51 protein-coding genes and 1 pseudogene (1 of these 52 cut by a window edge) are annotated in these 57,379 nt (G+C 58.5%); 28 read left to right on the forward strand and 24 right to left on the reverse strand.

The annotated features are described in order from the left end of the window. Positions 1-158: 158 nt before the first annotated feature. The 4 genes from LAO20_20645 (at position 159) to LAO20_20660 (ending at position 5,115) form a co-directional block, all read left to right on the forward strand. A complete protein-coding gene (locus tag LAO20_20645; protein MBZ5533845.1) occupies positions 159-1,784 on the forward strand; it encodes a UbiD family decarboxylase in 1,626 nt (541 codons plus the stop codon). Positions 1,785-2,174: 390 nt separating this feature from the next. Then, on the forward strand, positions 2,175-2,663 hold the full coding sequence (locus tag LAO20_20650) for a DinB family protein (GenBank protein ID MBZ5533846.1): 489 nt from the start codon (positions 2,175-2,177) through the stop codon (positions 2,661-2,663). Positions 2,664-2,795: 132 nt separating this feature from the next. Further along, positions 2,796-3,731 (forward strand): M20/M25/M40 family metallo-hydrolase, encoded by a 936-nt coding sequence (locus LAO20_20655; GenBank protein MBZ5533847.1) that lies wholly within the window; start codon positions 2,796-2,798, stop codon positions 3,729-3,731. 283 nt (positions 3,732-4,014) lie between these two features. After that, positions 4,015-5,115 (forward strand): FAD-dependent monooxygenase, encoded by a 1,101-nt coding sequence (locus LAO20_20660; protein MBZ5533848.1) that lies wholly within the window; start codon positions 4,015-4,017, stop codon positions 5,113-5,115. Positions 5,116-5,172: 57 nt separating this feature from the next. Here the strand turns inward: LAO20_20660 and LAO20_20665 are convergent, their stop codons facing one another. Together LAO20_20665 and LAO20_20670 are read right to left on the reverse strand one after the other, a co-directional pair. Beyond that, entirely contained in the window at positions 5,173-5,451 is a 279-nt protein-coding gene (locus LAO20_20665) for a hypothetical protein (protein MBZ5533849.1), read from the reverse strand. Next, entirely contained in the window at positions 5,448-6,314 is an 867-nt protein-coding gene (locus tag LAO20_20670) for an FAD-dependent monooxygenase (protein ID MBZ5533850.1), read from the reverse strand. The genes LAO20_20665 and LAO20_20670 overlap by 4 nt, the downstream gene beginning before the upstream one ends. Positions 6,315-6,436: 122 nt before the next feature. Here LAO20_20670 and LAO20_20675 point away from each other — a divergent pair, with 122 nt between their 5' ends. The 4 genes from LAO20_20675 (at position 6,437) to nuoI (ending at position 10,128) form a co-directional block, all read left to right on the forward strand. Then, positions 6,437-6,874, forward strand: a complete 438-nt coding sequence (locus LAO20_20675; GenBank protein ID MBZ5533851.1) for an SRPBCC family protein — start codon at positions 6,437-6,439, stop codon at positions 6,872-6,874. Between the two features lie 10 nt (positions 6,875-6,884). Next, on the forward strand, positions 6,885-8,138 hold the full coding sequence (locus LAO20_20680; GenBank protein MBZ5533852.1) for a pyridoxal phosphate-dependent aminotransferase: 1,254 nt from the start codon (positions 6,885-6,887) through the stop codon (positions 8,136-8,138). Between the two features lie 194 nt (positions 8,139-8,332). After that, positions 8,333-9,574 carry a hypothetical protein gene (locus LAO20_20685; protein ID MBZ5533853.1) on the forward strand — a complete coding sequence of 414 codons (1,242 nt, stop codon included), beginning with the start codon at positions 8,333-8,335 and terminating at the stop codon, positions 9,572-9,574. A gap of 92 nt (positions 9,575-9,666) precedes the next feature. Continuing rightward, a complete protein-coding gene (gene nuoI / locus LAO20_20690; protein ID MBZ5533854.1) occupies positions 9,667-10,128 on the forward strand; it encodes an NADH-quinone oxidoreductase subunit NuoI in 462 nt (153 codons plus the stop codon). Positions 10,129-10,226: 98 nt separating this feature from the next. Here nuoI and LAO20_20695 read toward each other — a convergent pair whose 3' ends face one another. Next, the gene (locus LAO20_20695; GenBank protein ID MBZ5533855.1) at positions 10,227-10,583 is read right to left on the reverse strand and encodes a four helix bundle protein; all 357 of its coding nucleotides are present in this window, start codon (positions 10,581-10,583) and stop codon (positions 10,227-10,229) included. Positions 10,584-10,741: 158 nt separating this feature from the next. Beyond that, complete coding sequence (locus LAO20_20700) at positions 10,742-11,455, reverse strand: SDR family oxidoreductase (protein MBZ5533856.1); 714 nt, start codon at positions 11,453-11,455, stop codon at positions 10,742-10,744. Between the two features lie 332 nt (positions 11,456-11,787). Between LAO20_20700 and LAO20_20705 the strand changes: the two genes are divergently transcribed. Further along, positions 11,788-13,125, forward strand: coding sequence for a hypothetical protein (locus LAO20_20705; GenBank protein MBZ5533857.1), 1,338 nt, complete (start codon positions 11,788-11,790; stop codon positions 13,123-13,125). Between the two features lie 68 nt (positions 13,126-13,193). Here the strand turns inward: LAO20_20705 and LAO20_20710 are convergent, their stop codons facing one another. The 8 genes from LAO20_20710 to mutS all read right to left on the reverse strand — a co-directional run bounded on the left by LAO20_20710 (position 13,194) and on the right by mutS (position 25,445). Beyond that, on the reverse strand, positions 13,194-13,991 hold the full coding sequence (locus LAO20_20710; protein ID MBZ5533858.1) for a TIGR00282 family metallophosphoesterase: 798 nt from the start codon (positions 13,989-13,991) through the stop codon (positions 13,194-13,196). Positions 13,992-14,074: 83 nt separating this feature from the next. Then, positions 14,075-15,514, reverse strand: a complete 1,440-nt coding sequence (locus LAO20_20715) for an ABC transporter substrate-binding protein (GenBank protein MBZ5533859.1) — start codon at positions 15,512-15,514, stop codon at positions 14,075-14,077. A 277-nt stretch (positions 15,515-15,791) separates the two neighbouring features. After that, positions 15,792-16,937, reverse strand: coding sequence for an anhydro-N-acetylmuramic acid kinase (locus tag LAO20_20720; GenBank protein MBZ5533860.1), 1,146 nt, complete (start codon positions 16,935-16,937; stop codon positions 15,792-15,794). Continuing rightward, positions 16,934-18,070, reverse strand: a complete 1,137-nt coding sequence (gene nagZ / locus LAO20_20725; protein ID MBZ5533861.1) for a beta-N-acetylhexosaminidase — start codon at positions 18,068-18,070, stop codon at positions 16,934-16,936. The genes LAO20_20720 and nagZ overlap by 4 nt, the downstream gene beginning before the upstream one ends. A gap of 283 nt (positions 18,071-18,353) precedes the next feature. Further along, positions 18,354-18,863 (reverse strand): DinB family protein, encoded by a 510-nt coding sequence (locus LAO20_20730; GenBank protein MBZ5533862.1) that lies wholly within the window; start codon positions 18,861-18,863, stop codon positions 18,354-18,356. 263 nt (positions 18,864-19,126) lie between these two features. After that, on the reverse strand, positions 19,127-20,644 hold the full coding sequence (locus LAO20_20735; protein MBZ5533863.1) for a WD40 repeat domain-containing protein: 1,518 nt from the start codon (positions 20,642-20,644) through the stop codon (positions 19,127-19,129). A 134-nt stretch (positions 20,645-20,778) separates the two neighbouring features. Further along, positions 20,779-22,350 (reverse strand): radical SAM protein, encoded by a 1,572-nt coding sequence (locus LAO20_20740; protein MBZ5533864.1) that lies wholly within the window; start codon positions 22,348-22,350, stop codon positions 20,779-20,781. Positions 22,351-22,562: 212 nt separating this feature from the next. Beyond that, positions 22,563-25,445: a DNA mismatch repair protein MutS gene (gene mutS / locus LAO20_20745; GenBank protein ID MBZ5533865.1), complete on the reverse strand. Its 2,883-nt coding sequence runs from the start codon at positions 25,443-25,445 to the stop codon at positions 22,563-22,565. Positions 25,446-25,641: 196 nt separating this feature from the next. On the opposite strand from mutS, the gene LAO20_20750 reads away from it, so the two are divergent. Both LAO20_20750 and LAO20_20755 read left to right on the forward strand, forming a co-directional pair. Further along, positions 25,642-25,872 (forward strand): type II toxin-antitoxin system prevent-host-death family antitoxin, encoded by a 231-nt coding sequence (locus tag LAO20_20750; protein MBZ5533866.1) that lies wholly within the window; start codon positions 25,642-25,644, stop codon positions 25,870-25,872. Between the two features lie 6 nt (positions 25,873-25,878). Further along, positions 25,879-26,266 (forward strand): annotated as a pseudogene (locus tag LAO20_20755) (type II toxin-antitoxin system VapC family toxin). Positions 26,267-26,298: 32 nt separating this feature from the next. Here LAO20_20755 and LAO20_20760 read toward each other — a convergent pair. Continuing rightward, the gene (locus LAO20_20760) at positions 26,299-27,147 is read right to left on the reverse strand and encodes an agmatinase family protein (protein MBZ5533867.1); all 849 of its coding nucleotides are present in this window, start codon (positions 27,145-27,147) and stop codon (positions 26,299-26,301) included. A gap of 31 nt (positions 27,148-27,178) precedes the next feature. Then, the gene (locus LAO20_20765; GenBank protein MBZ5533868.1) at positions 27,179-28,315 is read right to left on the reverse strand and encodes a hypothetical protein; all 1,137 of its coding nucleotides are present in this window, start codon (positions 28,313-28,315) and stop codon (positions 27,179-27,181) included. A gap of 267 nt (positions 28,316-28,582) precedes the next feature. Between LAO20_20765 and LAO20_20770 the strand changes: the two genes are divergently transcribed. From LAO20_20770 to LAO20_20805, 8 genes are all read left to right on the forward strand, one after another. Then, positions 28,583-29,323 (forward strand): DUF2071 domain-containing protein, encoded by a 741-nt coding sequence (locus LAO20_20770; protein MBZ5533869.1) that lies wholly within the window; start codon positions 28,583-28,585, stop codon positions 29,321-29,323. Between the two features lie 294 nt (positions 29,324-29,617). Continuing rightward, a complete protein-coding gene (locus LAO20_20775; GenBank protein MBZ5533870.1) occupies positions 29,618-30,400 on the forward strand; it encodes a slipin family protein in 783 nt (260 codons plus the stop codon). Positions 30,401-30,699: 299 nt separating this feature from the next. Then, positions 30,700-32,025 carry a DUF5666 domain-containing protein gene (locus LAO20_20780; protein ID MBZ5533871.1) on the forward strand — a complete coding sequence of 442 codons (1,326 nt, stop codon included), beginning with the start codon at positions 30,700-30,702 and terminating at the stop codon, positions 32,023-32,025. Between the two features lie 137 nt (positions 32,026-32,162). Continuing rightward, complete coding sequence (locus LAO20_20785) at positions 32,163-33,149, forward strand: hypothetical protein (GenBank protein MBZ5533872.1); 987 nt, start codon at positions 32,163-32,165, stop codon at positions 33,147-33,149. Between the two features lie 253 nt (positions 33,150-33,402). Further along, positions 33,403-34,233 (forward strand): cytochrome c biogenesis protein, encoded by an 831-nt coding sequence (locus tag LAO20_20790; GenBank protein ID MBZ5533873.1) that lies wholly within the window; start codon positions 33,403-33,405, stop codon positions 34,231-34,233. Further along, positions 34,230-35,510 carry a glutamyl-tRNA reductase gene (hemA, locus tag LAO20_20795; protein ID MBZ5533874.1) on the forward strand — a complete coding sequence of 427 codons (1,281 nt, stop codon included), beginning with the start codon at positions 34,230-34,232 and terminating at the stop codon, positions 35,508-35,510. Before LAO20_20790 ends, hemA begins: the two co-directional genes overlap by 4 nt. Next, positions 35,510-36,445, forward strand: coding sequence for a hydroxymethylbilane synthase (hemC, locus tag LAO20_20800; GenBank protein MBZ5533875.1), 936 nt, complete (start codon positions 35,510-35,512; stop codon positions 36,443-36,445). Before hemA ends, hemC begins: the two co-directional genes overlap by 1 nt. After that, positions 36,442-37,293, forward strand: a complete 852-nt coding sequence (locus tag LAO20_20805; protein ID MBZ5533876.1) for a uroporphyrinogen-III synthase — start codon at positions 36,442-36,444, stop codon at positions 37,291-37,293. The genes hemC and LAO20_20805 overlap by 4 nt, the downstream gene beginning before the upstream one ends. Positions 37,294-37,368: 75 nt before the next feature. Here LAO20_20805 and LAO20_20810 read toward each other — a convergent pair whose 3' ends face one another. Both LAO20_20810 and nth read right to left on the reverse strand, forming a co-directional pair. Then, on the reverse strand, positions 37,369-39,339 hold the full coding sequence (locus tag LAO20_20810; GenBank protein ID MBZ5533877.1) for a S9 family peptidase: 1,971 nt from the start codon (positions 39,337-39,339) through the stop codon (positions 37,369-37,371). Between the two features lie 83 nt (positions 39,340-39,422). Beyond that, positions 39,423-40,124, reverse strand: a complete 702-nt coding sequence (nth, locus tag LAO20_20815; protein MBZ5533878.1) for an endonuclease III — start codon at positions 40,122-40,124, stop codon at positions 39,423-39,425. Between the two features lie 180 nt (positions 40,125-40,304). On the opposite strand from nth, the gene LAO20_20820 reads away from it, so the two are divergent. The 4 genes from LAO20_20820 to LAO20_20835 all read left to right on the forward strand — a co-directional run bounded on the left by LAO20_20820 (position 40,305) and on the right by LAO20_20835 (position 43,261). Then, complete coding sequence (locus tag LAO20_20820) at positions 40,305-41,147, forward strand: heme-dependent peroxidase (GenBank protein MBZ5533879.1); 843 nt, start codon at positions 40,305-40,307, stop codon at positions 41,145-41,147. 35 nt (positions 41,148-41,182) lie between these two features. Next, entirely contained in the window at positions 41,183-41,407 is a 225-nt protein-coding gene (locus LAO20_20825) for a hypothetical protein (protein ID MBZ5533880.1), read from the forward strand. Positions 41,408-41,480: 73 nt separating this feature from the next. Continuing rightward, on the forward strand, positions 41,481-42,140 hold the full coding sequence (locus LAO20_20830; GenBank protein ID MBZ5533881.1) for a DedA family protein: 660 nt from the start codon (positions 41,481-41,483) through the stop codon (positions 42,138-42,140). A 158-nt stretch (positions 42,141-42,298) separates the two neighbouring features. Beyond that, positions 42,299-43,261 (forward strand): IS1595 family transposase, encoded by a 963-nt coding sequence (locus LAO20_20835; protein ID MBZ5533882.1) that lies wholly within the window; start codon positions 42,299-42,301, stop codon positions 43,259-43,261. 163 nt (positions 43,262-43,424) lie between these two features. Here the strand turns inward: LAO20_20835 and LAO20_20840 are convergent, their stop codons facing one another. Both LAO20_20840 and LAO20_20845 read right to left on the reverse strand, forming a co-directional pair. Further along, positions 43,425-44,063, reverse strand: coding sequence for a DUF4145 domain-containing protein (locus tag LAO20_20840; protein MBZ5533883.1), 639 nt, complete (start codon positions 44,061-44,063; stop codon positions 43,425-43,427). 584 nt (positions 44,064-44,647) lie between these two features. After that, entirely contained in the window at positions 44,648-45,346 is a 699-nt protein-coding gene (locus LAO20_20845; protein MBZ5533884.1) for a DUF1353 domain-containing protein, read from the reverse strand. Positions 45,347-45,835: 489 nt separating this feature from the next. Between LAO20_20845 and LAO20_20850 the strand changes: the two genes are divergently transcribed. Continuing rightward, positions 45,836-47,110 (forward strand): inositol-3-phosphate synthase, encoded by a 1,275-nt coding sequence (locus LAO20_20850; GenBank protein ID MBZ5533885.1) that lies wholly within the window; start codon positions 45,836-45,838, stop codon positions 47,108-47,110. Between the two features lie 308 nt (positions 47,111-47,418). Continuing rightward, positions 47,419-48,564 (forward strand): M48 family metalloprotease, encoded by a 1,146-nt coding sequence (locus LAO20_20855; GenBank protein ID MBZ5533886.1) that lies wholly within the window; start codon positions 47,419-47,421, stop codon positions 48,562-48,564. 634 nt (positions 48,565-49,198) lie between these two features. Here LAO20_20855 and LAO20_20860 read toward each other — a convergent pair. From LAO20_20860 to LAO20_20870, 3 genes are all read right to left on the reverse strand, one after another. After that, a complete protein-coding gene (locus LAO20_20860) occupies positions 49,199-49,432 on the reverse strand; it encodes a hypothetical protein (GenBank protein MBZ5533887.1) in 234 nt (77 codons plus the stop codon). Positions 49,433-49,690: 258 nt separating this feature from the next. Further along, entirely contained in the window at positions 49,691-49,954 is a 264-nt protein-coding gene (locus tag LAO20_20865; protein ID MBZ5533888.1) for a zf-HC2 domain-containing protein, read from the reverse strand. Continuing rightward, positions 49,951-50,583 carry a sigma-70 family RNA polymerase sigma factor gene (locus LAO20_20870; GenBank protein MBZ5533889.1) on the reverse strand — a complete coding sequence of 211 codons (633 nt, stop codon included), beginning with the start codon at positions 50,581-50,583 and terminating at the stop codon, positions 49,951-49,953. The genes LAO20_20865 and LAO20_20870 overlap by 4 nt, the downstream gene beginning before the upstream one ends. Before the next feature lie 127 nt (positions 50,584-50,710). Here LAO20_20870 and LAO20_20875 point away from each other — a divergent pair, with 127 nt between their 5' ends. The 3 genes from LAO20_20875 to LAO20_20885 all read left to right on the forward strand — a co-directional run bounded on the left by LAO20_20875 (position 50,711) and on the right by LAO20_20885 (position 54,416). Continuing rightward, positions 50,711-51,058, forward strand: a complete 348-nt coding sequence (locus LAO20_20875) for a cupredoxin domain-containing protein (GenBank protein ID MBZ5533890.1) — start codon at positions 50,711-50,713, stop codon at positions 51,056-51,058. A gap of 113 nt (positions 51,059-51,171) precedes the next feature. Beyond that, positions 51,172-52,143 (forward strand): hypothetical protein, encoded by a 972-nt coding sequence (locus LAO20_20880; protein MBZ5533891.1) that lies wholly within the window; start codon positions 51,172-51,174, stop codon positions 52,141-52,143. An 8-nt stretch (positions 52,144-52,151) separates the two neighbouring features. Next, positions 52,152-54,416 carry a transglycosylase SLT domain-containing protein gene (locus LAO20_20885; GenBank protein MBZ5533892.1) on the forward strand — a complete coding sequence of 755 codons (2,265 nt, stop codon included), beginning with the start codon at positions 52,152-52,154 and terminating at the stop codon, positions 54,414-54,416. Between the two features lie 11 nt (positions 54,417-54,427). Here LAO20_20885 and lspA (LAO20_20890) read toward each other — a convergent pair whose 3' ends face one another. The 3 genes from lspA (LAO20_20890) to ileS all read right to left on the reverse strand — a co-directional run. Continuing rightward, on the reverse strand, positions 54,428-54,907 hold the full coding sequence (gene lspA, locus LAO20_20890; protein ID MBZ5533893.1) for a signal peptidase II: 480 nt from the start codon (positions 54,905-54,907) through the stop codon (positions 54,428-54,430). A 111-nt stretch (positions 54,908-55,018) separates the two neighbouring features. Beyond that, the gene (gene lspA, locus LAO20_20895; protein MBZ5533894.1) at positions 55,019-55,507 is read right to left on the reverse strand and encodes a signal peptidase II; all 489 of its coding nucleotides are present in this window, start codon (positions 55,505-55,507) and stop codon (positions 55,019-55,021) included. Between the two features lie 104 nt (positions 55,508-55,611). Further along, positions 55,612-57,379, reverse strand: partial view of an isoleucine--tRNA ligase gene (gene ileS, locus LAO20_20900; protein MBZ5533895.1) — the 3' portion only. It continues 1,076 nt past the right edge of the window; only the last 1,768 of its 2,844 coding nucleotides appear in the window; the start codon falls outside the window, past its right edge; it ends in the stop codon at positions 55,612-55,614.

Below are 57,379 nucleotides of genomic sequence, written 5' to 3' on the forward strand. Positions count from 1 at the left end.
TTCATGACGCATTCTCTTGCACCTGATGCAAGCGGCTCGGCGCGCAAGCCGGCCTCGCCGCCAGGGTGCTAATGCATAGAGCGGCGCACTTCCTGCTCAGCAGCGTCTGCTCCTTATATAATCGGCGGGTTCTTTCACCCTGACTGCGGGAGCGCCGATTGGCCTATTACAACGACCTGAGAGAGTGGATTGCCGCGCTGGACCGCGCCGGCGAACTCAAACGGATTCGCGCCGAAGTTGATCCCATCCTGGAGATCACCGAAATTGCCGACCGCGTTTCCAAGGGCGCCGCGAAAAAGTACGGCCGTCCCGGCGGACCTGCGCTGCTGTTTGAGAACGTGAAAGGCGCGAATGGCATTCCCGTGTTCATCAACCAGTTCGGTTCGGAGCGCCGCATGCAGATGGCGCTGGGCGTTGACCGGCTAGACGAAATCGCCGATCGCATCCGCCAGTTGATGAACATGAAGTCACCGGAAGGCTTTCTGGAAAAACTCAAAATGCTTCCCATGCTGGCCGACATGGGCAAGTTCTTTCCCAGGACCGTGGAAACCGGCCCGTGCAAGGAAGTCATCAAGAAGAGGGATTTCTCTCTGCTTGATTTTCCCGTGCTGCAGTGCTGGCCCCAGGACGGCGGGCGCTTCATCACCTTGCCGTGCGTGATCACTCGCGACCCGAAGACCGGAAAGCGCAACGTGGGCATGTATCGCATCCAGGTGTACGACGCCACCACCGCCGGCATGCACTGGCAGCGCCAGAAAGTTGCGGCCGAACACTATCGTGAACTGCTGCGCCAAGGCTCCAATAAGAGCGACGAAAACGCGACCCCAAGTGACAGTGGAGCGCAGGCGCCCTCGCCTGCGACTGAACTCACAAAAAAGCGCGCTGCCGTTGACATCATGGCCCGCTCCGGCGGCGGCTCTGTTCTCGCCCCGGGAGATCGTCCCAGCGGGACCATGGAAGTTGCCGTGGCCATCGGTACTGAGCCTGCGCTGACTTTTTCCGCCATCGTGCCTGCGCCGCCGGAAGTGGAAGAGTTCATCGTCGCCGGCTTTCTCCGCCAGAAGCCGGTGGAACTGGTCAAATGCGAAACCGTGGACCTCGAAGTCCCGGCGTCCGCCGAGATCGTCATCGAAGGCTACGTCAAGCTCGACGAGCTTCGCACCGAAGGTCCTTTCGGCGACCACACCGGTTTTTACTCGCTGGAAGACGAGTACCCGGTCTTGCATGTCACCTGCATCACGCATCGCAAAGATCCCATTTACGCTACCACCATCGTGGGCAAGCCGCCCATGGAAGATGCCTGGATGGGCAAAGCCGTGGAGCGCATCTTCCTGCCGCTGATGAAGCTCACGCTGCCGGAAATCGTGGACGTGAACCTGCCGGTGGAAGGCGTGTTTCACAACCTGATGATCGTTTCCATTCGCAAGTCGTATCCCGGACACGCGCGCAAAGTCATGAACGGCATTTGGTCGCTGGGCCAGGCCATGTTTACCAAATGCGTGGTGGTCGTGGACGAAGACGTGAACGTGCAGGACATCGGCGAAGTGGTGCTCAAGGTCTTCAACAACATTGATCCTGAGCGCGACATCCAGTTCACTCTTGGCCCAGTGGATTCGCTGGACCACGCATCGCGTCTGGCGAATTTTGGTTCCAAGATGGGCATTGACGCCACCCGCAAGTGGCCCGCCGAAGGGTTCACTCGTCCCTGGCCCAACGAAATCCTGATGGACGAGAAGACCAAAGCGCTGGTGGACAAGAAGTGGAAAGATCTGGGGATTGAGTGAGCAAACAATTTGCCGCAGATTTTCGCAGATGATGGCTGATCAGAGAGTTGGCCGCGAATGAGCGCGAACGGCACGAATCATTGGACGGCATTGAATTGAGTAATCCATTCCGTCCGATCGTCTTGCGGCTCCAGAGTTGCCATCCGGTTCTGCCGCTCGGTATACGAAGGTGACTCAGGTGACTGCGAGACTTGATTCCGGTGTTTGCGAAAGTTGACTCAGGCCTCTGGGTGAAAGTTGATTCCGGTGTCTGCGACAGTCAAGCGCCGCAAGGCGCGAAAGAGTCTAGCCCACCCTGAGGCGAGCGCATGCGAAGCCGGAGGGGTGGGTTAGGTGGAAAAAGAAATGTGAGCCCCGTAGGGGCGGCACAATACTGACAAGGAGTTGGAATTGACCAATCCATTCGCCGCCATCGCCGCCGACCTCGGACGCACCGTGGCGCGGGCCAAGCCGCTACTGATGAAGCTAAACAACGTGGACACCAGCACGCGTCCGTCGGCGACGAAGTGGGCGAAAAAGGAAATCCTCGGCCATCTCATGGATTCCGCATCCAACAACCAGCAGCGTTTTGTGCGCGCCGCTTTGCAAGGCAGCCTGACGTTCCCGGGATACGACCAGGAGCCGCTGGTCGAGTTGCAAAATTTTCGCGAAGTGGACTGGAGTTTCTTGGTGGACCTGTGGGCCAGCTACAACCGTTTTCTCGCGCACGTGCTCGCCGGGCTTCCGGCCGCTGCCGCCGGGATTACGTGCCACATCGGCAACAATTCGCCGGCCACGCTCGGCTGGATCGCTGAAGATTACGTGGCCCACATGAAACACCATCTCAACCAGGTCCTGGGCAAGATATTTGAAACCAACTACGGACGAAAACCGAGCTAGCTGATGCGAGACCTGCTGTCTGAATTGCTGGAAGAGCCGGACCCGGAACCGTCGCGGCGCCGACGCCGGTGGCCGGTTCCTCTTGCTGTCCTGGCAGCCGTTGTACTGCTGATCGTCTTGCCGATCATCTTCATGACTTCCATGCCGGGCAAGTCTTTTTCCGGCGCGCTGCCGCCGCTCTCCAGTGATCAGAAAGAAATCGCTGCCATCCTCAAAAGCCGTGTCTGGTATCTGGCGGAAACCATTGGCGAGAGAAACGCGTTCGCTTATCCCGCTTTGCAAAACACCGCGGAGTATGTGGAGAACTCTTTCAAGCGGCTGGGCTATCAGGTGACGTCGCAAGAGTTCACCGTGCAGACCAAGACCGTGCATGCCAAGCAGGTGCGCAACATCATCGCCGTGATTCCCGGCAGCGCCAGGGCTTCAGAGATCGTCGTGGTAGGCGCGCACTATGACACGGCGGACGAGTGTCCCGGCGCCGACGACAACTCCAGCGGCGTGGCCGCCCTCCTGGAATTGGCGCGCCTGCTCAAGGACTCGCACCCTGCGCGCACCATCAAATTTGTGGCGTTCGTGAATGAAGAGCTGCCCTGGTTCCAAACGGAAAACATGGGCAGCCTGGTTTACGCTCGGCAAGCCCGCACCGGCAAAGAGAATATTGTCGCGGCAATTTCTTTGGAAACGATTGGTTCTTATTCTGACCAAAAGGGCAGTCAGCAGTATCCCGCGGGATTTGGGTTGCTTTATCCGGCGAAAGGCAACTTCATCAGTTTCATCGGCAACGTGTCTTCGCGAGCGACCGTGAGGCAAGCCGTGAGGGCGTTTCGCAAGAATGCGAAATTTCCGTCGGAAGGTGCCGCGGTCCCTGCTTCCGTCACCGGCGTTGGCTGGTCGGACCATTGGTCATTCTGGCAGGCGGGGTATCCCGCCATCATGGTCACGGACACCGCGCCGTTTCGAAACAACAACTATCACCTCCCTGGCGACCAGGCCGACACTCTCGATTATGACCGCATGGCCCGCGTCGTGGATGGACTCCGATACGTGGTCCAGGACCTGGCAAGATAAGAAGACCGCGAACAAGCCCGGTTTCCGGTTGCGGGCCCCAGCCCAGGACTTTTAGTCCGGGGTGAGTGCAAGCGAATAAGACGTTCATCGCGGTAGCAATGAACCTACTTGCACATTTTCTCCAATAACCTCACAATTCCATAAGGCGTGTAAATGACTGATAACAAAACCAGAAAAAATCAGTCACGTTGAACCATTAGAATTCACTAACCTTTGAAACAGTCAGCTGAAGAAATGCGCCGAGGGGAACGATCTGGACCGATGCGCTGAGGAGCACATCCTTATGGACGTTGCAATTTTTGGCGCTGGAATTGCCGGGTTAATGACCGCCATCACGTTGCGCGGACGCGGGCACAACTGCCGCGTTTTCGAAAGAAGCCGCCAGGCCCACGAAGCCGGCATGGGGTTCATCCTGGTTCCCGAAGGCATTGCCTGCATGGAGGGACTCGGCGTGCGCCTGGGCGGCGTGCCGCTTGAGCGTTTTTATTACCGCAATTCCGCCGGAGATGTTCTGCATGAACAGGCCATGCCGTTGGGGGCGCGCAGCATCCGTCGCCGCGATCTGAGTGCGTCACTGCTGGACGCGCTACCGCCAGATACCACCATCACTTTTGACGCCGAGCTGGAGCACCTGGAGTTTGACCAGCAAGGTCGTGTGACGCGCGCCGTCCTCAGTTCCGGCGAGGCGATTCGCGCCGACCTTTACGTGGCTGCCGACGGCAGTCATTCCCGTGCCCGGCAGGCGCTTTTTCCCGGCTGGCCGGCGCCCATGGCGCGCGTGCCGGAGATCGTAGGATTGGTCCAGTGCCCCGAAACCGTACGTTGGGCGGGGCATAACTTCAACAAGTTCCATTCCAGCGGCGGCGGCATCGCCTTGGGAATCCTGCCGGTGGATGCCGATCACGTAGTCTGGTACCTGCAGTTTGACGCCGAGCGCTTCGCCTTGCCTCACGAGGCCTTGAACGGACATCCTCATGCCCCGGAAGCCAAACGCAGCTTCGCCCGCAAGCTGGCCGGCGATTGGGCCTCGCCCATCCCGCATCTGCTGCAGGTGACCAACTTTTCCCGCGTGCATCTTTGGCAACCCGTGGATACCGATCTGGTTCCCCAGTTCCACCACGGCAATCTGGCGCTGGTGGGCGACGCGGCGCACCCGCTTTCACCGTTTACCAGCCAGGGCGTGTCGTCGGCGATATCCGATGCCGTCGTGCTGGCCCGTGAAGTGGAGTCATCGCTCACCGCGGACGGGCTTTCGCCCGCGCTGGAGCGCTATTCCGCCGAACGGCGCCAGCAGTGCCAGCCCTTCGTTGCCAAAGGGCGCGCACTGATGCAGCGTTTCCTGGAACCACTGGCGCAAGAGCAGGTATTGCTGCCCATCGCGTAATCGCGAGCCTGCATCATTACGCGCAGAGCCTTGGAAACCGCCTGGCGGTTTTGAATGCTATGACGCTGCGCTGTTCGCCGGCATGCTGGCCATAATCTTCTGCATGTTCTCCGGCGAGAAGAACTCCGGTATCGGAACTCCGTGGGCCAGCATGCTGAAGAAGCGGCCGCGCTGTTCCGGATTAAACTGCAGAGCAAAAAGCGCCTGCGCCAGTTCCGGCGGAGGCGGCGCCAGCGCAGCCAGTTGCGTGGTCATCTCGAAATACGGCAGCTCCGATTCGTTGCGTTTCTTTTCATAAGCGGCCAGGGCCTGCTCCATCGGCTGGCGTCCGCTCAACCCGGCGTCAATGCCTTCCGCCAGCCATTCCGCGCTGCGCAGGGCATCCGTAATTCCGGAAGCCGTGCAGGGATCTTTCTGGTAGCCGGCATCGCCCACCAGCGCCCATCCCGGACCGTAAGGGCGGCGCAGATGGTAGGGGATGTGGCCGCGTGGTGTTTTTCCACGTTGGTGCGCACCTCCGCAAGCTCGCGCGCCGGGAATGCCACGCCGATCAACGAGAGGTTGTCATTGGTGTTGTAAGCAAAAACCACGCGGTTAGGACGCAGCCACAGGTGCCAGACCTTCATGGGCACGCCGCTCCAGTAGGAGTACCACGAGCCTTCCAGTCCGGGACTGGTGTGGGTTTCCGGGGCCTTCACCGCCTGGGCCACCACGGAAAACATTCCATCGGCGCCCACCACGATGCGCGCTTTCTCGGTGACCACTCCACTTTCGTGCCGGCCGCGAATCCCGACCACCCGATCGTTGTCCCAGAGCAGTTCCTGCACGGAGAAGCCTTCGCGCAACTCGGCCCCGGCTTCCACGGCTCCCGCCGCCAGAATGGGGTCCAGCACAATGCGCCGCGGCGCAAACGCCGTGTTGACGCCGTCCACTGGGGGCACAGGCCCGGTGAGGGAGAATTCGCCATAATTGAAATAATCATGCGTAATGGGCGGGCAGCCGGTGGCGGCCAGACGGTCGAGAAGTCCCATGCGCTTCATGGCAGCCGAGCCGGACTGGTGCATAAAGTGGTTGGAGAACGCCATATCGCTGGGAAACGTGGTGCGGTCCACCAGCAGGACTTTGTATCCTTTGCGGGCCAGCAACAGGGCCACAGGCGACCCGGCGCAACGGGCGCCGACTACGATGGCATCGTACATGGTGCCTCCTCAACTCGAATTTTCTCGCTCCCAGGCACTATATAAGAGTTTTTTAAAACTTTCAGTTAGAATTTCTCCGCTGTTTGAGGATTTGGAAAACCAAAGACCAATGAGGATGATCCATGGCGAAAGTCTATGCATCCAGCGTGATTGACGCGCCCCCAGAGCAAGTTTGGCAATACATTCGCGATTTCAATTCACTACACACATGGTTTCCCGGCGTCACCGACACCAAAATTGAAGGCAGCATTCCTGGCGACAAGGCCGGCTGCGTCCGTAACTTCGGCCTGCCCGGCGGCGGGCGCATGCGGGAACAGTTGCTGGAGTTCTCTGACCAGAATCACAGCTGCGTATATAAGATGCTCGAGGGCGCTGTCCCCATGTCCCGCTATCAGGCCGGAGTCCGATTGCTGCCCGTCACCGACGCGGGTTCCACGTTCGCCGAACTCAGCGCGGAGTTTGAATGCGCGCCGGGAATGGAAAATGACGTAGCCGGGTTCCTGGGGAGCACCTACAAGGCGGCTTTCGATGGGCTGAAACAACATTTCAAAAGGGCATGACGCAGCCTAAATGAAGACGCAGCCCAAAAAAAAAGGCATGCAGCCCAAAAAATATGAAGCAGCGATGAAAGAATCCTACTTCTCAGACGATTCCGTCCCCCTGGACCTGCTGCGCGAGCGCGCGTTCAACATGCGCTGGGCCCAGCAGCCTGCCGGCGTGATCCCGCTCACCGCCGCCGACCCGGACTTTGCCGTGTGTCCGCCGATACAGGAAGCCCTGGTCCGCTACGTCGGCGACGGCGTGCTGAGCTACGTCCCCCCGGAAGGTCTCCCCAGTTTTCGCGAAGCCGTGGCCGAATGGATGCGCTCGACGCGAGGCTTCGAATGCGCGCCAGAGCATGTTTTTGCCACTGACAGCGCCGCTTCCGGTATGGCCGTGGTCGCCCGCGCGTGCCTCAAGCCCGGCGATGAAGCTCTGATCCCCGGGCCAGTGGATTTTCTGTTGCACCATACCATCGAACTCGCCGGGGCCAAGGCGGTGCGCGTTGCCGTCACGCGCGCCACAACGCCAGAAGAATTTATTGCCGGTCTGGAAGCGAAAATCACGCCGCGCACCCGCATGTTGTGGCTGTGCAACCCGCATAATCCCCTGGGCGTGGTGTATTCGCGCCAGTGGCTGCAAGCCGTGGCCGGGTGGGCCGTACGCCGCGGGCTGAGAATTCTTTCCGACGAAATCTGGTCAGACATCGTTTATGAACCGCACCGCCACGTGGCGACGGCATCGCTAGCGCCGGAAATTGCGCGCAACACCGTCACCGTCTATGGCTTTTCCAAGAATTTTGCTTTGGCCGGCCTGCGCGTCGGCTGCTTGATCTGCAGCGATCCCGCGTGGAAAAAAGAAATCGTCGCCGCCTCTGACGCCGAGAGCACCGTCTACGGCGTCTCCGTACTGTCGCAGGTGGCGGTGATCGCCGCGCTGCGCGAAGGGCGCGGCTGGCTGGCGGACTTTGTCTCTCATCTCAAAGCCCAGCGCGACTACACCGTCGAACGGCTGCGCCAGTGGCCGGGCGTAACCGTAGAGCCTCCGCAAGGGACGTACGTGATCTTCCCCAATACCAAGAGCCTGGACGAAGACTCTGAGCGCCTATGCACCCGTCTTCGCGACGAAGCCAAAGTTGCGCTGGTCCCCGGGCTGCCACGCTGGTTCGGCGAAGGATCGGCGGGCCATGTGCGAATTTGTTTTGCTACTTCCCGCGGAATTCTCAAAGAGGCGTTTGACCGACTGGAGCCAGTGGTGGAGAAGATTGCCGCAGATTCGCGCTGATGACGGATCACGAAGAACTCGGCCGCGAGTGAACGCGATAGCCGCGAATCAAAGTTGACTCAGGCCAGGCGAAGAAGTCCGCTGTGTTCTGTGTGCAGCGCCGGGTTTTTCACTCCCGGTGAAAGCAGCTATACTAATTTCAAATCTCGACCCATCCCCCACAAATTCTCACTTAGCAATCCCTTGGAGGCGACATGAAAGCCTGCGTGGCGCGTGCACGTGCAATCCGGTTCGTCCTGTTTCTTTTGACCGCTAGCTCGCTGTTGGCCGCACAGACCCAGACGTTTGATCTTGTCTCCTTCACGCCGCCCGCGGGTTGGGCTGCCTCCCAGGACAGCGACCATGTCGTATTCACCTTCATTGACAACGCGGCCAAAACCTTCGTGATGCTGGCGGTGTACAACAGCGCGCCGGGATCGGGCGATGCCGAAAAAGATTTTGTGAGCGAATGGAAAGACGTGGTCGCCAAGAGCTTTTCCGCGGGCAGCGCCCCGGCATCGGCTGCCGGCCAGTCGCAGGGCGGGTTCAAGTTTCGCCAGGGCAGCGCGCAGGTCAAGCAGCAGAACGGCCAGCCAGCGTATGTCCGCCTCATGGTGTTTCCGGCAGGAAAGCGACGCTTCTCCGTGATGATGGTCGCCACCAACGAGAAAGCTCTGGAAGCGCGTCAAGCGGCGGCGCAATCTTTTCTGGACAGCATGAGACTGGTCGCGCCGACCGCGGCTTCCGCTCCCGCCCCTGCGTCTAGCAGCAGCGGAGCACGCAGCGGGCCCAGCGCCGCGCCGCGTCCCGGCAAAGGCCTCTCCGGAGTCTGGATGGGATTCAAGACCTATGTCGGCAACTACGAGCCGCAACCGCGCTGGTACACCTTTTACGATGACGGCCAGATCTTTGAAGACATTCCGCGTGCGGGCTTTTTGGGATTTGATCGCAGCGCCAGCCAGTCCGATTCCGGCCAGCGCAGCTACTGGGGTACGTACAGCTTCTCGAACAGCTCCGGCTCCATCACCAAACCCGGCGTGAAATATCCTGAGGCGCTGCAGAGCGAAGGCGCCGGAAAACTCAAGATTGACAGCGCCCACTTTTACCTTTGCCAGTCCGTGGACGGCCTTCGCTTGCAAGGCGCGTGGACCAGCCTGGCCAATCCCAACGATCCTGATCTTGACCGCTGGCCGGTGGGGAAGAGGCCGATCTTCCGGTTTTCGAGCGACGGAAAATTCGCGGATGAGGGCGTGTTCGCCACTTTCTTGAAGTCGGGCGACCCGCGCCAGGACGCCGCCGGCACGGGAACCTATGAGATTCGCGACTTCACGTTGATCCTTCGATTCTCGGATGGCCGCGTGAAGCAGTTGGCGATTACCGCCATGCTGGGCGCGAATGCGGCGGCGTCGAATGACACGCTGTACATCGCCCGCAGCCGGTTCCAGAAGAGGAAGTAGGCGTCGGCCGAGGAATGATCGCAGGAAAGAGCCGAGTCTGCCCGACGGGTGGCCCCTTTGTCTCCCCGGCAACTAGCCTTTATACTGTCCGCATGTCCATATTCCGCGATATTTACGGGATTGCCAAGGGGATGTCCGTAACCTTCTTTGAGATGTTTCAGCCCACCATCGTGGAGGACTATCCCAACAAAAAGCTGCCCAACGAGGGCGCGGTGTTCCAGGAGCGCTTCCGCGGACTGCACGTCCTGCAGCGCGACGAAAACGGCCTGGAAAAGTGTGTAGCCTGTTTCCTGTGCGCGGCGGCGTGTCCTTCGAACTGCATCTACATTGAAGCCGCGGAGAATACGGAAGAGCATCGCATCAGCGGCGCCGAGCGTTACGCCAAGGTCTACAACATTGACTACAACCGCTGCATCTTCTGCGGTTACTGCGTGGAAGCCTGCCCCACTGACGCCATCACCCACGGCCACGGCTTCAAACTGGCCACCTTCAACGCCAGCAACCTGGTGTATCGCAAAGAACAACTGCTGACGAAAATCGAACCGGCGTCCTGAAGGACGCATCGCCGCCATCGCGCGCCATCGCCGTCATCGCGCGTCATCGGGAAAGCAAGGCCCCAAGGGCCTAGCCAATGAAAGCCTGTGTCCAGGCATCATTCTCTCGCCGTGCGACGAGACGCAGCAAAGATGGCAAGCAATTGGTTGGCTTCAGAGAGCAAGTTCATGAGCTTGGAGGCTTTCATAAGGCCGCTTTCCGACAAGAGTTCCAGCCAGAACACTGTTTCGTCTGCTTCTTCCACAACGACTCCCAATTTGGCGATAAACTCAGCCTTCGATCGCGACCTGCCCGCAGCCCGGTAGTTCGCGCCCACACTCGTCCCTGAACGCAAGATCTGTTGGGCAATGACGTTGGCTTCACGGGAATGCGGGAGCGACTGTGACATCCTGATGAGCCGCAACGCAAAAAGCTTGGTTCTCGCTTTCAATTCTTCGTGCTTGTCTGTGTCCATCTTTCAATTTTCCTCTGGATTCACTCGGCCTTTGGACTCACTCGACCTTGGATTCACTCGACTCTTGGATTCAACGACCTTGAGGGTGGTCCTTAACCGCAGTCTCCCGATGACGGCGATGTCGGCGATCACGCGCGATCACGGCGATCTCTCGAAGCTCACGGTTTCATCGTCGGCCTGATAACCACCTCGCTGGCAAACGAATTGGGCGACTGCGTCACCAGCATGCCCACCACGTGGCCAATGTCGTCGGGCTGTAGCATCTTTGCGGGGTCTTTGCCTTCGTGCGGAGAGAGTTCCGTGTTGGTGGAGCCGGGGCAGACCACGGACACGCGGATGTTGTGCCCGCGCAGCTCTTCCGCCGCCGAGTAAGATAGTCCATTCAATCCCCACTTGGACGCCGCATACACTGCCGCGTTGGGCAGCGGGTTTTTGCTGGCGATGGACGAGATGTTCACGATATGCCCGCCGCCGCTGGCGATCAAAAGCGGCGCAAAAGCGCGAATGGTGTAGAACACTCCGCGCAAATTGGTGTTCATAGTATTGTCCCAGGCTTCCAGGGAGGTCCGGTGCAGAGCCTGGCCATAGCAGGCGATTCCGGCGTTGTTGACCAGAATGTCCAGGCGGCCAAAGGTCCTGTGCACCCGCTCCGCCAGCGCGGCCACGGAAGCCCAATCGGCTACGTTGCAGGGCAGGGCTTCGCATTGTCCTCCGGCGGAGCGGACTTGCCGAGCGGTGTCTTCCAGGTGGGCCACGGTCCGGCCGCACACCACCACGGTTGCGCCCAGGGCGGCCAGCCGCCGGGCGATGCCCGCGCCAATCCCGCGGCCGCCCCCGGTGATGACAGCGATTTTCTGCGCAAGTTCCAGCATGGCTTGAATCTCCTTTGGCTTCGTGCCCCAACTCCCTGGAATTTTACCGGGAACATTCAAGGTACGTTAAGTGTCTTTAGTCGGGGCGCAGTGCGTTTATTATGTAGGAACGCCTCTCACTTGGCGGGCGGGATAACGTTTCGCCGGGAATTTGCATCTGAGAAGTAAACCAGCATTTTCTGACGCTGCTTGCCCAAAAGTGGGGATAGTCTTTTATAATCCGTGGCTCAGATTGTTCTTATTCAGGCAAGCCAGTTTTCGGCTGGGCGGCGCTCAGGTGCGTCCGGTCCGAACAAAATCCGGCAGAGATGGATTGAAGGAGCGATAGCCAAATGAAAAAAGTGCTTGTCACATTCGTGCTGGCGCTAATTGCGGGTACCCTGGCGCAAGCCACGGCGCAAACCCCTGCGGGTTCTGATCAGCAGAATATCCCTACCAACCAGAAAGTCATCAAAGACCCGGCGGAGTACAACGCCTACATCGCGGCGTTGAACACCCAGGACCAGGCGGCCAAAGGCGCCTTGATGGAAGCCTTTGTGAAGCAGTATCCGCAGAGCATCGTGAAGCTGGAAGCGCTGCAGGAAGCCATGGCGGCGTACCAGGCGGCCGGCAACCAAGCCAAGGTCAGGGAACTGGCGAAGCGGATTCTGGTGGAGGACGCCAAGAATGTTCGCGCCCTGGCCATCGTCACCTTCTTTGACCGCTCTGAAGCCAAGACCCCGGACGATTTCGCAAAAGTCAAAACGGAAGCTGAGCAGGGGCTGGATTCGCTGGGCTCCTGGACCAAGCCGGAGGGCGTATCGGACGCCGACTTTGACAAGCAGAAGACCCAGATGAAGATCATCTTCGCTGGGGCCGCCGGATTCGCCTCTCTGCAGACCAAGGACTTCGCTGGCGCTGCCAAACATCTGCAAGTCGCCCTGCAGGTGGACCCCAGCAACCTGGAGGCGTGCTACCAGCTTGGCATCGCATACCTGAAGTCAACTCCGTTGGATAAGAGAGGCTTTTGGTACGTGGCCAAGGCGTACGGCATCGCCAAAGCCGCCAACAACGCCGCCGGCGCCAACGTTGTGAACCAAAACGGCCTCGCCGAATACAAGAGATACCACGGCGGCGCCGATGGCTGGGAAGCATTCCGCGACGCTGCCGGCGCTCAGAGCGCGCCACCGGCGGAAATCGCGGTGACGCCGGCCCCCACGCCGCAGGAAATCGCCTGCAAGGCGGTCCAGGACAACGACCCGGCCACCCTGTCGTTTGGCGACTGGGAGTTTATCCTGCAATACCGCGACTCCGGCGCGCAGTGCAACAAAGATGCTGCGGAAAAAGTTTGGACAGCCATCCAGAACAAGCAAAAGGATTCCAAAGGCGAGCAGGCCAAGCTGAAAATACCAATCAAGGTGATTTCTGCGACGGAAGGGACCATTGAAGCTGCGATCACTGAAGATAACCAGCAGGCCAACAAAGCGGACCTCCACGTGGTGATGGAAAAACCCATGACCACGGCCCAAATCCCCGCGGCCGGCGCAACCATTGAACTGATCGGCGTGATCTCCGAGTACACGCCCAGCCCGTTCATGTTCACCATGAGCCACGGCGAATTGCCGGCAGCCGCCAAGCCCAAACCCAAGCCTCCGGTCAGGAAACCGGTGCCGCATACGAAGAAGAAATAGACAGATCTATTCTTGAAGAAGGGCAGCCCGTGTGGGCTGCCCTTTTCTCTTGAAACTGGGAAGCTTTATTATTCGCCCAGCATCAGCCGCTGAATCGTCCGGGCGCGGCCGGTGCTTTCGTCGCAATCAATCAGCACCGCGCAGAATCGCGGGTCGCCTTTGGCTGCTTCGAATCGTCCGGGCAGTCCGAAAAGAAACCGCTGCAGGATCTGCTCTTTCTCCACGCCGATCACGCTGTCATACGGCCCGGTCATCCCCACGTCCGTCTGGTAGGCCGTGCCTTTGGGCAGCACGCGGTTGTCCGCCGTGGGGACATGAGTGTGCGTGCCCAGAACGGCGGTGACGCGCCCGTCGAGATACCAGCCCATGGCGATCTTTTCTGACGTGGCTTCCGCGTGAAAATCCACGATCACGATCTTCGCCGTGATTTGTTTGAGCAACGCATCCGCTTTGCGGAAAGGATCGTCATTGTCCGCCATGAAGACGCGGCCTTGCAGGTTGATCACCGCGTAGGCTTGCCCGTTGCGGGCGACGCCCTGATACCATCCCACTCCGGGAACACCTTCCGCATAGTTCGCCGGACGCAGCACGCGCCGCGCCTGGCTGTTGGGATTGCCGTTGGCGGAATTGAAATACTCAATGATCTCGCGCTTGTCCCAAACGTGGTTTCCCGTGGTCAGCACTTCACAGCCCAGGCCAAACAACTCTTCCGCGATCGACGGAGTCACGCCGAAGCCGCCCGCGGAGTTCTCCGCGTTGGCGATGATCAGCTCCACTTTGTTGGTTTCCACCACGTGCGCCAGGTGGTCATGGACGATTCTGCGGCCGGCATTCCCAAAAATGTCGCCGATAAAGAGGATCTGCATGAGTCTTTGATACTACCATCTCCGCCCTGCGCACCCGCCAGTTGCGAACGCAGGCAACGCCACGCTTCGCGGCCAGCCGGCTTTCAGCGCGACCACTCAACCTCGGTCAGAAAATCGTAATTGCCGGAAGGCTGCGGATGCACGTTGCGCACCCGCGTGGAATGCACCATCACGTTGTCCATGTACCAGAAATCAATGTAGGGAAGCTCCCGCGCCAGGATCTGCTGCACGTCGTGGTAAATCTGCTTGCGCCTGGCTTGGTCCACGGTCTTGCGGCCTTCGTCAATCAACTGGTCCACCTGCGGATTGGAATAGTAACCGCGGTTGGCGCGCTTGGGCGGGAAGCTGCCGGAATAGAAAACGTACTCGAAGATGTCCGGGTCCTGGTTGCTGCCACCCACCCAGCGCAGTGAATAAAGTTGGAACGAACCCTTGGTGATGTCGGAATAAAAGGTGCCAAACTCAAAGCTGCGAATGTCCAGGGCGATTCCCACTTCGCGCAACTGCTGCTGCAATACCGCAGCCAGAATCCGCGTGGTCTCTTCCGTGGACGTCTTCATCGTGAGATGAAAACGGACGCCGTCCGGGCCGTGGGGAAATCCGGCGGCGTCGAGCAGGGCATTGGCCTTTTCCGGAGAACGCGGATAATGGGCCACGTCACTGGAATACGCCCAGTGCTGCGGAGGAAGCACGCTGTCCGCCAGCCGCCCGTAACCGCCAAAGAGCGCCTGCAATATGATGTCGCGATCAATGGCGTAGGCCAGCGCCTGGCGTACGCGAACGTCTTTGAGAATGGGATCCCGCAAATTGAAGGCCAGATACACCAGTCCGGTCCCCGGTTCCCGCACCACCGCAAGGTTGCGTTCACGGCGCAGGGTGTTCACCAGGTCAGCAGTGAGCGAGTTAGGAGGCGTGAGATCAGCGCTCCCCTTTCGCAGTTCAAGCGCGCGCGTGGTGGTATCCAGCACCACGGCAAAGCGTACGCGGGCGACCTTGGCGGGCGTGGCCCAGTACGTGTCATTGCGCTCAAGAATTACCTCGCGGTCGGGCTCCTGGCTGACAAAGCGAAACGGCCCAGAACCAACCGGCTTGCTGGTGACCTCTTTGCCGCTGCCGTAAGGCACAATGCCGAACGCGCCGTCACTCAAGCTCCACAGCAGGGTCGCGTCGGGTTCGCTCAGGCGGATGATGAGCGTGGCATCGTCCGGCGCTTCCACCGCGGACACATGCCGGTACGCGGCAGCGCGCAGGCTGACCACCGTCTTGTTCAGCAGGGAGTCCAGCGTCCATTTCACGTCGCGTGAAGTCAGCGCCCGCCCATCGTGAAAATGGATCCCTTTGCGCAGATGAAAGACGTAGGTCTGCGGATCGGGCGTCTCCCACTTTTCCGCCACCCAAGGCCGCAGGACAAAGTGATCGTCTTTGCGGACGAGAGAATCAAAGATCAATCCGGCGATGCGTTCCGAGTAGGCGTCTGTCCCCACGCGTGGATCAAGGTTCGTCGGACTGTTCTCAATGATCATGACCAGCGTGTTGGGATCAGGATGGCCGGAGCAGGAGACGCACGGCGCGCTCACAGCGAAAAGCAAAAGTAATAACCACAAAGGACACGAGAGCGCATTCTTCCAAAGTCCCGAACCCGCGGGTTCGGCGGGTGAGGGATCCCTATCGCCTCCATGATCGCGGCTCCTGACTGTTTGACCGCAAGATTGCCGGGCCACATATGGATCTCTCCCCTTCGGCAAGCTCAGGGGCGAGATCTCAGAAAAAGACTTCCGTGCTCCTCTGTGTCCTCTGTGGTTAAACATAGGAGATCTTCCCCAGCACCCCTGCCCGCTTCGCTCCTGTTGCCGAAGGAATATTTCCCGGCTGGCGATGCCACGTCTGATATGCCAACACGGCGAAAGCCGCGGCCTCTTTGGCCTGGCTGGGGATCCCGAAGTCGTCCGTCGTCTTGAGCTTCAGGCCGAGAGCGCTGGCTTCTTCGGCCAGCATGCGCATCAGCGTGCGATTCTCCGTTCCTCCGCCGGAGACAATGTAGTCGCGGAAGCTGCCGCGCGGCAGGACAAATCTCTTGATCGCCTGCGCGATGGAGTGGGCAGTCAGCGCCGTGGCTGTGGCGGCGACGTCTTCTTTAGCGGCGCGGCCGCATCTGCGCAGAAACGCCCGGGCGTATTCGCGGCCAAACTCTTCGCGCCCTGCGGTCTTCGGTGGCCTCCGCGTGAAGTATGGGTTGCGCAGTGATTCTTCAAGCACCGCTTTAAGTATCTTCCCGCGCCCGGCGATTGCCCCGCCACGGTCAAACGGCTCGCCGAAGAGTGTCTGGGTGAGCTGGTCCATCAGCATGTTGCCGGGACCGGTATCAAAAGCCAGCACGTCTTCTGGAAGGGCGCCTGCGGGGATGGCCGTGAGGTTGGCGATGCCGCCAAGATTCTGCACGATCCTGCCTGCGCGGGCGTCGCGGAAAAGAGCATAGTCAAGAAAAGGAACCAGCGGCGCGCCTTTGCCGCCGGCGGCCATGTCGGCAGGGCGGAAGTCGGACACCACGGGCGCGCCTAGGCGGTGGGCGAGCACCGCTACTTCACCGGTCTGCCATGTGCAGGCGATCTTGCGTCCCAGATACGTCGCCGCTTCGCCCTGATGGTAGATGGTCTGGCCGTGGCAGCCGGCCAGATCAATGCGGCGAACCTTCAGGGCTTTTTGCGTGCGGCCCACCGCGTCAGCATAAAGCTCGCCGAGAAGAAAGTTGAGGCGCGAAAGTTCGGCAACGCTGATCTTGTCCGCATTCATGGCGCGAAGAATCGCCGAGCGCACCGGCGCAGGATACGCGAAGTGCCGGTGTCCCAGAAGCTTAAAGCGCAACTTGAAGCCTTGGCCGGAGAGGCGCACCAGCGCGACATCAATGCCGTCCGCCGACGTGCCGCTCATGATTCCGGCAACGATCAAGCAATGTTCTCCATGCCCTCGGAGGACGTTTGCCCGCCGGGGCCGCTGCCGCCCACAATGCGCGAAAACTCTTCCACAATGCGCCGCAGCTTCTGTACCACTTTGGCCTTGGGCTCGCGGGCAAAGCCGCGCAACTCCGCCGACCGCCTCTTCAGGCTCAGCACACGGCGCGCGGCCTGGGACACCTGCGCGGCGAATTTGCGGTCTTTTTCCGCGGCGCGCAGCACGGCTTCATAGCCGCGCCAGACCAGTTCCTGGTTGTGGCAGACCAGAAACATGTCGGCGCCGGCTCGCAGGGTTTCCACCGCCACTTCTTCAATCGTCCCGCCTTTCAGCACGCCGCCCATCTCCAGATCGTCCGAGATGATCAGGTTGCGGAAGCCGATCTTGTCGCGCAAGATGTCTTTCATCCATTTCTTTGACAGTGACGCAGGAACATTGTTCTTGGTGACCTGCGGATACGCCGCATGCGCGACCATGACGAACGGAATCTGGCTGCGCAGTTCGCGATAGGGAAGCAGGTCTTCCGCCCACAGTTTTTTCCAGGGCTTGGCGATGGAAGGCAGTTCGTGGTGGGTGTCCAGGTTGGCTTCACCCAGGCCGGGAAAATGTTTGCCGCAGCCCAGGACTTTGCCTGCCTTGAGGCCCTTGAGGCACTCGCGCGCGTAAGCGATGACCTGCTTGGGATCGGACGAAGCGGTGCGCGACGTGAGCACGCTGCGCGAAACCGCGAAGCCGAGGTCGAAAACCGGCGTGAAGTCGGTGTTGAAGCCCAGAGCGCGGGCCTCCAAACCAAGAATGTTGCCGTGCATGCGCCACAATTTCTTGTCGCCGGTGGCGAACACCTGTTCCACCGACGGCGCGGGAGCAAACACCTTCTTCAGGCGGTCCACCGTGCCGCCTTCCAGGTCCACGCAGAGAAACATGGGGACGCGCGTGGTGGATTGCGAGTCGCGCAGCAGCTTCCAGGTTTGGCTGGCGCTCTCAATGTTGCGGGCAAAAAGAATGACGCCGCCGGGCTGGATCGTGGACAGCATGGTGCGCAACTGCGAATCCATCTCCAGGCCGTCATAACCCATGATGAGGAGCTGGCCAATCTGCCGGCGCAAGTCCAATGTCGTTTTCTTAGCCATCGCCTCCGATTATACGAAGTCCTTGGGAATTGCCAGAATTGCCAAGATTGCCAACATTGACAAATGGGCGCAAGCTGGAAGCTCGCAGCACAAATCCATTACCTCCATCTTTCCTTGGGGAAATGCGCGGCTTGACTGCCGAGTCTTCCTCAGCGCGAATTCTGCCAATCATCAATTTTTGGCAATCTTGGCAATCCTGGCAATGGGCACGGGGGAGGGGGCGCAGCCAGTCCCGAGGCGTGATTCGTCGGGGTTCTTGACTGCGCCCTTTTGGCAGGAGAGCTTACATTCCTTGCTCATCGGCGGAAGGTCCGTAAATCGCGGGGACAGGAATATTATTCAGGCGCAAATAAACGCCCAGTTGCGCGCGATGGTGCACGTTATGGTTCAGAACCCACGTGCGCAAGCAGGCGATCTTGGGCATGGTGAACAGCACCTGGCCGTTGTTGAGCAGCGACCACGGCTTGCTCAGCTCTTGGTCGCTGACACCGGCCAGCGCCGCGCGGGCTTCAGCCACATGTTTATCGAATCGCTCCAAAAGTTCCTTGGTGGACGCGGGCGCCGGAGGCGGCTGCATGGCCTTGCCGCCAGGGGCCAGATCAATGGAATCCTGGGAGATGGTGTAGGTGGTCCAGGAAGGGATTTCTGAAAGATGCCCGGCCAGCCACAGCATGGTGCCGGATTTTTCATGGGGTTTCCAGCCGAACTTGGCTTCCGGAACGCGCTCCAGCGTGCGGCGGGTGCCGGCCATTTCCTGGTCAAATTCCGGTAACAGCGATTGGCTAAGCGACATGGCGGGTGGTTCCTCCAAGGGTCGTTTCACTGGCAGGGAGGAATGTAACCGAATAAAAAGCGAAAGTCAAGGGCCGAGAAGAAAAATTTCACAAAAACGCGGAGACAGGGAGGGACAGTGGCGGAGGGCGCCGAAGGTGGGTGCCGAGGGCGAGTGTCGCCTGGTTCCCAGCAAGGCCCGTTCGTTTCCGGGTCGAATGCGCTCGTGTTCGTTTGGGTTGCGGCTTCGTCGCCCCGCCTTGCCCGCCTCCGCCTGCCCAGGCCCTAATGTAACGGCAGGGTGACGCGGAGAAGCTTCTGCTCATCGCGGGCGATGAACGAGGCTGTTTCGGGCTCAGTGGTGAAGCTCAGGCTCCAGTACACCACGTGGCCATAGGCTTTGCTTTCTTGTCCGTCAATCCTCACACGGGCGTGATTACCATCAATGCCGTGGATCTCGTATCCGTAGTGTTTGAAGTCCTTGCTGAATCTAAGACCGTTCATGCCCAACACGTCGTATTCCGGGCCGGGCTGGCCATCCACGACCAGGCGTCGCAGGGCGCGATTGGTGCTGCGGTTCATGAAAAGCTTGCCACCCCGCACGATTTCGTAAGCCAAGTGGTGGTCGGGCTCGTTGGTCACGTAGATCCACTGCACAAAGCTGACGACGCGTTTGCCCGGAAATTTTGCCCCCGGCTTGTTGTCGCGCACCTCCACAAAGTCCTCGCCCTGCTGGCCGACATACGCGAAGTGCCGTCCGTCCGCGGAGAAAATAATCGGACTCACGATGTCATCAAAGGCCGGCCCTGGCTGGTTCCCGACGAAGACCACAACGTCGCCGGCCGCCCGGCGCGCGGCGTACACCAGCTTGCCTTCAGGATCAAATACCGGATTTGAGAGCCCGTGGAATTCGGGAACGAAGTCCAGCGCGCCGGTGACCATCTGTCCTTCGAAAAACCCCTTGCCTTCAAAGGTGGCGTCCTGCGCATGGCCGTCGAGTACCACGGTGCCGCGCGGCTTGGCCTTCCAGCCGGATTTTACGATGGCGCCGGCATAAGCGTAATGCTTTCCGTCCGGTGAAAAAGCAATGTCGCTCACCACGGCAAAGCCCGGACCGGTTGCGCCGTCCACCACATACATCCACTCCAGATCATGAAATCTGGGCAAATGAGGGGAAGTGGCCACATAGAAACGGCTGCCGCCGGGGTTGAAGCCCCAGTGTCTGTAGTCAAAAGTGTCCATCTCCGGCCCGGTTTCTTTTCCGTCCACCAGGGCCACCCATTTCTTTCCATGTTTGCCCAAGTAGGCCAGATGTTTGCCGTCGCTTGAATACTGGGGAAGAGAAATTTCTTCGTACTCCGGTCCGCGAGCGGCGCCATCCACAAACAGGCGGCATTTCTTTCCACGGCAGGCGCAGTAGGCAAATGAGCTTCCGTTGGGCTGCCATTTAAAAACCGACACCACAGAGGACTCTTCTGAATACTCTTTGGCATCGTAGATGAGCACCCACTTGGTATCGCGCTTGGCAATGAAGGCCAGGTGGGCTTCGTCAGGCGAGAACTCCAGATGCCTGACTTCATCGTAAGCGTCCCCCTGCTGCTTGCCGTCAAGGCGCACGATGGTCCGGTCGTCACGTTTTTCCGCCCATGCAAGATGGTGAGCGGAGTCGGTGATCTGGACGAGTTCCGCGCCCGCCGGAAGCTCGGCGATGAGTTCTTCATGAAAACTAGGAGGGGCGCTCTGGGCCCCGCAAGACAAAACTACGCAGCAAGAAAACAAAAAGCAGGCAATTGTCAGTCGCATAAAACCAGCTTTCCCCGGACAATAGTGCACAAAATGCCAAAAACGTTACAAAGTATTTTTACCCGGGCGGCTGAAGAAACTGTGCAACCAATGAAAGCAGTGGACCTATGGCTCTGGGCGGACCCAGATGATTTCTAGTCCACAGTAGCCGCTGTTATCGGGACCAATTGTTTCGCATCCGGAGAAATGCGGCCCTTGGGGCCGAATACTTTGGTTGATTGTCTCCACTCATCAAGAACGCGGCCCTCAGAATCAGTGACTCTCCAGGGCTCCAGGATGAGCCGCCGTTCTTCTTCAAATTCGAAATCGCCCGACTCAAAAGGGATGCTGGACGCTTCCGGTGGAGGAGCATCGGTGCCGGCGAGGTAGGTACGAGGCTGCAACGCGCCGGCCATGTAAGTGCGTTTGGCTTCTGCCTTCTCCCGAGTCGGGCCCTGAATGATGAGATCCACCAATCCAGTCAGCAAATGACCATGCGACAGGAACTTGGGCAGATCATCAGCCAGCTTTCGTAGCCTGCCCACGGGGGAATAGACCTTCTGGAGGAGCCACCGGTAAGCAGCGACAAAGTCATCCGCGTTCTCGCGCACGGGCCGGGTCACCAGCGTGTATCCGGTGAAGTCCCGCAGCAGCGCATTGGGCATCAGGGCCGGAGTTTCCTGCGCGGCCAGCCGATGGAAATGAGGGGTACCAGGAATAGGGGACTCAAAGCAGATAAAACTGGGAACGTGCAAGCCGCACTCATGCAAGGATTGAGGCACGGACTGTATGTACTTCCAGTCGTCCACCATGGGATTGAGCATGAGCCCGGATTCCACCAGGATCCCATGCTTGTGGCACTCGTCCATAACCATCTTGGTCTTATCGAGCGCGTTTTGAAATTTATTCATATCGGCAATGGCTTCAGGGTTGAAGCTTTCCAGACCCATGAACAAAAACCTGCATCCGGAGCGCGAAAGCATCTTGACTATTTGCAGGTTGCTAATGGCGTTAAAGGTTATGGCCGATCCCCAGGAGATCTTCAAGGGCTCGAGTGCGGCGCACAACTCTTGCAAGTAGGAAAGGTTTCCACCGATGTTGTTGTCATTGAAGGCAGCCATCTTCAGCTTGTAATTGGGAACTAACCCTCGCAGAACGCGCTGGGCTTGCCGAATGTCGCGCACTACAGTGTCCGTTGGCCGGACCTGATGCCTGGTTCCAATGCCGGTCAAGGCGCAGAACTCGCACATGAAAGGACAACCGCGAGTCACTTCCAGTGAAATCGGCAGAAGTTGCTGCTGGGCGGCAAGTTCAAACCGAGGAGCCGGGAGGCGCGCCGGATCGTACGGTGAACCCAGGTAAACCGGCTGCAGTTCGCCCTTGGAAAAATCTTCATAGATGCGCGGAACTGCGCTCTCAGGATCGCCAATCACAATGGCATCAAAGTAAGGACGGCAAAGATTCGAATACGTGCTGGCCAGAGTACCACCCAGCACGGTCTTCGCTCCCCGCCTTCTCCAGTAATGGGAGATCTGCCGGGCTCGGTCAAAGTCCGCATGAAGACAGGAAATAAACAAGAGATCGTAGTCTTTTTGCCAATCGGGATCTCGCCAAGTGTCATTCACTACTTCCACGTCCTCATGCGGGGGAAGAAGCGAGGCAATCAGTGGCCCGATTTGCGGTTGAAGAGCCCCGCGATGGTGGGCCCCGCGCCTGTGAAAATCCACAAAAACTGAAATGATTCCTACGCGCACCGGTCTATCCTTGGAATCGTGCAGAGACCTTGAGTGAAACTGGAGACTAGCTTGTTTATAGTTGGGAACGGTAACAGATAAGCCCTGGAAGCTCAAGGAATAAAGCGGACCTAGGTGTGGCCGTATAGAAGTCCAACAGTGATTAGGGAATACTTAGAATCTATATTAATGGTTTGCACTATGTTTCATACTTGTTTCTTTAGCTCATTCAGCAGATTCAGCGCGTCCAGCGGCGTCAGGTTGTTCAGGTCGGCCTCTTTCAGGCGGTCCACAATCTTCTGCGAGAGCGGCGTAAACATGGTCAACTGCATCTGCGGTTCGGCGTCACGCGTGCCCGGAGCCAGGTGCTCCGTAGCTTGGTGTTCAGCGTTTTCGTGTTCGTGCAGCACTTCGCGCGCCCGGCGAATCACCTCCGGCGGCAAGCCGGCCAGCTTGGCTACTTCGATCCCGTAACTTCGATCGGCCGCGCCCGGCTCCACTTTGCGCAAGAAGACAATCCCGCCGCCCGTCTCTTTCACTGAGACATGGAAGTTCTTCACGCCGGGAAGCCTGTCAAGCTCGGTCAGCTCGTGATAGTGCGTGGCAAACAGCGTCTTGGCCCGGCTGGTGGAGTGAATGTATTCGATCACCGCCCAGGCAATCGCCAACCCATCATAGGTAGAAGTCCCGCGGCCGATTTCGTCCAGCAGGATCAATGACCGCGCGGTGGCCGTATTGAGGATGGCGGCGGTCTCGGTCATTTCCACCATGAATGTCGAGCGTCCGCGGGCCAGATTGTCACTGGCGCCGATGCGGGTGAAGATGCGGTCTGTAACCGGCAGGCGCGCCGATCGCGCCGGAACAAAGCTGCCCATCTGCGCCATAAGAACAATGAGCGCCGTCTGCCGCAGATACGTGGACTTGCCGCCCATGTTGGGTCCGGTGATGAGCAAAATACCGTGCGTGGTCGCGTTGAGATAAAGATCATTGGGGACAAAGCGGTCACTCACGCCGGAGATGTCCAGCTGCTCCAGCACGGGATGGCGGCCGTCAATAATTTCCAGGGCGTTGGCATCGGCGGCAGAAGGGGATCGGGTGGACGATGGTCCAGCGGTAGTTGGCTCAGAGACAGCAAACTGCGGCCGGCAATATCCGCGATTCTGCGCGATGTACGCCAGCGACGCCAGCACATCCACTTCCGCCACGGCCAAAGAAGTCTGCCGGATGCGCTTAGCTTCGGCGGCGATCGCCGTCCGTAACTCAGCAAACAGCCGCCGCTCAATCTCCACAATCTTTTCCTGCGCGTCCAGGACCTTGGCTTCGTACTCTTTCAGCTCCGGCGTGGTGAAGCGCTCGGCGTTCACCAGCGTCTGCTTGCGTTCGTAATCGGGCGGCGCGTGATGCAGGTTGGCTTTGCTGATCTCAATGTAATAGCCGAAAACCGAGTTGAACTTGACCTTGAGCGAGCCGATCCCGGTGCGCTTGCGTTCGCGCTCTTCAATCTGCGCGATGTACTGCTTGCTGTTGCGGCTGAGATTGCGCAGCTCGTCCAGCTCCGCGTCCAGGCCGGGCTGGATCACGCCGCCATCGGCCAGAGTGAGCGGCGGCTCGGGAACAATGGTTTTTTCGATGCGCTCGCGCAGATCAGCCAACTCGTCCAGTAGGGAATGGAGTTCAGTGAACCGGGCAGACGACAAACCAGTTTCATTCACACCCTTCTCTCCGGAGAGTGTGACGTTCAACCGCCCCAGCGCCGCCCGCACCAGCGGTATGCGATTCAGGCTGGCGCATAAGGCGAGCACGTCGCGCGGGTTGGCGGTCTCCAGGGTCACGCGGCTCAGCAGACGCTCAACGTCCAGCACGCCTTCCAGCGCACGCCGTAATTCTTCGCGGGCGATGAAGTCCTTCACCCCAGCTTCCACCGCGTCCAACCTGTGGCCGATTTCCACCACGTTGATGGACGGCCGCAGCATCCACGAGCGCAGCAGGCGCTTGCCCATGGGCGTGAGCGTGGCATCCAGCGCGCGGAAGAGCGTAACTTCCGTCCCGGTGTTGGCGAACAGCGGCTCCACCAGTTCCAAATTGCGGACGGTGACCGCGTCCAGCACCAGGTATTCCTGGCGGTCGTAAAAACCGATGCGGTCCACGTGTTGCAGCGTGCCCTTCTGCGTGGAGCGCACGTAATGCAGGATGGCCCCGGCCGCGGTGGCGGCTGCGGGCTTGCCTTCCAGGCCAAAGCCTTCCAGCGACAACACGCCGAACTGGTTCTCCACCAGCGGGATGGCGTAGTCGGGCGAGAAGACCCAGTCGTCCAGCGGCGTTTCGGTGAAGCGGACCCGTTCGGCGTTCGCGCGGGAGGAATCAGCCAGCCTGCCAAGGTCGCCGGTGCGAGGAAGGGCGGACGGCGTGGAAGTTTGTTCGGCGGCTGGCGACGCGGCAACGCTGCCACTCTCAGATGCGCCTTCATGCAAAGGAACTTCTGCTGGCGCTCCCGCGCTGGCGTTATTCAATGGCGCGCGATCAAACAGCGGCAATCCCCTTGGATACAAGACTTCACGCGGGCGCAGTTGCTGCAACTCTTCCAGAATACGGCGTTCGGCGTCCGGGCCGCGAAATTCCGTGGCGCGAAATTCTCCTGTGGAAAGATCCAGTGCCGCCAAGCCCACTGCCCCGCCGCTTCCCGGAGAAGTCGCCCGCGCCAGCGCCGCCAGAAAGTTGTTGTCTTCCGCTCCCACGCTGGAATCAATCGCCGTCCCCGGCGTGAGCACGCGCGTCACTTCGCGCCGTACCAGCTTCTTCGCCAGCCGGGGATCTTCCATCTGCTCGCAGATGGCCACCTTGAATCCCTTGCGCAGCAGCTTCGACAAATAGCCTTCCGCAGCGTGATACGGCACGCCGCACATGGGGATGGCCTGGTCCTTTTCTTTGTTGCGCGAAGTGAGCGTGATCTGCAGCTCTTTGGCTGCCACCACAGCGTCTTCAAAGAAGAGTTCGTAGAAATCGCCGAGGCGGAAGAAGACCAGAGCGTTGGGATGCTGCTTCTTAATGGCGGCATATTGCCGCATCAGCGGAGTGGAGGGCTCGGTCATGGCCTAGTGAATGGATTATAGAGCGTCTTTTGCAGGGGAGATAAATTCCACCACGGAGGCACGGAGACACGGAGGAAAGCAAGGGTCGCCAGGATATAGAAAGGGATCTTCCGCAGGCTTGTTGGTTTGCCACCAGGCCAGATCGCTCTATTGTCAAAGGGGCGTTAATTAGCTAATATACATTAGCTAATAGCTTATGAAGACTTTCACCATTCACCAAGCCAAAACCAACCTGTCCAAGCTCATCGAAAAGGCGTGCCAGGGTGAGGAGATCGTGATCGCACGCGGTCCGGAGCCGGTGGTCCGTCTGGTCCCGATTGCCGACACCAAAGGCCGCCGCCAGCCGGGAGCATTGCGCGGCAGATTGCGCGTGGGGCCGGAGTTCTTTGAGCCGCTGCCGGCAGAAGAGCTGGCTGGCTGGGAGTAGGCCGACATGCGTTTGCTGCTGGACACCCACGCCCTTCTCTGGTGGTTGAGCGACGACCCGGCGCTGTCTGCACCGGCGCGGAAATTGATTGCGCGTGCCAACAATACGGTCCTGGTGAGCGCGGCCTCCGCCTGGGAGATTGCCACCAAAATTCCGTTTGGGAAAACTGCCAGACGCGGCTGACTTGGTGGCAGACTTCCCAGGTTACCTGGCGCGGGAACGGTTTGAGAGCTTGCCCATTTTGTCGGAACACGCCGTACGGGCAGGCTTGCTGCCCGGGCCGCACAAAGATCCGTTTGACCGGATGCTGATCGCCCAGGCCCAAGCCGAAGGCGTACCTGTGATCAGCAACGACGTCGCATTGGATGGCTACAGCGTACGCCGCCTCTGGTGAGCATCGAGTAAAGCTAAGACATCCAGGCAGCATCAGGGCCAGTCGGTAAATGCCTTCCCCCTCCGCACCATCGCCGCGGCAATTTCCTTGAGCAGCTTGGCCGCGACCATGGCCGTCTGATCGTGGAAGTCGCGCGTCGGGTTGTATTCCACAATGTCGGCGCCGACGATAGGCACACGCAGGCTTTGGATCATCGTCAGCGCGTCGCGGACGGACATCCCACCCGGCTCGTAGTGCGACACGCCGGGAGCAAACGCTGGATCAAGCACGTCAAGATCAAAGGAAATGTAAAGCGGGCCTGCAAGATTCCATGGCGCAAAGCGGTGCAGCTCACGCATGGTGATCACTTCCGCGCCGAACCTCTTTGCCTGCTCGGCCTGATGGCCGTTGATGGTGCGAATCCCTACTTGCACCAGCCGCCGCGCCAGTTTTTCTTCCATGATGCGCGCGAAAGGACACGCGTGCGAGAGATGGTTGCCGCCGAGCTGGTCATACAGGTCTGGATGAGCGTCAAAATGCAAAATCGTCAGGTCAGGCCAGCGCGGGCGGAAGCCTTTCACAATGGGATAGGTGATGGAATGGTCGCCACCCAGGCAGATCAGCGGATGACCCAGGCCCAGAGTCCGCCATACGCCGGCTTCAATCGCGGCGAACGCGGGGATGGGATTTTCCGGAAGCTCCAGGTCGCCGGCATCGTTGAATGAATTGGGTCTGCCCAGATCCAAGCCGTCTTCCGTCCACAGATTGGTGGAGTCCGAGTAAAGCGCCGCGCGAATCAACTTTGGCGCCTGCGCCGGCCCGCGCAGAAAACTGGAGTTGGCGTCAAAGGGAATGCCCAGCAGGGAAATGGTTTCCTGAGCGGGATGGGCATCGGCGGCCATTAGCGTGCGGTTGCAAGGACGAAAACTATTTTTACTGGGCTTTTGTCGGGCGAAAGTCTCTGATGGTCAAGACACAGAAGGGATCGCCCACAGGAACAGGAAAAGGCGGCGTCCTTGGCTTCTTGAGGTGGGCCTCAGTAAAGCTAAGACGAAGACCTTCGGACGGCTGCTTCGGAATATCTTCCAGCTTCGCCGCGGGCACAAAACCGTTGTTGCGCCACAGGAACAGCTGGACAAAATTATCAAATGTGTCTTCTCCGTCCTTTTCGCTGCCCACCTTGAATAGTTTAAATTCGGGCCAGCTTCGGCGGTAAAACTCCTCGACTTCCGCTATAGTCATGGGAAGAACGTATTGATAGATGCGCAGCTCAGGGTAGTCCTTCCATCGGCCCTCAACAGCGCTTTGCACGGTATCTTCGGTTTCCTTGGGCAAGAAGGCTGCCTTGTCGGGCAAGGGGATCCGCTTGGCATCCATGAGCAGCAAGTACATGAGATGGGTGCCGGCGCCGACATCCCGCATCACTTCAATCGCTTCATCGCGCTGACGGTTGCGGGCCAGATAGTTTGCCAGTGTTTCCCGGTACAGGACGTTGCGGGGATCGAGTTCCACCGCCTTTCGGCCCGCCTGCACCGCCAGATTCAGGTCCACGTAGACCCAGGCCATAGTGTCGTTACGCCAGCCAAAATTGCGGATGCCATAAAGCCGCTCCTTCCAGTAATAAGCGGCGGCATTGTTGGGTTGCAACGCGACCACGCGATCACAATATCCTGCCGCGCGGTCCGCCTTCTCGCGCCGCGACTTTTCCGCCTCTCCTAAATCCTGGGCCATTTTGGATTTGCCGCTGAGAGCGACCGGGGTAAACATGATCTCTGCCCGGGTTAAGCGCGCGGCCAGCAACAGCGCTTCTACGTCATCCGGCTGGGAGGCCAGGTAGTCGCTCAATTGCTTGGTCGCTTCCAGGATGCCTTTCTGGAGCTGTTGCTCAGAAACAGAGATTGGTTTGGCTGCTTCAACTGCCTCCGCCATTTCGGCCAATTTCTGGATCTTTTCAAATGAGGGCTTCTTCGCCCCGCCCGCACTGCACCAGAGAGCCAGTTGGAGGGAAAGAACGCAGCCTGTAATGCCGCAGGCGCGTTTCATATAGGACCATTTTGGTAAGGTTTGCATAGTCGCCTCCTTTTGAGACGTTCGATGAGGCAGCCCGTGGAGACCCTAGGGCGTCTTGGGGGGATTCTTACCCAGGAATCATACTCCTATTCTTTAGGATGTCGTGCAGCAATCTCCTTGAAAACGCGGCCAGCAGAGGATTGTCGAGCGATGTCAGCACTCAGGGCGCAGATTGCGGCAGCGCCGGCAACGAGCGAGCTTGTAAATTGATTGACAGAGGTAGCGCGCTCATCTAATGTTGAACATGTTCATATAAAGATTTCAGCCATGAACGCCTCCCGCACCTTTCTCACCGCCGAATGGCGAATGGCCGCCATGCTCAACTATGAAGTTGACGCCGCCTTGCTGGAGAAGCTCGTTCCTTCGGGGACCGAGCTCGATCGCTGGCAGGGCAAGCTCTTCGTCAGCCTGGTGGGATTCCGGTTTCTGAATACCAAGGTACTGGGGATGGCGATTCCGTTCCATCGCAACTTTGACGAAGTGAATCTGCGTTTTTATGTCCGCCGGCGGGCGGGGGACGAAGTCCGGCGCGGCGTGGTGTTCATCCGCGAGATTGTTCCGCGATGGGCCATCGCCACCGTGGCGCGGGTGGTTTACAACGAGAACTACGTCGCCCTGCCCATGTGGCACCGCATCGACCCGCGCGAGGACGGCGGCGTCAACGCCGAGTATGGCTGGCGGACCAGCCAGGGCCGGAACCAAATCCACCTGAGAACGTCTGGCGCAGCCACGCTGCCGGAAGAAGGGTCGGAAGAACAGTTCATCACCGAGCATTATTGGGGCTACGCTGCGCAGCGTGACGGCGGCTGCGTGGAGTATCGCGTGGAGCATCCTTCCTGGCGAGTGTGGCGGGCGGCGAGCGTCCAATTTGAAGGCCACACCGAAGATCTCTACGGCCCCGAACTGGCGGCGGTGCTGAAACGCAGGCCGGCGTCGGCATTTCTGGCCGAAGGATCAGAAGTTACCGTGCGCAAGGGAAGCAGACTCATGAAAGATGACGGTGGTTAGCACGACCACCTCTACCGAAGGGTAGCTTCGTGCTTCAGGCATTCGACTGCCACGATCGGAACTGGTATAAACAACTCCGTCGGCAGAGCACGCGGCTAGTTTGAATCTCAAGCTGGTCTTGTTATCGCTCACCGATACTTGGTTCGACTCCAAGCTTTGACATGGGTGTAAACCATTACGTCCCGTGCGGCGGAGCCAGCCTTCGGGTAAACCGGGTTTCAGCCCTGTGGGTTCAGCCCCCCGTTGCAACCTGGTGGCTCTGCCGTGTGGGCTTATCGGGGAGGGTTCCGGCGCATGGTCGAATTTGTGGCAGTTCTGGCGGTGGCGGTCGTAACGCTGGCCCTGGCGATCAGGCTGTTTCCCTTCAAACGCATGATTGTTTACGAGTATCAGAAAGCGTTGAAATACTACAAAGGACGCTGTACCGGCACTTTGGGTCCAGGAAGCTATTGGTTCTTTCCCCGCTCCACCTCCATCGTGCCCGTCGACATGCGGCCGGAATTCGTGACGATCCAGGGGCAGGACGTTTTGAGCTCCGACGGGGTTACGCTGAAGATCAGCCTGGCTGCCGAGTTTGAGGTTGCAGACGCCAACCTGGCTGTCAACAAGAATGCGAACTATCGCACCAGCCTGTACCTGACGCTGCAACTGGCGTTGCGCGAAATCGTCGGCAAGGAAAAAATTGAGGCGGTGCTGGAAAACCGCAACGGGATTGGCGCTCAACTGATGGAGCTGACCTCAGGCAAAGCCTCAGACTACGGATTGAAGCTGATCAAGGCCGATGTGAAAGACATTATGTTCTCCGGTGATATGAAAAACGCGTTCTCTCAAGTAGTAAAAGCCCAGAAGGAAGGTCAAGCAGCGCTGGAGCGTGCGCGAGGAGAAACCGCCGCCCTGCGCAGCCTGGCAAATGCTGCCCGGACCATGGACGACAATCCAAATCTTCTTCAACTCCGCGCGCTCCAGACAATCTCTGAGTCTTCCGGCAATACGCTAGTGTTGGGCGTTCCTGATCAGTTTTCGGTCCCCAGACGTTCTGAGAAACGCGGGGGCGCTCAGGGCAAGAAGGAAGAATAAAGCCCCGTCCAAACCTGCAGCGGGCAGCTTGATTCTCTCTTACGAAAGCGCGTCTTTCGCGCCGGACGACTGTCGGATTTTCAACCCGCACAGGTGAACCACCCACGGTACAAGTCCTTCCGGTGTTTGTGTTCGCTCGACACAGGTGTGGGTCCTGTTTGGCCTGGTATCAAGACCTTCGCGAAACGAGCAAGTGCTTGTAAATAAGCCATTTAGCAGGAAGGCCTGATGGCACGCAGTGTGCACTATCCACCAGCGCAAATCCCCCGACCAATCTGAAAACTCAGGAGGCCCGATCCATGAAGCGGGTTCTTGCTCTAACTGCTGTAGCTTTAGTGTTTGCTATGTCCTTGGTTGGCTGCGGAAGCAGCAACCCTGCCGTAAATGCGACCAACGCATCCATCTTCACGGGGGACGCAGTCAATCCGGCGATCCTCAAGTTTGAACTGACGATCAGCGCCGTCACACTGACAGGCACATCGCCCACCCCGACGACCGGTAATCTTCTGAGCAAGCCGGCGGAGGTTGAATTCGTGCACCAAGCCGGCACCTTCGAGCCTCTGGCTCTGATCAACATTCCTGCCGGAACATATTCTGGCGCTACCCTGACGGTTGGCAACCCTGAGTTGGTGGTCGTAAACGGCACAACGCCGGCCAGCGTCCCGGTCACGCTTTCGGGCAGCACGGTTACCGTGAGCTTCAGCCCGGCCGTCACGGTCACCGCCACCAGCAACTCGCAGATCAACTTCGATCTCGACCTGGCGTCTTCGGTCACGCTCAACGGCAGCCCGACGATCACTTCGGCGACGGTCGCCCCTAAATTCAACGTGACCACGTCCACGGTGAACGCCTCTGGCAATGAAGACAGCGACAGCGGAGAAATCGACGATGTGCACGGCAACGTCACGAACATTACCGCTCCGAACTTTACCGTCCAGACCAAAGAAGCAACTCTCACGTTCGCCACTGACACCAGCACCCAATTCAAAGACGGCATTACCCAGCTTTCTGACATGAAGGTGGGCGACATCGTGGAAGTGGACGGCAAGACCAAGGCTGACGGCACCAAGCTGGCGACCAAGGTCGAGAGGGAAAGCACATCGTCCGGCGATGAAGCTGAAGGCGTGATCAGCGCGGTGACCGGCGCTCCGGCTACGGCCATTACCATTGCGCACCAGGTCAGCGCCTCGACTCCAGCTGCGCCTCCTGTGACTGTGGACATCACGATCAACGCTTCCACGGTGTTCAGCGTGCGCGCCGACAAACTCAGCGTGAGCGCTCCGGCGTTTGACGCTTCGCACATCGGCAAAGGCCAGCGCATTGAAGCTGACGCCGCCGCTGCCGGCTCGCCGCTGGTGGCCACCAAACTGAAACTGCGCGAGCAGGGTATTGTAGGGACGGTAGCAGCATCGCCGGCCCCGACCGCCAGTGCGTTCACCTTGACCATCGATCCGGCCTCGGCGTTCGGCAAGCTGAGTGGGGCGACCTCAGTGGCCGTGACTATCCCGAGTGGCGGAAACGTGAAAGTAACGCCCACGGCCGGCGCCACCGTACTGGTACGCGGTCTGGTGTTCGTCAACGGCGCTACCTACACGATGATCGGTACTCGCGAAGACAACAATTAACCAGGAGTTTCTCCTCGCATGTTCTTTTTTTGGGGCCCGCTACGGCGGGCCTCTTTTTCTTTTTTAGACGCCTTGCGGGAAACCTGCGGCGATCCTTCTATTGACGCCATCCCGCGCAGGTGGTTTCCTTAGACAGCATGGAATTGCGCAAAGATCCCATCACACGCTCCTGGGTCATCGTGGGCGACGACGCGGAGAAGCCTGTACAAAGCGGCTATTGCCCGTTCTGTCCCGGATCGCCCAACGCCCCGCAGGTAATCACCACGTTGGGCTCCAGCGAGCCCGGCGCCGGACCGGTGATGGCCATGGTGCATCCTTCGCCCCTGTACCGCATTGAGGGCGAGCCGCATCGCCACGCCGAGGGCATCTATGACGCCATGAACACCGTGGGCGCGCATGAAGTCCTGGTGCAGAGCATCCGGCACGATATTGAGCTGTGGCAGTCCTCTGACGCCGAGATCTCGCAATTCCTCACCCTGGCCGCGCAACGCATACAGGACTTGAAGCATGACATTCGCTTCAAATACGTGACCATGTTCAAGAATTACGGGCAGCCGGCCGGCCAGGAATTTGGACATCCGGTTTCGGAAATCACCGCCACCACCTTTGTCCCGCGCCGCGTGCTGTACGAGCTGCGCGCGTGCCGCGACTACTATCAGGAAAAAGAGCGGTGCGTTTTCTGCGACACTTTGGGTCAGGAACTGCGCAACCCGGTGCGGATCGTGGAGACCCGCGGCAACTATGTGGCGCTGTGTCCGTTTGCCTCGCGCGTGCCTTACGAACTCTGGATCATGCCGCAGAAGCACGATTCCTCCTTCGAGCGTTCCATCAACGCCAAGGCAGCGCATCTGGCCGACCTGAGCAGCCTGATTCGCCACACCTTCCAGCGCGTGCTCAGCATCGCTGAGTCCTTTCACATGGTGCTGCACACCGTCCCCAACACCTACCAGAAATCGAACGTGCTGCAGTACTGGAAGACCGTGGACGAGGACTACCACTGGCACATTGAAATCCTGCCCATCATGGTCGCCAAGGCCAAACCGTATTTCCTCAAAGAGGTTTACTACACGCCGATTTCGTCCGAAGTGGCGGCAGAACGTTTGCGGAAGTTGGAGACAAGATAAGGCAGTAATTAGCAATTGGCACTTAGCAATCAGCCGCGCAAAGTTCTCCGTAAGTTTATGATTTAGATAAGCTTTCGGCGACAGCCCCGACTCTTCATAGGGTCAAATCCCTGTGTTCGCGTTTGGGAGAAGCCATTGGGTTTTCGGCTAAAGGCCAATTGCTAGTTGCCAGTTGCTAGCTGCTCATTACCAGTGTGTGCGCTTCGTCACTCCTTGGATGAGAGAAACGCGTCTATAATTTTCAATTAACTCCATGCCCTTATTCTGGTTACGAGTCGCGCTGTCGCTCTACACCGTAGGCCTGATCTACGCTTTGGCGTCATTCTGGGGCGGACGCCAGGTGCTCACTCGCATCACCATGCCCGCGGTGGGCTTGGGCATGACCTTCCATTTTGTCGCGCTGATTGAAAACGCCATGGGGACAGGCGCCTGGACGCCGGCTTCCATGCACGAACTGGAGTCCATGCTGGCGTTTCTCTTGATGGTTTTTTTCTTTGTGGTTTACGCCCGATACCGGGCCACCGCTCCCGGCCTGCCGGTTTTCCCGCTGGTGTTCCTGCTGACCGCTTCGGCGGCGCTGGGATCAAACACTGTGTCGTCGCCCAACCCGTTGTTTGTCAGCAGGCAGTGGATTTTCATCCACGTTGGCCTGATCTTTATCGGATACTCGGCGCTCCTGTTCAGTTTCATTGCCAGCATCCTGTACTTGATCCAGGAGCGATCTCTCAAGGCAATCAAGACCAAAGCAACCACCAACAGCTTCTGGACCAAGTTGCCCGCGCTGGCGGTGATTGATGAGATCGGCTACAAGTGCCTGATCTGGGGATTTCCTTTTATGACCCTGGGGCTGATCGCCGGCGCCATTCTGGGCGAATCCAAGCAGGGAGCAGCCTACTTTTACGACGTGAAGATCGTGATCTCCATCGTCACCTGGGTGCTGTATGTGATGGTGTTGTACACGCGCTGGAGCGCCGGCTGGCGGGGACGCCGCGCCGCCTACCTGGCGACGTTTGCTTTTGCCACCGCGGTCCTGGCTTGGGCCGCCAACAATTTGAGCCATACGCACAAGTTTATTGCCAAATGAAATTCCACCTCATCGGCGTAAATCACTTGAGCGCACCGCTGGAGATGCGCGAGCGGCTGGCTGTCCCGGAGACCCGGCTGCCGGAGGCGATTGGCGCCCTGGTGAAACAGCCCGGCGTGGACGAAGGCATGGTGATCTCCACTTGCAATCGCGTGGAACTGATCGCCAGCACGCAGTCGCACGCCGACTTGCGCGGATTCTTGCACAGCTACTTCGGCGTGAGCGGGGACGCCATCGGCTCAAATCTTTATGAATTCCGCGAGCGTGAAGCCGTGCGCCACGTTTTCCGCGTGGCTTCCAGCCTGGATTCCATGGTGGTGGGCGAAGCGCAGATCCTGGGCCAGGTGAAAGAGGCTTACACCGTTGCCCGCGGACTGGGAGCGGTCCACTCCAAGCTGGAGGCTCTGCTGTCCCGCGCGTTTGCCGTCGCCAAGAAGGTCCGCTCAGAGACTTCCATCGGCAGCTCCAGCGTTTCCGTTGCGTCCGTGGCGGTGCAACTGGCGGAACGGATCTTTGGATCGCTGCAAGGCAAGACGGTATATCTGGTGGGCGCCGGTAAAATGGCGGAACTCGCCGCTCGCCACCTGATCAGCCACGGGGCCGCGCGCATCATCATCAGCAATCGCACCTACGCGCGCGCTGAGGAACTTGCCGAAGAGTTCAACGGCCAGGCCATTCCTTTTGAGCGTCTCTACGACACCGCCGGCCAGGCTGACATTATTCTCACCTCCACCGGAGCGGCTGATCCGCTGTTTCGCCGCGAGCACGGCGAAGCTCTGCTGAAAGGCCGGCGCAATCGTCCCATGTTCTTCATTGATATCGCTGTCCCCCGCAACGTGGCCGCGGAAGTCAACGAACTCGACGGTATCTTTGTGTATGACGTGGACGACCTGCAGTCGGTGGCCAGCACCAACAGCGCGGAGCGTAAAAAAGAAGCTGAGCGGGCGGAGAAGATCGTTGAAACCGAAGTGGACCGTTTTGCCGCGCGCATGAAGTCTCTGCATTTCGTCCCCACGATTCTTTCCCTGCAGGAATATTGTGAAACCATTCGTCAAGCTGAGGTTGATAGGATTCGTGGCCGCCTCGGCGGGATTTCTCCCGACCAGGAAGCCGCCATTGACGCCATGACCCGCGGCATCATCAACAAACTGCTGCACACGCCCATTACCACGCTGAAGTCGTCGGCTGCCCATCCGGAGGCTGAGACCATCCATGAAATGATTCGCCGCATCTTTAACTTGGACAGCGGCCAAAACAACGGAAAGCCCAAAGGCTAATGGCCAACCTTCGCATCGGCTCGCGCGGTTCCCAACTGGCGCTCTGGCAGGCCAATCACGTGGCCGGGCTGCTGCGCGCCCAGGGCCACGCCGTGGAAATTGAAATCATCAAGACCACGGGCGACAAAATCCTGGACGTGGCGCTGGCCAAGGTTGGCACCAAGGGCATGTTCACCAAAGAAATTGAAGAAGCCCTGGCGGCGAAGCGCGTTGACTTGGCGGTGCACAGTTTGAAGGACGTACCCACCGAGCTTGATCCGCAGTTTACCCTGGCCGCCATCATGAAGCGCGAAGACCCGCGCGACGCCTTCATCTCCGTGAAGTATGCGGCGCTGGGCGATCTGCCGCAGGGCGCCAAAGTCGGCACCAGCAGCTTGCGTCGGCAATGCCAGTTGAAGTCCTTGCGGCCTGATCTGGAAATCTTTCCCTTGCGCGGCAACGTGGATACGCGCCTGCGCAAACTGGAGTCGGGCGAATATGACGCCATCATCCTGGCCGCCGCCGGAGTCCACCGCTTAGGTTTGGACAAGCACGTGCGCTCGCGCATTCCCGCTGAGACCATGTGCTCAGCGGTGGGCCAGGGCGCTCTGGCGATTGAATCGCGTGCCGGCGACCGCGAGACGCTGGCGCATCTGGCTTTCCTGAATCATGCCGAAACCCGCGCGGCCATCGAATGCGAGCGCGCTGTGCTGGGCGCGATGGGCGGCGGTTGCCAGGTCCCTATCGGCGCTTTCGCCGAAATGCGCGATGGCAGTTTGCATTTGCAGGCGATGGTTGGGCGGCCGGACGGAAGCGAAATCCTGCGCGAATCCGCCACGGGCCATGATCCCGTGCAACTTGGGCGCGAAACTGCGCAAAAGCTCTTGCAGCGAGGCGGCGACAAGATTCTCAAGGACGTCTATCAAATGGGAGTCGCGGTCCCGAGCCAGCCATGAGCGTTGATCCTGTAGCTCTGCAAGGCGCCATGCAGCCGCTGACCGGCTGGCGCATCCTCACCACTCGCGCCAGCAAGCAGTCCGGCAGCTTGGCCCAGCCTCTGCGCGAGTTGGGCGCTGACGTTATTGAGATTCCCACCATCGAGATCAAGCCGCCCGCCAGCTACAAGCCTCTCGACGACGCATTGCGGAAGATCGCCACCTACGAATGGCTGATCCTGACCAGCGTCAACGGCATGGAAGCCGTGGTCGAGCGCCTGAAAAAACTCAAGATCGGAATGGACCAGCTCAAGCACCTGCAGATTGCGGCCATCGGCCCGGCCACGCAGAGAGCCATCGAAGCGCAGGGACTCAAAGTTGCCGTGACGCCGGAGAAATACATTGCCGAATCCGTGGTGGAGGCATTGCGCGGCAAGACGGAAGGGAAGCGCGTGCTGCTGGCCCGCGCAAAAATCGCTCGCGACGTATTGCCCACGGAACTCAAGAATGCCGGCGTTCTGCTTGACGTGGTCGAAGCCTATGAGACCGTGGTGCCCGCCGGAGCGCAAGCCAAGTTGCAGAGTCTGTTCTCCGGAAGAACGCCGCGCCCGGACATTGTGACCTTTACCAGTTCGTCCACGGCCACGAACTTTTTCTCATTGCTGGGCAAAGACAGTCTCAAAGCCCTCAACAACGTCACCCTGGCATCCATCGGCCCGGTCACCAGCAAAGCTCTCCGCACCGCCGGCTTTCCTCCCGCCATTGAAGCCCGCGAGTACACCATGCAAGGTCTGGTCCTGGCCATTTCAGAACACGTACACAAAGTGGCAGCGCAGCAGTTGTTGCAGAGGTTATTGGGGCCGCAATAGAAACAGTTTCACCGCGAAGGACGCGAAGGACGCAAAGATGCGAGGCTGCCTTAGCCAATTGCTAGTTGCCAGTTGCTAATTGCTGTCATAAATATTGCACCCGCACTTCTCCGGCGGCACATACTTCTTCAAAAACTCCGTAATGCGGGTGTAGGCGTCAATCTGGTTTTCCAGCTTGGAAAAGCCGTGGCCTTCGTTCTCATAGACCTTGAATTCCACTACGCCGCCGCGTTTCTTTACCGCCTGCACCACCTGCTCGGCTTCCGTCTTGGGGCAGCGGGGATCGTTGCCTCCCGCCAGCAGCAGCAGGGGCGCTTTGATCTGGTCGGCAAAGTAGATGGGCGAACGGTCTTTGAATCGCGCCATGTCCTTGATGGGATCACCCATGCTGGCCCGGACAAATTCGCGCAGCAAGGGAGAAGTGTTTTCCATCTCCGTAAACCAGTTTACGAACGGAATCATGGGGATGCCCGCGGCCCAGCGGTCGGGCGCTTTGGCCACGGCCATCATGCTCAGGTAGCCGCCGTAGCTGCCGCCCATCACGGCGATCTTTTTTGTGTCCACATATCCGGTCTTGACCAGCCAATCTGCGGCGGAGACCACGTCCTCCAGGTCGCCGCCGCCCATGTCAAAGCGGTTGGCGTCAGCGAATTCCTTCCCGTAGCCGCTGGAGCCACGATAGTTCGGGGCGATCACGAAGAACCCCTGGTTCGCCAGGTATTGAATGGGACGGCTGAGGTCATTCTGCACCTGGCCGTTCGGCCCGCCGTGGACGAAAACCACCGCAGCGTTCTTTCCGTTGCGTTCCGCGTTGTAGGGCGCATAGACATACGCCGAAATCTGCCACTTGCCGTCTTTGCTGGGATAGTGGACCAGGTACGGCTCCACCATGTCTTCACCGCGGATGCCGCCGGAAAGCGCATGCGTGACCTGGTGCGCCTTCTGCGCGGCAAAGTCATAGACCCACAGGTCCGTGGGCGCGTTGGGGCCGTCATGGTAGTAGAGCATGCGCGCGCCATCGCGGGTGAATGGCGACTCCGACCCGGCCAGCGTATTGATGCCGTTGGTCACGGCCAGCGTCTGCGCCTGGCGAGTGCCCAGGTCGTAGACGATGATGTCGCCATTGCCGTCTTCGTTGGTGGTCCAGGTGAGCCGTTTGCCGTCAGGGAAAAACTTGCCGGAGCTGGTTTCCCATTTGCCCTGGGTCAGCCAGGTGATTTTTTTGGTGGCTACATCAAGAAGAGCGGCGTTGTTATAACCGTTGGCTGCGTTGGAGGTGAGGAGCACGGTCTTGCCGTCGGGCGAAATATCACTGGCGACGAAATTCTGCTCGCCCTGGTGGGGGGTGAGGTTAGTAGCCTGTCCCGTAGCGGCGTTCGCCAGAAAGATGTTGCTGTCCTTGTCGGCGGCGTCCCCTTGCGTGAAGACCAGCCATTTGCCGTCGCGCGACCAAGCTGCAACAACGTTGCTGCGGTCCTTCGGCGTGTTCCGGGTGATATGAGTCACCTTCCTGCTGGCAATTTCCATCACATCAATTTCGCGGCTGGGGGAATCTTTTGGACGCACGCCGTAGGCCAGGCGCTCGCCGTCCGGCGACCAGGCGAGGTCTCTTTCAGAAGTTTCCGGCGTGCCGGTCAGATTGACGACCTGCCCGTTGCTGGGCGAGACCAGAAAGATGTCCCACTGTTCATTGCCGTCCGTGTCAGAGATGTAGGCGATCCAGCGGCCTTTGGGCGACCATGACAAGCCCGACTGGCGCTGGTTGCTCACCGTGAGCTGCGTGGGCCAGCCGCCCTCCGCCGGGACCACCCAGATATTGTTCCGCCCGCTGATGTTGCTGATGAACGCGATCTGCCTGCCGTCCGGCGACCACGTACTGTCACCAATGTTGCGCGTCATGTACAGCTTTTCAATGCTCAGCGGCATCACGTCAAACTTGTTTTTTGCGGTGATCTGCGCGGGGTCGGTGATGAAGGTGGGAGCGGAAGGAGGCGCTTGGCCGAAAGACAGCGCCGCAGCAAAGAAGCAAACCGCCAACCAATTCATCCGCTTTTGCATTCTCCGTGCCTCTGTGTCTCCGTGGTGGAATTTGTCTTTTGAAACACTCACGGCTGCGCCGCCTTATGAATCTACACCGTGGACCAGGTCTTGTCCGCGGCGTGGCAAAGTTTTTCCAGGTTGCAGTCCGCGCAACGCGGCTTGCGGGCCACGCATACCGCGCGCCCGTGATGAATGATCTGGTGGGAGAAATCAATCCACTTTTCCTGCGGGACCACTTTCATCAGGTCCTGCTCGATGTTCTTCGGATCGTCGGCCCTGGTCAGTTCCAGCCGTCGCGATATGCGATGCACGTGCGTGTCAACCACCACGCCCACCGCTATCTTGAACCACGAACCCAGCACCACATTGGCCGTCTTGCGCGCGACCCCCGGCAGGGTCAGCAAATGCGCCATGTCGTCCGGCACCTGGCCGCCAAATTTTTCCATGATTCCCTTGGACGTTCCCACCACGGACTTGGCCTTGTTGCGGTAAAAGCCCGTCGGCCGCAGGATGGGCTCAAGCTCTTCCGGCGTGGCCGCCGCCATGGCCTGCGGCGTGGGATACTTTGCGAAAAGCCCCGGTGTGACCTTGTTCACCATCACGTCAGTACATTGCGCGGACAAGATGGTGGCAATCAGCAACTCCCACGCGCTGCGGTGGTGAAGCGCGCAGACAACGTTAGGATAGCGTTCGTCGAGGCCCTGCAGGATGGCCTGGATCCGCGCCGGGCTGAGCGGATCGTAACCGCCCTTACCGCCTCTCGATTGCGGCTTTGACTTCGCTTTCGGCATAGGCTTTAACTGCAACCCAGACTGCAGCCCAGGCTTCGGCTTGGGTCTCGCGGCTTTTTTGGCGGGCGTCTTGCGGGACTTCGATTTGGACTTGGCAACAGGCATAAGGAGAAAATTTAAAGCACAGGGCTTACAATCTCAATAGCCGAACTGACGAATGAGGTCGCGATGGCATCTACCATGAAAGTTACCGCAGGTGAAAAACTGCACGCAGTCCCGCTAACGCTGGAAGGCGCCAGCGTGTTGCACCAGATGTTCCGTTTCCGCTGGCCGGAATGGCGAAAGCTCTCCGCCGATCAGCAGAAAGAGATTCTTTCGGAGGCGGCCACGGCTCTGGAGAAGCTGGAACACCACGTCTCCGGGCAGACCGCGCTGTTTTCCATGCTGGGCCACAAAGCGGACCTCATGCTGGTGCATTTCCGCAACGAATTTGATCACCTGAAGCACGCGGAGCTGGAGTTGGCCCGCCTGCGCCTGAGTGATTACCTGGAGCAGACAACTTCGTTTGTTTCCGTGGTGGAGATGGGATTGTACGAGTCGTCGCTCAAGCTGTTCCGCAGTCTGCAGGAGAAGGGTATTGAGCCGCACACGCCGGAGTGGGACGCCGCCGTGGCGGACACCATCGCCCGGCAGACCGAAGCCATGCGCCCGCGCTTGTTTCCCCAGATCCCGCCCTTACGCTACGTTTGCTTCTACCCGATGGACCGCCGCCGCGGCGAAGAACAGAACTGGTACAGCCTGCCCATTGAGGAGCGCCAGCGGCAGATGGAAGAACACGGCATGGTGGGCCGCCGCTACGCCGGCACGGTAAAGCAGATCATCACCGGCTCCATCGGCCTGGACGATTGGGAGTGGGGCGTGGACCTGTTTGCCGACGACCCGGTGGTCTTCAAGAAACTGATCTACGAGATGCGGTTTGACGAAGTCAGCGCCAAATATGCCCTTTTCGGCCAGTTTTATCTGGGGGTGCGCGTGCCGGCGGCAAGGTTACCAGAGTTATTCAGCGGCAAATTGCCGGATTGACCTTCGCCGGTGGGGATGGGTAGTCTTTAAGTTCCATGGTCAAGAGTGTTCAGGCCGGACAGATTTGGCGCGCCGACGAAGGCGGCGCCAATTTCCTTGTCACCAAGGTGTACAGCGAGCTTTTTACCCAGTTTGCCATGCTGCGTCCCGCCACTGCCGCCGCCCCGGATTCAGACACTATCCGCGTGAAAGTCTCCAAATTGGAGGAAGGCATGACTTTGCCCGGCTACACCTTCACGCAAGATTCACAGGACTTCTGAACAGCAGCCATTAGCACTTAGCCGGTAGTCCGGGCAAGCACTAGTCCAAAACCACCACCCATGACCCAACTCCATGATTGAAAAAATCATTGCCGCGCTGGCGGGATTCATCATCGCCGTGATCTCCAAGACCGGGTACCTGGGAGTGATGTTCCTGATGGGGATCGAATCGGCGTGCATTCCCCTGCCGTCGGAAATCATCATGCCCTTTGCCGGATACCTGGTGTACGCGGGCCATCCTGATCCGTTGACGCATTTCACCTTCAATCTTTTCTGGGTGGCGACGGCCGGCGCCATCGGCTGCAACCTGGGATCGGTGGTGGCTTACGAAGTCGGCCATTTCGGCGGACGGCCGCTCGCGGAAAAATACGGGTCGTACGTTCTGCTCAGCCGCCACGACCTGGACATGGCGGACCGCTTCTTTCACCGCTTTGGCGCCATTGCCGTCCTGGTAGCCCGCCTTTTGCCCGTGGTGCGAACGTTTATAGCCCTGCCCGCGGGTGTGGCCCGCATGCCCCGCTTGAAGTTTCATATCTACACTTTCGTCGGCTCCTGGCCGTGGTGCCTGGGGCTGGCCTGGGTGGGCATGAAGTTGGGTGAACATTGGGACAAAGATCCCCGGCTGAAAATGTGGTTCCACCGTTTTGACGCGGTGATTGTCGTTTTGTTTTTGGCCGGAGTGGTTTGGTTTGTGTGGTCGCACTGGAAGAATAGGGTGCGGGCGAAGGGGTGAGTGCCCGCACCTCCCGATATCTCAACGTAGAGACGTGGCATGCCACGTCTCCACCCGCGCGCCCTGTATCTGTCACGGCCCCAATTACTAAATAGGCAATAACTAGATATCAACCCCCCCCCCCCCCCCCCCCCACTGTTTTGGGCTATATTTAGGTCATGGAGAATGTTATGAGCCATGAGCCGACAAGCCTTCAAGAGGCAATTATCTACTTCTCGAATCCTGACAACTGCATTGACTACCTTGCTGTCCGTCGCTGGCCAGAAGGCGTCATCTGCCCTGGTTGTGGCTCCAAGAAAGTCAGCTTCAATGCAAAGCGGCGCACTTGGAAGTGTGGAAGTCATCACCCCAAGCGTGAGTTCTCTGTCAAAGTCGGAACGATCTTTGAGGACAGCCCGATTCCTTTGGACAAGTGGCTCACGGCAACTTGGCTGCTTACGAACTGCAAGAATGGAATCAGTAGCTATGAGATTGCGCGTGATCTGAAAGTCACTCAAAAGTCGGCATGGTTCATGCTTCACCGGATTCGTCTCGCAATGCAGGATGATTTCTTTGGTTCCAAAATGAGCGGCGAAGTCGAAGCCGATGAAACTTATATCGGCGGCAAATCGCGCAACATGCACAAGGCGCGCAGGGTTCGCGTAAATGTACGCGACAATAACAGCGGGAAAACCATTGTCATGGGAGTGCTTCAGCGTGGCGGCAAGGTTCGTGCCAAGGTAGTCCCGAATCGCAAGAAGGAATCGTTGAGCGAGGTCATCTACAACACCGTTGAAAAGGGTTCCATTCTGTATAGCGACGAGCATCCTGCTTACATGGCCTTCAGTAGTGATTATGTCCATCAAGTCATCAATCACCTGGAGAAATATGTAGATGGGCGAGTCCACACAAACGGAATGGAAAACTTCTGGTCGCTGTTTAAGCGCGGCCTTGGCGGGACTTACGTGGCTGTTGAGCCGTTTCATTTGTTCCGTTATGTAGATGAACAGGCGTTCCGTTTTAACAACCGCAAGGGGCTTGATGACGCCGGCCGCTTCAATCTGGCCATCTCTCAGATCGTTGGCAAGCGTCTTACCTTTGCCGCATTGACTGGCAAGGTGGGGCCCGCCGCGAACAATTAACCCTTTACGCGGGAAGCGCGGAAAGCGGGCGAAGTCTTAGCCCGCTTTTTCCGTGCTTGTTTTCGCTTCCATTCTTTTTCGCGTCTTTGCAACTCATCATGCGAAACAGAGAGAACTGTCCGCATAACAGCATCGAACTTCTGAAACTCGTTGTGGTCTTTGGTCATGGTTTAGGTGGCCTTCTAGCCTTCAGTTTAGCTGGCATGACATAGACGTGATCTAGATATTCTCGCGTGAATGCGACAATGTCCTCCGCGTCCGAATCTTTGGTATCGTCCAATCCATCGGCATGTGCGCCTACGTTCCCGGCCAATCTGATTTCATGAGCAAACTCCCTAAGGGGTTGCGTGATTGTGCCCTTGGAAGCTAAATCGTCTATTTGTTCAACCAGGTTCTTACCTTTCGCGTTGAGAGTAATCACGCTACTTTGAATCGCGCGTCGGCACATCACGACACATGCGCGATATGCTTTGACCCACTGACAGCGAATCGCCTCTCTGAAATCCTCGGCAACATCTTCGGGGATACTTTTTTCTAGGTCTTGATTGGGTGCGCCCAACGGGTAATATTCGTCACAGATATGATAAATCTGTGAAGACGTTGTAACGTCGCTTCTGACTATGGCCAAGATGTACTTGTTACACGCGACACAGCGAGCCGCTCCAATCATTCGGATTGGCAAGGTATTCGGAGTGCCTTCCTGGAATGGTTCCCCAACAGTCATGAAAGCGGCCTTGCTTTGACAATGGGGACACTCTCCATTGAGAACAAAGCCGTCTTTGAATATGTTTGATACTTTCATGTTTCGTGGCCAATCTTTCCACAGGAGCGCGGCGGACTCCCCTAGCAATTGCCAGAGCGTCCGAGTTTCCTGTCCACTTATGAGGCTCATCGTACACCTCCACAGTGGGCGAGGCAAGTATATTTGTGCCGGTTACTCCATTCGACCCAACGGTCACCCAACTGTTTACCACTTAGTACATTTTCTGCCTATCTCGTTGGTTCTTAACTGCCTTAGCGCCCTTTGCGGTAAAGACCGCCATATGGCGCTTGGCTAGTTGCTAGTCTGCGATTTGCTAGCTGCTGGTTGTCAAAGACCGTTGAACTTCCCGCCCTGAGACGGATCGAACCAACATAGCAGATTTCCTGTAGCGAATACAGCACGAACTTGTACACTGTACTGTTGCGCTTGTGGAAGGTGTCGTTTTTCGCGCGGTTCTTTACCGATGGAGCACTTTAAATGGGCCACCCGCCCACCCTGTTGCTCCGAAGAAAAGCCGCCTTGGTCGCAAAAGGATGGGGCACCCTCGAGTATTCTAGGGAACAGAGAAAGGCAAGAAAAGGTGGGCCACCCGCCCCAGGTAAATTAGTCTTGCGGCATAACGATCATTGGTAGAAGAAGCGCACCAGTGGCTCTCCTGATAGCCGTTGGCGTTGTATTTCTTGCATCATGCGGCGTTCACTTGCGAGATCCTCGTCGGATACCTGTGTGGCGAGACCAAGGTGCGAAAGTCCTTGGATAGCATCGATGCTAATATCCCGATTTTTCCGAATGAGAGCGATAGTCCGAAGCATATCGTCCTCTGACTGCAAACTGGTTGGTGGTGCCTGGGTTTCTCCCGGTTTCGGCCACCTTGGGCCGAAATGATAGACGGCGGCGAACATAATCTTTGCTTTGAATTCGCTAGCGCCGCCCGCTCGGGACGCTGAGTAAAACATGCGATGAACGTCCTGCCACGGGTGAGTATGGGATTGGCATTCAGTATCGTGAACAATTGAAGCATTGCGGTATTCACCCTCAAACGGGCCGCCGATGATCGACCAAAAGATTCGGGGGATTGAAGCGCCGTCTATTGTCGAGTTTGCCGGAGCGGTCCAATCTTTTCCGTTGGCGTCTTCGTAAACGAAAGTTTTGATGAGACGCATTGTGCGGCCGTCCTGGTTCCATTCTGTTTGCGGGTTTCCCAGAAACTTGCCAAAATCTTCGACAGGAGCAGCGATAGCGCTTTCGGCTAGAGCCTGCGTCCCTATTGTGGAGATGGGGGCAGCAGCCAGGAAGAGCAACAGGAAAAATGCTTTTCGCACCAAGCACCTCACAATTTCAAGATTCCGACGGAGGGAGACTCACGGACCACTTCATTGAAAAACGAAAACTCGGGAGCAATCCCTTCGCCTGAGAACGCAAGTTTATTACATCTCCGGATCGAGGCAAAGATTTTCCAAGAAGGTGACTTGGGCGGCATAGTACACTCGAGAACATCATACGGTCTAGCATTTCTGTTTAAACGCAGGCCGCTCCGGATTGCTCCCCAGTTTGCAAACCCCGCTGCAATGCGAGAAGATAATTAGTTTGCACTGACAGATGAACTGTCTCCTGGACGCTGTTGTATGGCGTCTTTTGAAGCTGGCTTTTTGGCCGGCGAGTATTTGAGTGCGCAGGCATCTACTGCTGACGCTCCCTTTTCGAAAAATCCCTCAGGATGGTCACAAACTTAAATGAAGGCAAAGTCTTCCACTGAAGCTACAGCGATGCAAGGATCGAAAATAGCCTCCGCCCGCGGCAAACTGGGCGTAATGATTGTTGGCATGGGAGCGGTGGCCACCACGTTCATTGCCGGGGTGGAAGCCATTCGCCGGGGCATCGCCAAGCCCATTGGGTCGCTCACGCAGATGGGGACCATCCGGTTGGGGAAGCGCACGGAAGGCCGGTCGCCCAAGATCAGCAAGTTTGTCCCGCTCGCCAATCTCAAAGACCTGGTCTTTACCGCGTGGGACATCTTTGAAGACGACGCCTACGAATCCGCCCTGAATGCCGGCGTCCTGGAAAAGGAACTGATCAATCAAATCAAGCCTTTCCTGCGGGCCATTAAGCCGCGCAAAGCGGTGTTTGACCGCAATTACGTGAAGATGCTGAACGGCAAACACGTTAAGAAAGGGAAGAACAAGCGCGACCTGGCCGAGCAGTTGCGCGCCGACATACGCGATTTCAAAAAGAAGTCCGGCGCCGACCGGCTGGTGATGATCTGGTGCGCGTCCACGGAAACCTTCCTGACACAGAGCCCAGTCCACGAATCGCTGGAAGCTTTTGAGCGCGGCATGGAGAAGAACGACCCGAACATCGCACCGTCCATGCTCTACGCCTACGCGGCGCTGATGGAAGGTGTGCCCTTCGCCAACGGCGCCCCCAACCTCACCGTGGACATTCCGGTGATGATGGAGCTCTCCAAGGCCAACAACGCGCCCATCGCCGGCAAGGATTTCAAGACCGGGCAAACGTTGATGAAGACCATCCTCGCTCCGGGCTTCAAAGCGCGCATGCTGGGCATGAGCGGATGGTTTTCCACCAACATCCTGGGCAATCGCGACGGCGAAGTCCTGGAAGACCCGGGGTCCTTCAAAACCAAAGAGGAATCCAAGCTCTCCGTGCTGGACCGCATTCTGCAACCGGAGCTTTATCCCGATCTCTACGGCAATATCTTTCACAAGGTCCGGATCAACTATTACCCGCCCCGCGGCGACAACAAAGAAGGCTGGGACAACATTGATATCTTCGGCTGGCTGAACTATCCCATGCAGATCAAGGTTGATTTCCTCTGCCGTGACTCCATTCTGGCCGCGCCCATCGTCCTGGACCTGATCCTGTTCCTGGATCTGGCCAAACGGTCGGAAGAACTGCGCGGTCTGGGCATCCAGGAATGGCTCAGTTTTTATCTCAAGTCGCCCATGACTGTGCCCGGGCTTTATCCCGAACACGATCTGTTCATCCAGTTGATGAAGCTCAAGAACACCCTGCGCCATCTAAGAGGGGAACAGCTCATCACGCACCTCGGGCTGGAGTATTACGACTAAATCCTTGGTTTTTTGACGCGAAAAGTCCGCGGCCCGGCGGGAAAAACTGCAAAGTCTTTAGAATCATTCGTCTTGCGACCTTTGCGCGGGGAGCCTCCCGATCAGCGGGGAGAACACTGGGAAATCCTGCCGAATCCCCGCCTTTTACCGGAACTTTACGGTTTCTGCGGTGTTGCTGGATAACCCCAGGGCCAGCTGCTGTCATCCAATTTGTCTACAGCAAAAACCCTTGTAGGTGGACAGATGTCCCGGCAGTATAATGAAGTCACTGAGATCGCGTCGGTACCCGCACCGGCAGGAGTGTACCTATGAAATTTCGTTCCTTACTGCTCGCCTTAATCTTGGCGGCAGGCGCCAGTCTGACAATCTCTGCGTTCGCGCAAGAACCCAAGCCTCCGGCGCAAACCACGCCTGACCAAACTCAGGCGCAGCCTGCTCCGGCCCCTCAGACGCAGCCGGCAGCGACCCAGGACCAGGCGCAACCGGCAGCGGATGCAGACCAAGACGCCGGCAAGGACGTCAAGAAGTCCCAGCAGAAGATCAAGCACGACGGCGGCAAGGACGACATTGACGCCATCGGTAACCGCAAGATGGGCGGGCTGGACTGGTACTCCATCGAGTCGGAAATCAAGCTCGGCAAACAGTTTGCCATGCAAATTGAGCAGAGCATGAAGCTCATCCAGGACCCGGTGGTCAATGAGTACGTAAACCGCATCGGGCAGAACCTGGTTCGCAACTCTGACGCCAAGGTGCCTTTCACCATCAAGGTGGTGGACGCCGACGAAATCAACGCCATGGCCCTGCCGGGCGGATTTTTCTACGTCAACTCCGGTTTGATCCTGGCCGCCGACGATGAAGCGGAGCTGGCCGGCGTGATGGCCCATGAGATTGCTCACGTCTGCGCCCGTCATGCCACGCGCGGCGCCACGCGCAGCCAGTTGGCCAACATCCTCACCCTCCCGCTGATCTTTGTGGGCGGCGGCATTGGCTATGCTGCACGCGAAGTCGCCGGCATCGGTCTGCCCCTGACCTTCTTGAGCTTCAACCGCGGATTTGAAGCCGAAGCCGATCACTTGGGTGTGCAGTACATGTACAAGGCCGGCTACGATCCCAACGAGTTTGTGAACTTCTTTGAAAAGGTGCAGGCGCAGGAGAAGAAGAAGCCGGGCACTCTGGCCAAGGCCTTCGCCACGCACCCGCAGACTCCGGACCGCATTCAGCGGACGCAGGAAGAGATCGCCACCATCCTGCCGGACAAGGACCAGTACATTGAAACCACGTCAGAATTCAATGACATTAAGGCCCGTCTGGCAGCCATCGAAAATCGCCGCAAGATTGACGACCAGAACACCAACAAGCCCACGCTGCGTCGCACCGCCGGCAACGGCACTCCAGGCAAAGACGGCGACAAGAAGGATGACGACCGTCCCACGCTGAAACGCCGCGATAATTAAGATCGCTGATTTTCCTACAACAGGCGGCCTTAGGGCCGCCTGATTTGTTTTGAGGTCGTCCGGCCCAGGCACGGCCGCTTGCATTGTGCGCGGCGACTCGCACCTGCGCGCACGGACGCAGCTGCTCAATGAGAATTCTCTTGATGGGTTGGGCGCGGCTAGGCTGGAGCGACGCCGCGCAGGGGACCGAGCCGGCCCTTGGTCACGCAGTGGTGGATTTTTTCTACACAGTCCAGCAGTTCAGGCCGGGCGCTGGCCCCGACAAACGAGCAGCATTGGCGGCAGGTAGATCCGATTAACCCGGCATTCAAGGAGTTGAGTTGCCGCCTGAAGAATCCAGGGCCCTTGGGACCCTTTCCTTCGCCGTGAGGAGCTTGCATGTGTTCTCCGGAAGACTTCTACAGCCCATCATGCCACAAAGAGGGAAGAAAGAGCAGTGTTTTCTTGAAGACCCGGCGCGATAGAAGAAGAGAACTAGACTCTACGCTTAATGACTTACGACTTCGGGGAGATGCGGAGAATGGAATATCCCTACCAGCGCAGTTGCCCTGCAATGCCGCAGAAAGTTGCGGCATCCCGGCCCAACCTGCGCCTGTCCTGGAAACCTGCCCGGGCGGCTTAAACCGCCCAGGAGTTACTTTCCGGCGTAGGACTCGGCCGCCGCTATGGGCTCAAACTGGCGTGCCGGATGAGCCTCCACCACCTTCATTTCATGCCAATCATAAGCGAACTCTTTGCCGCAATCGAGGCATACCACATACGTACCCGCCACGGAAGACGCCTGCGACCGCTGGCCCCGTCTTTTGGTCATGGGGAAGCTGAAGTTCTTGTGATGGCACCCAAACAACAAATCGAGCAGACTCGCCATAATGTCACCTTTCCTGCCTAGCCCCGTTGGGGGCTCCTGGAAGCTGAAACTGTCTAAAGAACTTGCCGTCAACAAGGTCAGTGTACTATAGGACATGTCCTTTAGCACATAAAAATTGTGACCTTCGTTCTTATTTACTTAGAGTCGTTCTGAGGAAGAAAGGTTTCGAAAAGCGGGGGAGAAAAGCGAAGCGACCACCTGGAAAGAAGGTAATTATTACATAATACTAACTGTAAGTTATTGAAAAATATAAATCCACTAGGTGGTGTTCTTGGTCTTCTTGGCTGGTTTACTGCCTCGGCACTTGGTCATAATGGCTTGATGGAGTCGGGTCCGGAGGGCTTCAGGGAGCTCGTAAATCTGGTTATCGCGGTAGATTTCAATGGTCTTTTTGGTGGTATTCATGACCACGTGGCATTCCCGACACCAATGGAGATGCTCGTCCAATTCGGCCTTGAGCCCCTCGCTGATGGTGCCGTCCAGGTAGTCAGTTAGTTCTTTCAGGAAATCGTTGCATTTCACTGGACTTCGTTCCCCCCGCCTTTTCTGGACTTAAAAAATCTGGTCAAACGCTCTCGCAACTGCAACCGGGCGCGCAACAATCGCGATTTCACGGCCGGTATGCTCAGTCCCAGCATCTCTGCTGTTTCCTCCGTAGAGAGACCTTCAACGTCGCGCAATACGAAAACCGTCCGGAAGCCAGGGGGAAGGCCCTGGATGGTCTTCTTTAATATATCGCCCAATTCAGACTGCCCGTACAACTGCTCCGGATTGGGGCTCCAGTCTGCCACCTCGCGGGGCATTGAGCCGTCTTCCGTCTCCACATCCTCGTCCAGCGACACCGTGCGATCATTGCGCCGCTTGCGCAGCCGCATCAGGGCTTCATTGACGGCAATCCTGACCAGCCACGTGTAGAACTTGGAGTTACCCTGGAACTGCTCCAGATTCGTATACGCCTTGAGAAATGCGTCCTGGACCACGTCCTGAGCGTCTTCCTCGTTATGCGTGATGTGCTGCGCGATGCGGAAAACATTCCGGTCATAGCGCTTCACCAACTCGCTAAACGCTTCCAGATCGCCTTTCTTGGCGGCCTGGACCAGCGCCAGCTCACTGGAGACGCCTTCCTCGGGCTTCTTTTGGATGGTTTCCATGCAGTACCGACTCAAAATAATTTACTATGTTATTGACTCCGTGAGGGTGAAAAAGAAGCAAAAATCGGTGATTTTATCTCGCCGTCATGCCCTGTAACCACTTGATAACTCCAGGCTCTGATCGTATATGAAAAAAATCTTGCTCCTGTCTTTTTTACCTGTCCTTTTCTTCGTTTCGGGATGCAGTAAGCAGCCCCCGGCTGACGTCCACATCAAAGTGGTGATGAAGAAATACAGCTTTGACCCGCCCGAGATCCGCGTCAAATCCGGCCAACTGGTGGAACTTGAGGTGACCACCGCCGACGTCCAGCATGGCCTGGACATCCCCGATTTGGGCATCAAGCAGTCCGTCCAGCCAGGCAAGACGGCCACCGTCCGTTTCCGGGCGCCAGCCAAGGGTGAATACCGGATGGCTTGCGGGGTGATCTGCGGGCCCCATCATGATGATATGGCCGGCAAGCTGGTGGTGGAGTAGTCCGGCAGCGTATTCCCGCAAAGGCTCGCGGGGCGGGGGCTTCCAGGGGTGGCTTGGAAGATACTAGAGGTGTAGACTTCAGTCTGGTAAGCCATATAATCGCCGCAAGACGAATGCCGCATCCCACGGAAATTCAGAACATTATTGAAGAGGCGGTGGCCGAAGTGTTGGAGTCGGCGCTGCCCGGGATTCGTGCCGAGATTGTTCGCCGGGCCACAGCACAGTTGGAAAACCTGTTTCCGGCTCCCGGCTCCGCCCCCACAGACCTGCTCAACGAGGCCATGGCTTCCATCCAGGAGACCACTTCCCAAGCGGAGATCCTGCGCCATTTGCTGGAAGGCGGGGCGCGCTTTGCCGGACGCGTGGCCCTTTTCGTGGTCAAAGGCGGCGCGGTCAGTGGATGGCAGGGTATCGGCTTTGAGGACAATGACATCATCAAAGGCCTCCCTTTGGATACCTCAAGCAGCCTGGCAGCCCGGGCCATGCAGTCCCGTGCCCCAGTGGGCGGAACCAGTGGGGAATTTGACACCGCCTTCCTCGCCGCCGTGCAGTCGCCCGCGCAACCGGACTGCTACGTCCTGCCCCTGGTGGTAAAAGACAAAGTTGCAGCCCTGATTTACGCGGATGCAGGCGCGATTCCTGCCGGGACTTTGGATGCTTCCGGGCTTAGCGCTTTGACCCGTTTTGCCGCGCTCTGGCTGGAACTGAGCGCCGCGCGCAAGACCGGCGCGCCAGCGGCCGAGGAATCGCAGCCCACCGCTGGTTTTGCCGCGGCTCCCTCCGCCATGCCGGCGCCTCCTCCAGGACCGGTGCCGGTGGAGGACGACCTTCACCGCAAAGCCAAGCGCTTTGCCAAGTTGCTGGTGGAGGAGATCAAACTTTACAACCAACCGAAAGTCGCCGAAGGCCGGACCCAGAGCGACCTCTATGACCGTCTGCGCGAAGACATCGAGAAGAGCCGCGCCACCTACAACAAGCGCTACGGCGAAACTCCAGCGGCTTCGGCCGATTATTTTAATCAGGAACTCATCCGCATTTTGGCGGATAATGATGTATCGCTCATGGGCGCAAGTTTTCCGCAGTGATCTTTTCCATGGCAGTCAAGGTACAAGTGTCCATCAGAAGTCTCTCCATCATTCTTTTATTTTCCTCGCTGCTGTTGCCGGGACATCTCTCCGCTCAGACAGCCAAGAAAAAGACGAGCGCGCATCCCACCAAGAAAAAGGTTGTGCCGGCGTCTTCCACCGGCTCCGCCAAGCTCCGCCACGCGACGCGGGCGTTTGTCGCCTCGGCCGACCTCAAGCCCATGGCCCAGCAGCTTTTGGAAAACCGCACGCCACCGGGCTACGCCGGAATTGAAGAGTACGCCGCCGCACACAGCAAAGATGACGCCGGCGCGCTGGCCTGGCTGGTGATGGGCTACGCTCGCTATCTGGACAAGGAATACGCCAGTGCACGCGACGCTTGGACGCACGCTGCTCCGCTGGAGCCCGTGCTGGGCGACTATCTCGACTTTCTTCGCGCCAGCGCCTTCCAGGGCGAGCAAAACCCGGCCGAAGTGATCAAAGCCTTGGACGCCTTTGAACAAAAGTATCCCGACTCTCTCAACCAGCACGACGTGACCATGTTGTACGCGGGAGCGCTGGTGTCCGCCGGCGAACCTCAGCGTGCTGCCGCCTATTTGGAGAAACACCGCCAGCCGCTGCACTCGGACTTGGAATTGGCGTTGGCTAAAGCCTACGAAGCCGCCGGCGAAAGAGAGAAAGCGCAACAGATTCTGCGCCGTTTGTATTTTGAAATGCCCACCAGTCCGGAAGCCGACGCCGCGGCACAGGAACTGCGCACGTTGGGCGAATCCCAGCCTTCCGGCAGCTTTGAACAGCGCAGCACCCGCAGTGAACTGCTCCTGAAGGCCCGGCGTTTCCAGGACGCGGTAAGCGAACTGAGTCCGCTGGTGGAGCTGTCTCCGCCGGACAAGATGGTTTCCATGCAGGCGCAGTTTGGAACGGCGCTCTACAAAACCCGCAAACGCGACGATGCTTATCGGCTGTTTGAAAACATCGCCAAGAACGAGTCCGCGTCCGTGGACGCGCGGGCCCAAGCCTTGTATTTCCTGGCGGAGATTTCGCGCGACCGGGATGACCGCTCCAAGCAGGCGGCGTACCTGATCCAGTTACGAACGCTGGCGCCTGAGAGTTCATGGCTGCAAGAGGCTCTGTTTTCCGCCGGCAACATGTACATGTTGCGGAATGAGTTTGAAAGCGCGATTCCGTTTTACACGGAAATGTACCAGCGCCAGCGCAATGGCCGGTATTCTCCATTCACGCACTGGCGAGCGGCTTGGCTCAGCTATCGCCTGGGCAAGAAAGATGACGCCAAGCGGCTGTTTGAAGAGCAACTGGAGATGTACCCAACATCCTCAGAAGTCCCGGCTGCTGTGTACTGGCGCGGACGCCTTGCTGAAGAAGAAGGCGACAAGGCCTTGGCCCGCGCGTACTACCAGAAGCTGGCGGAAAACTTCCGCTATTTCTACTACGCATATCGCGGTCACGCGCGCATGCAGGCGATGGGTGGTGACCAAGTCGCTGACCCCACGCCGCTGGACAAGCTGCCTCCGCCGGCGGCGCCTCCCAGGAACTGGGACGCCCCTGAAGATAATCTGCGCCTGAAGAGGGCCCAGTTGCTGGCCAATGGCGCGCTCTACGATTTTGCGGTGAAGGAAATGCAAGCCGCTGCTTCCGGGACGCCGCCGTGGCTGGCCAAAGCGATCTCTGAAATGTATATGGGGCAGGGAAGCTACATCCATTCCATTGAGACGCTGAAGCGCACGGTGCCCGGCTACTTCTCCGCGGAGATTCCCCAGATTCCGCGTCCGGTTTGGGAAGGTTTGTTCCCGCGGCCTTTCTGGGATGAGCTGAAAAGAGATTCTGAGCAGAACCACCTTGACCCGTACCTGGTGGCTTCGCTCATTCGGCAAGAATCAGAGTTCAACCCGGCCGCCGTCTCCAGCGCCAACGCCCTGGGACTGATGCAGCTTCTTCCCAGCGTGGGCCGGGGCGTGGCCAGGGAAATGAAGCTCCGGCTGTCTTCCAGCGACGATTTGCTCACGGCCAACACCAACCTGCAACTGGGCACCCGCTACTTCAAACACATGGTGGACCACTACGACGGGCAGGTGGAATACGCACTCGCCGCTTACAATGCCGGCGAAGAGCGCGTGGACGAGTGGCGCAGGAACGGGAAATTCAAAGACATGGACGAATTCGTGGAGTCCATTCCGTTCACCCAAACCCGCGAGTACGTGCAAGCCATTATGCGCAACACGGCGATGTACAAGCTGCTGTATTCCAAGAACTGAGTTTTCGTCGGTCAGTTCACAGTTTTCTGCTTTCCAAACAAGATCGTCCACGCCAGAAGAATCGCTCCAACCACAATTGCGCTGTCGGCGACGTTGAACGGCGGCCAGTGGTGCGTGCCCACGTAGAAATCCAGGAAATCGGTGACCGTGCCCTTGGCTACGCGGTCCCACAGATTTCCTAACGCGCCGCCCAGGACCAGGGACAGTGCGACAGACACCGCCGTCAGCCGTTCGCCGCTCTTCCAGATGAAAAAGGAAACCATGGCCACCGCCGACAGGGAGAAAGCTATCAGGCCGGCGGTCCGCCAGTGGGAGGCGGAGTCGGCAAACAAGCTAAACGCCGCGCCGGTATTTTCCCAGTGCGAAAGTTGAAAGAATCCCGGAATGATCGGGACATCCTGCATGAGGGGAAGACGCTTCAGCACCAGCCATTTGGTGAGGCGGTCAACCGCGATGACAGCAGCGGCGATCAGGAGTTGGTATTTCCTCATGGCTAAAGAGTCGTGTGACCAGCTTCTATTTGAAGGAAGGCAACGCTCTAGGTTACCAGAGAGACCATGCAGTTCCGATCACGGCGATGTCGGCGATCACGGCGATTGTCCTCACTGGCTCATCGCCTTTTCTTCCTGCGGAGACAGGAATATTTCACTCAGCAACAGAAGCGCGCCTATCACGATGGCGCTATCGGCCACGTTGAAAGCCGGCCAGTGGTGCGAACCCAGGTAGAAATCCAGGAAGTCAATGACCCGTCCGCTGGCGACGCGGTCCCACAAATTTCCCAGCGCGCCGCCAAAGACCAAGGACAGGGCAATCGCGGTGGTGTTCATGGCGTTGCCGTTTTTCCAGAGCAAGGCTGATACCACGGCCAGCGCGGCAATGGAGAACATGATCAGCATGGCGATCTTCCATTCGGAAGGCGAGTCTGAAAACAGACCGAAGGCCGCGCCCTGGTTCTGGACATGCGTCAGGCGGAAGAGGCCGGGAACCACGTCTACGCTGTCATGCAGCATGATCTTCTGGGCGATCGCCCACTTGGTGATCTGGTCAGTGCCTACGACCACGGTCGCAATCAGAAAGTGATACTTCCTCATAGTTCCCAAGCAGCCTAGCTGCGTCTTTCTGTTCCCTTGCGGCTCCGCCGCTTATCAAAAAAGTCCCGGTCTACTTCCCATCCACCGGCGTTCTTACGGCGTTCTTACTTGCCCGGAGATTGTTTCTCAATTTCCGTGAGCGCCGCCAGACATCGCTCACAAACCGTGGGGTAGCGGTCACTTTCACCCACGCGCGTGGAATAATTCCAGCAACGGTCACACTTCTTCCCCGGCGCCTTTTCTACATCTACGCGCAAAGGGGCCATTCCGTTCCCCTCAGCGGCATACTTTAAGTTCACACCCGAGACGATCAGCAGATAGCGCAAGTCTTCACGGTACGATTCCAGCAGCTTCTGCAGGTTCTGCGGAGCATGCACGGTGACCACGGCTTCCAGGCCGCTGCCAATGAACTTGTCAGCGCGGCGGACTTCCAGGGCCTTGTTCACCTCTTCCCGGACGCCCAGCAGCGCGCCGAAGTCCGCTTCCAACGCGGTCTTCAAATCCGCCGGGACCGGGCCGTCAGTGATTTCGTCGCCTTGAGGAAAGTATGCCAGATGTACGCTCTCCGGTCTGCCGGAAACTTGGGGCAAGGCCGACCAAACTTCCTCGGTGGTGAAGGTCATAATGGGGGCCAGCAAGCGGACCAGGGCTTCGCCCATCTTCCAGATTGCGGTTTGACCGGAGCGGCGCGCCTTGGAGTTAGGCGGCGCCGTGTACAAGCGGTCTTTGATCACGTCAAAATACACGGCGCTCAGATCGGTCGCGCAGAATTCGTTGAGTTGGTGATAGATGCGGTGGAACTCAAAGCCTTCGTACCACTTGCGCACGCGGTCAGTGATTTCTGCGGTGCGGACCAGCATGTACTGGTCCAGCCGCGTCATGTCGGCAAACTTAACGGCGTGCTGCGCGGGATTGAAGTCCCCCAGATTGCTCAGGATGTAACGGAACGTATTGCGGATCTTGCGATAGTTGTTGTCGGCGATGCGCTCAATTACTTCCGGCGCGGCGTTCACGTCTTCACGGAAGTCAACCGACGCCACCCACATGCGCACGATTTCCGCGCCGTATTTGTTGGCCACGTCCACCGGGTCAGCGGTGTTGCCCAGCGACTTGGACATGGCGCGGCCTTGCGCGTCCAGCACCCAGCCCACGGTGGCCGCGCTGCGATATGGCGACTGGTTGCGCGTGCCCACGCCGCAGAGCAGGGAAGACTGGAACCATCCGCGATGCTGGTCGCCGCCTTCGAGATAAAGATCGGCGGGCCAGGGCAGGCCGGGTTCGCGGCCGAGCACCGCGGCGTGGCTTGAGCCGGATTCAAACCAGACGTCAATAATGTCGTTTTCTTTGCGGAAGTCCGCGCCGCCGCAGCCGGCGCACTTGGTTCCCGCCGGCAAGATGTCTTTCGATTCGCGAATGTACCAGGCGTCTGCGCCTTCGCGCGCGAACAGGTCCACCACGGCTTGGTTCACTTCTTTCGATTCCAGCAGCTTGCCGCAGCCCTGGCAGAAAAAGACGGCGATGGGCACGCCCCATATCCGCTGCCGTGAGATACACCAATCCGGCCGCGATGCCACCATGTTGGTAATACGCTCTTCACCCCAAGCGGGGTCCCATTTCACTTTCTTGATTTCATCCAACGCCCGCTGCCGCAGCGTGCTGCCGCCCACCGGCGCTTCCATGGAGATGAACCACTGCTCGGTGGCGCGGAAGATCACCGGATTGTGGCAGCGCCAGCAGTGCGGATACGAGTGCTCAATCTTGTCCAGGCCCATGAGCGCCCCGCGGGACCGCAGCAGATCAACGATGGGCTGGTTCGCCTGGAACACCGTCTTGCCGTCGTATTCCGGCAGGCCGTTGTGCAGGTGGCCGCCT

This window comes from Terriglobia bacterium, from assembly GCA_020072815.1.
In the GTDB taxonomy this organism is placed as follows: domain Bacteria; phylum Acidobacteriota; class Terriglobia; order Terriglobales; family Acidobacteriaceae; genus Angelobacter.

What these genes read in the sequence shown, in the direction of transcription:
- LAO20_20655 (MBZ5533847.1), top strand. Translation starts at nt 2,796, where the DNA reads ATGACTTCCATGCCGGGCAAGTCTTTTTCCGGCGCGCTGCCGCCGCTC.
- LAO20_20660 (MBZ5533848.1), top strand. Translation starts at nt 4,015, where the DNA reads ATGGACGTTGCAATTTTTGGCGCTGGAATTGCCGGGTTAATGACCGCC.
- LAO20_20670 (MBZ5533850.1), bottom strand. Translation starts at nt 6,314, where the DNA reads ATGTACGATGCCATCGTAGTCGGCGCCCGTTGCGCCGGGTCGCCTGTG.
- LAO20_20675 (MBZ5533851.1), top strand. Translation starts at nt 6,437, where the DNA reads ATGGCGAAAGTCTATGCATCCAGCGTGATTGACGCGCCCCCAGAGCAA.
- LAO20_20680 (MBZ5533852.1), top strand. Translation starts at nt 6,885, where the DNA reads ATGAAGACGCAGCCCAAAAAAAAAGGCATGCAGCCCAAAAAATATGAA.
- LAO20_20685 (MBZ5533853.1), top strand. Translation starts at nt 8,333, where the DNA reads ATGAAAGCCTGCGTGGCGCGTGCACGTGCAATCCGGTTCGTCCTGTTT.
- nuoI (MBZ5533854.1), top strand. Translation starts at nt 9,667, where the DNA reads ATGTCCATATTCCGCGATATTTACGGGATTGCCAAGGGGATGTCCGTA.
- LAO20_20695 (MBZ5533855.1), bottom strand. Translation starts at nt 10,583, where the DNA reads ATGGACACAGACAAGCACGAAGAATTGAAAGCGAGAACCAAGCTTTTT.
- LAO20_20700 (MBZ5533856.1), bottom strand. Translation starts at nt 11,455, where the DNA reads ATGCTGGAACTTGCGCAGAAAATCGCTGTCATCACCGGGGGCGGCCGC.
- LAO20_20705 (MBZ5533857.1), top strand. Translation starts at nt 11,788, where the DNA reads ATGAAAAAAGTGCTTGTCACATTCGTGCTGGCGCTAATTGCGGGTACC.
- LAO20_20710 (MBZ5533858.1), bottom strand. Translation starts at nt 13,991, where the DNA reads ATGCAGATCCTCTTTATCGGCGACATTTTTGGGAATGCCGGCCGCAGA.
- LAO20_20715 (MBZ5533859.1), bottom strand. Translation starts at nt 15,514, where the DNA reads ATGATCATTGAGAACAGTCCGACGAACCTTGATCCACGCGTGGGGACA.
- nagZ (MBZ5533861.1), bottom strand. Translation starts at nt 18,070, where the DNA reads ATGGCTAAGAAAACGACATTGGACTTGCGCCGGCAGATTGGCCAGCTC.
- LAO20_20730 (MBZ5533862.1), bottom strand. Translation starts at nt 18,863, where the DNA reads ATGTCGCTTAGCCAATCGCTGTTACCGGAATTTGACCAGGAAATGGCC.
- LAO20_20735 (MBZ5533863.1), bottom strand. Translation starts at nt 20,644, where the DNA reads ATGCGACTGACAATTGCCTGCTTTTTGTTTTCTTGCTGCGTAGTTTTG.
- mutS (MBZ5533865.1), bottom strand. Translation starts at nt 25,445, where the DNA reads ATGACCGAGCCCTCCACTCCGCTGATGCGGCAATATGCCGCCATTAAG.
- LAO20_20750 (MBZ5533866.1), top strand. Translation starts at nt 25,642, where the DNA reads ATGAAGACTTTCACCATTCACCAAGCCAAAACCAACCTGTCCAAGCTC.
- LAO20_20760 (MBZ5533867.1), bottom strand. Translation starts at nt 27,147, where the DNA reads ATGGCCGCCGATGCCCATCCCGCTCAGGAAACCATTTCCCTGCTGGGC.
- LAO20_20765 (MBZ5533868.1), bottom strand. Translation starts at nt 28,315, where the DNA reads ATGCAAACCTTACCAAAATGGTCCTATATGAAACGCGCCTGCGGCATT.
- LAO20_20770 (MBZ5533869.1), top strand. Translation starts at nt 28,583, where the DNA reads ATGAACGCCTCCCGCACCTTTCTCACCGCCGAATGGCGAATGGCCGCC.
- LAO20_20775 (MBZ5533870.1), top strand. Translation starts at nt 29,618, where the DNA reads ATGGTCGAATTTGTGGCAGTTCTGGCGGTGGCGGTCGTAACGCTGGCC.
- LAO20_20780 (MBZ5533871.1), top strand. Translation starts at nt 30,700, where the DNA reads ATGAAGCGGGTTCTTGCTCTAACTGCTGTAGCTTTAGTGTTTGCTATG.
- LAO20_20785 (MBZ5533872.1), top strand. Translation starts at nt 32,163, where the DNA reads ATGGAATTGCGCAAAGATCCCATCACACGCTCCTGGGTCATCGTGGGC.
- LAO20_20790 (MBZ5533873.1), top strand. Translation starts at nt 33,403, where the DNA reads ATGCCCTTATTCTGGTTACGAGTCGCGCTGTCGCTCTACACCGTAGGC.
- hemA (MBZ5533874.1), top strand. Translation starts at nt 34,230, where the DNA reads ATGAAATTCCACCTCATCGGCGTAAATCACTTGAGCGCACCGCTGGAG.
- hemC (MBZ5533875.1), top strand. Translation starts at nt 35,510, where the DNA reads ATGGCCAACCTTCGCATCGGCTCGCGCGGTTCCCAACTGGCGCTCTGG.
- LAO20_20805 (MBZ5533876.1), top strand. Translation starts at nt 36,442, where the DNA reads ATGAGCGTTGATCCTGTAGCTCTGCAAGGCGCCATGCAGCCGCTGACC.
- LAO20_20810 (MBZ5533877.1), bottom strand. Translation starts at nt 39,339, where the DNA reads ATGAATTGGTTGGCGGTTTGCTTCTTTGCTGCGGCGCTGTCTTTCGGC.
- nth (MBZ5533878.1), bottom strand. Translation starts at nt 40,124, where the DNA reads ATGCCGAAAGCGAAGTCAAAGCCGCAATCGAGAGGCGGTAAGGGCGGT.
- LAO20_20820 (MBZ5533879.1), top strand. Translation starts at nt 40,305, where the DNA reads ATGAAAGTTACCGCAGGTGAAAAACTGCACGCAGTCCCGCTAACGCTG.
- LAO20_20825 (MBZ5533880.1), top strand. Translation starts at nt 41,183, where the DNA reads ATGGTCAAGAGTGTTCAGGCCGGACAGATTTGGCGCGCCGACGAAGGC.
- LAO20_20830 (MBZ5533881.1), top strand. Translation starts at nt 41,481, where the DNA reads ATGATTGAAAAAATCATTGCCGCGCTGGCGGGATTCATCATCGCCGTG.
- LAO20_20835 (MBZ5533882.1), top strand. Translation starts at nt 42,299, where the DNA reads ATGGAGAATGTTATGAGCCATGAGCCGACAAGCCTTCAAGAGGCAATT.
- LAO20_20840 (MBZ5533883.1), bottom strand. Translation starts at nt 44,063, where the DNA reads ATGAAAGTATCAAACATATTCAAAGACGGCTTTGTTCTCAATGGAGAG.
- LAO20_20850 (MBZ5533885.1), top strand. Translation starts at nt 45,836, where the DNA reads ATGATTGTTGGCATGGGAGCGGTGGCCACCACGTTCATTGCCGGGGTG.
- LAO20_20855 (MBZ5533886.1), top strand. Translation starts at nt 47,419, where the DNA reads ATGAAATTTCGTTCCTTACTGCTCGCCTTAATCTTGGCGGCAGGCGCC.
- LAO20_20860 (MBZ5533887.1), bottom strand. Translation starts at nt 49,432, where the DNA reads ATGGCGAGTCTGCTCGATTTGTTGTTTGGGTGCCATCACAAGAACTTC.
- LAO20_20870 (MBZ5533889.1), bottom strand. Translation starts at nt 50,583, where the DNA reads ATGGAAACCATCCAAAAGAAGCCCGAGGAAGGCGTCTCCAGTGAGCTG.
- LAO20_20875 (MBZ5533890.1), top strand. Translation starts at nt 50,711, where the DNA reads ATGAAAAAAATCTTGCTCCTGTCTTTTTTACCTGTCCTTTTCTTCGTT.
- LAO20_20880 (MBZ5533891.1), top strand. Translation starts at nt 51,172, where the DNA reads ATGCCGCATCCCACGGAAATTCAGAACATTATTGAAGAGGCGGTGGCC.
- LAO20_20885 (MBZ5533892.1), top strand. Translation starts at nt 52,152, where the DNA reads ATGGCAGTCAAGGTACAAGTGTCCATCAGAAGTCTCTCCATCATTCTT.
- lspA (MBZ5533893.1), bottom strand. Translation starts at nt 54,907, where the DNA reads ATGAGGAAATACCAACTCCTGATCGCCGCTGCTGTCATCGCGGTTGAC.
- lspA (MBZ5533894.1), bottom strand. Translation starts at nt 55,507, where the DNA reads ATGAGGAAGTATCACTTTCTGATTGCGACCGTGGTCGTAGGCACTGAC.